At 47.1% G+C, this 57,305-nt stretch carries 58 protein-coding genes (1 of these 58 running past the window's edge); 35 read left to right on the top strand and 23 right to left on the bottom strand.

Features of this window, described 5'->3' with window-relative positions:
- A protein-coding gene (locus tag ACQ4M5_RS11935; protein ID WP_430675836.1) for a UbiD family decarboxylase crosses the window boundary here: on the top strand, positions 1–1,243 show its 3' portion. The gene continues 272 nt to the left of window position 1, outside the view; only the last 1,243 of its 1,515 coding nucleotides appear in the window; its start codon lies beyond the left edge, outside the window; its stop codon occupies positions 1,241–1,243.
- A gap of 68 nt (positions 1,244–1,311) precedes the next feature.
- On the opposite strand, the gene uvrB is transcribed toward ACQ4M5_RS11935, so the two are convergent.
- Entirely contained in the window at positions 1,312–3,315 is a 2,004-nt protein-coding gene (uvrB, locus tag ACQ4M5_RS11930) for an excinuclease ABC subunit UvrB (RefSeq protein WP_430675835.1), read from the bottom strand.
- Between the two features lie 217 nt (positions 3,316–3,532).
- Between uvrB and ACQ4M5_RS11925 the strand changes: the two genes are divergently transcribed.
- Positions 3,533–3,721 carry a CsbD family protein gene (locus ACQ4M5_RS11925; RefSeq protein WP_430675834.1) on the top strand — a complete coding sequence of 63 codons (189 nt, stop codon included), beginning with the start codon at positions 3,533–3,535 and terminating at the stop codon, positions 3,719–3,721.
- Between the two features lie 118 nt (positions 3,722–3,839).
- Here the strand turns inward: ACQ4M5_RS11925 and petA are convergent, their stop codons facing one another.
- Together petA and petC are read right to left on the bottom strand one after the other, a co-directional pair.
- Positions 3,840–4,790 (bottom strand): cytochrome f, encoded by a 951-nt coding sequence (petA, locus tag ACQ4M5_RS11920; RefSeq protein WP_430675833.1) that lies wholly within the window; start codon positions 4,788–4,790, stop codon positions 3,840–3,842.
- A gap of 38 nt (positions 4,791–4,828) precedes the next feature.
- On the bottom strand, positions 4,829–5,368 hold the full coding sequence (gene petC / locus ACQ4M5_RS11915) for a cytochrome b6-f complex iron-sulfur subunit (RefSeq protein ID WP_430675832.1): 540 nt from the start codon (positions 5,366–5,368) through the stop codon (positions 4,829–4,831).
- Between the two features lie 245 nt (positions 5,369–5,613).
- On the opposite strand from petC, the gene ACQ4M5_RS11910 reads away from it, so the two are divergent.
- From ACQ4M5_RS11910 to ACQ4M5_RS11835, 16 genes are all read left to right on the top strand, one after another.
- Entirely contained in the window at positions 5,614–5,931 is a 318-nt protein-coding gene (locus tag ACQ4M5_RS11910; protein WP_430675831.1) for a DUF3067 family protein, read from the top strand.
- A gap of 37 nt (positions 5,932–5,968) precedes the next feature.
- A complete protein-coding gene (locus ACQ4M5_RS11905; protein WP_430675830.1) occupies positions 5,969–6,415 on the top strand; it encodes a hypothetical protein in 447 nt (148 codons plus the stop codon).
- A 233-nt stretch (positions 6,416–6,648) separates the two neighbouring features.
- On the top strand, positions 6,649–6,945 hold the full coding sequence (locus ACQ4M5_RS11900; RefSeq protein ID WP_430675829.1) for a BrnT family toxin: 297 nt from the start codon (positions 6,649–6,651) through the stop codon (positions 6,943–6,945).
- Positions 6,935–7,219, top strand: coding sequence for a hypothetical protein (locus ACQ4M5_RS11895; RefSeq protein WP_430675828.1), 285 nt, complete (start codon positions 6,935–6,937; stop codon positions 7,217–7,219). Before ACQ4M5_RS11900 ends, ACQ4M5_RS11895 begins: the two co-directional genes overlap by 11 nt.
- A gap of 70 nt (positions 7,220–7,289) precedes the next feature.
- On the top strand, positions 7,290–7,880 hold the full coding sequence (locus ACQ4M5_RS11890; RefSeq protein WP_430675827.1) for a Uma2 family endonuclease: 591 nt from the start codon (positions 7,290–7,292) through the stop codon (positions 7,878–7,880).
- Positions 7,881–7,926: 46 nt separating this feature from the next.
- On the top strand, positions 7,927–8,199 hold the full coding sequence (locus ACQ4M5_RS11885; RefSeq protein ID WP_430675826.1) for an HNH endonuclease: 273 nt from the start codon (positions 7,927–7,929) through the stop codon (positions 8,197–8,199).
- On the top strand, positions 8,196–9,116 hold the full coding sequence (locus ACQ4M5_RS11880; protein WP_430675825.1) for an SIS domain-containing protein: 921 nt from the start codon (positions 8,196–8,198) through the stop codon (positions 9,114–9,116). The genes ACQ4M5_RS11885 and ACQ4M5_RS11880 overlap by 4 nt, the downstream gene beginning before the upstream one ends.
- Before the next feature lie 107 nt (positions 9,117–9,223).
- A complete protein-coding gene (locus ACQ4M5_RS11875; protein ID WP_430675824.1) occupies positions 9,224–10,219 on the top strand; it encodes an S-layer homology domain-containing protein in 996 nt (331 codons plus the stop codon).
- A gap of 197 nt (positions 10,220–10,416) precedes the next feature.
- On the top strand, positions 10,417–12,984 hold the full coding sequence (gene leuS / locus ACQ4M5_RS11870; protein ID WP_430675823.1) for a leucine--tRNA ligase: 2,568 nt from the start codon (positions 10,417–10,419) through the stop codon (positions 12,982–12,984).
- A gap of 2 nt (positions 12,985–12,986) precedes the next feature.
- Entirely contained in the window at positions 12,987–13,205 is a 219-nt protein-coding gene (locus ACQ4M5_RS11865; protein WP_430675822.1) for a type II toxin-antitoxin system HicA family toxin, read from the top strand.
- A 2-nt stretch (positions 13,206–13,207) separates the two neighbouring features.
- Positions 13,208–13,432, top strand: coding sequence for a type II toxin-antitoxin system HicB family antitoxin (locus ACQ4M5_RS11860; protein WP_430675821.1), 225 nt, complete (start codon positions 13,208–13,210; stop codon positions 13,430–13,432).
- 5 nt (positions 13,433–13,437) lie between these two features.
- Complete coding sequence (locus tag ACQ4M5_RS11855; RefSeq protein WP_430675820.1) at positions 13,438–14,466, top strand: agmatinase family protein; 1,029 nt, start codon at positions 13,438–13,440, stop codon at positions 14,464–14,466.
- An 83-nt stretch (positions 14,467–14,549) separates the two neighbouring features.
- Positions 14,550–16,157, top strand: coding sequence for an AAA-like domain-containing protein (locus ACQ4M5_RS11850; protein WP_430675819.1), 1,608 nt, complete (start codon positions 14,550–14,552; stop codon positions 16,155–16,157).
- Between the two features lie 2 nt (positions 16,158–16,159).
- Positions 16,160–18,652, top strand: a complete 2,493-nt coding sequence (locus tag ACQ4M5_RS11845; protein ID WP_430675818.1) for an AAA-like domain-containing protein — start codon at positions 16,160–16,162, stop codon at positions 18,650–18,652.
- A 90-nt stretch (positions 18,653–18,742) separates the two neighbouring features.
- A complete protein-coding gene (locus ACQ4M5_RS11840) occupies positions 18,743–19,228 on the top strand; it encodes a hypothetical protein (protein ID WP_430675817.1) in 486 nt (161 codons plus the stop codon).
- Between the two features lie 236 nt (positions 19,229–19,464).
- Entirely contained in the window at positions 19,465–19,707 is a 243-nt protein-coding gene (locus ACQ4M5_RS11835; RefSeq protein ID WP_430675816.1) for a DUF4926 domain-containing protein, read from the top strand.
- A 93-nt stretch (positions 19,708–19,800) separates the two neighbouring features.
- Here the strand turns inward: ACQ4M5_RS11835 and ACQ4M5_RS11830 are convergent, their stop codons facing one another.
- Positions 19,801–19,923, bottom strand: a complete 123-nt coding sequence (locus ACQ4M5_RS11830; RefSeq protein WP_430675815.1) for a hypothetical protein — start codon at positions 19,921–19,923, stop codon at positions 19,801–19,803.
- 132 nt (positions 19,924–20,055) lie between these two features.
- Entirely contained in the window at positions 20,056–20,190 is a 135-nt protein-coding gene (locus ACQ4M5_RS11825; RefSeq protein WP_430675814.1) for a hypothetical protein, read from the bottom strand.
- Positions 20,191–20,208: 18 nt separating this feature from the next.
- On the opposite strand from ACQ4M5_RS11825, the gene ACQ4M5_RS11820 reads away from it, so the two are divergent.
- Together ACQ4M5_RS11820 and ACQ4M5_RS11815 are read left to right on the top strand one after the other, a co-directional pair.
- Positions 20,209–20,550 (top strand): type II toxin-antitoxin system RelE/ParE family toxin, encoded by a 342-nt coding sequence (locus ACQ4M5_RS11820; protein ID WP_430675813.1) that lies wholly within the window; start codon positions 20,209–20,211, stop codon positions 20,548–20,550.
- Positions 20,551–20,552: 2 nt separating this feature from the next.
- Positions 20,553–20,867 (top strand): helix-turn-helix domain-containing protein, encoded by a 315-nt coding sequence (locus tag ACQ4M5_RS11815; protein ID WP_430675812.1) that lies wholly within the window; start codon positions 20,553–20,555, stop codon positions 20,865–20,867.
- Here ACQ4M5_RS11815 and ACQ4M5_RS11810 read toward each other — a convergent pair.
- The 3 genes from ACQ4M5_RS11810 to ACQ4M5_RS11800 all read right to left on the bottom strand — a co-directional run bounded on the left by ACQ4M5_RS11810 (position 20,854) and on the right by ACQ4M5_RS11800 (position 26,102).
- The gene (locus tag ACQ4M5_RS11810; RefSeq protein WP_430675811.1) at positions 20,854–21,381 is read right to left on the bottom strand and encodes a methylated-DNA--[protein]-cysteine S-methyltransferase; all 528 of its coding nucleotides are present in this window, start codon (positions 21,379–21,381) and stop codon (positions 20,854–20,856) included. The genes ACQ4M5_RS11815 and ACQ4M5_RS11810 overlap by 14 nt on opposite strands.
- A 67-nt stretch (positions 21,382–21,448) precedes the next feature.
- Complete coding sequence (locus ACQ4M5_RS11805; RefSeq protein ID WP_430675810.1) at positions 21,449–22,306, bottom strand: carbonic anhydrase; 858 nt, start codon at positions 22,304–22,306, stop codon at positions 21,449–21,451.
- 13 nt (positions 22,307–22,319) lie between these two features.
- The gene (locus tag ACQ4M5_RS11800; protein ID WP_430675809.1) at positions 22,320–26,102 is read right to left on the bottom strand and encodes a DUF4912 domain-containing protein; all 3,783 of its coding nucleotides are present in this window, start codon (positions 26,100–26,102) and stop codon (positions 22,320–22,322) included.
- 196 nt (positions 26,103–26,298) lie between these two features.
- On the opposite strand from ACQ4M5_RS11800, the gene ACQ4M5_RS11795 reads away from it, so the two are divergent.
- The gene (locus tag ACQ4M5_RS11795; protein WP_430675808.1) at positions 26,299–28,395 is read left to right on the top strand and encodes a PAS domain S-box protein; all 2,097 of its coding nucleotides are present in this window, start codon (positions 26,299–26,301) and stop codon (positions 28,393–28,395) included.
- A 125-nt stretch (positions 28,396–28,520) separates the two neighbouring features.
- Here the strand turns inward: ACQ4M5_RS11795 and ACQ4M5_RS11790 are convergent, their stop codons facing one another.
- From ACQ4M5_RS11790 to ACQ4M5_RS11780, 3 genes are all read right to left on the bottom strand, one after another.
- The gene (locus ACQ4M5_RS11790) at positions 28,521–29,294 is read right to left on the bottom strand and encodes a COP23 domain-containing protein (protein WP_430675807.1); all 774 of its coding nucleotides are present in this window, start codon (positions 29,292–29,294) and stop codon (positions 28,521–28,523) included.
- 189 nt (positions 29,295–29,483) lie between these two features.
- Entirely contained in the window at positions 29,484–30,116 is a 633-nt protein-coding gene (locus tag ACQ4M5_RS11785) for a hypothetical protein (protein WP_430675806.1), read from the bottom strand.
- Positions 30,117–30,463: 347 nt separating this feature from the next.
- Positions 30,464–30,670, bottom strand: a complete 207-nt coding sequence (locus ACQ4M5_RS11780) for a hypothetical protein (protein ID WP_430675805.1) — start codon at positions 30,668–30,670, stop codon at positions 30,464–30,466.
- Positions 30,671–30,984: 314 nt separating this feature from the next.
- Here ACQ4M5_RS11780 and ACQ4M5_RS11775 point away from each other — a divergent pair, with 314 nt between their 5' ends.
- From ACQ4M5_RS11775 to plsY, 3 genes are read left to right on the top strand one after another with little or no spacing between them, the layout of a single operon-like run.
- Positions 30,985–31,368 carry a DUF3119 family protein gene (locus tag ACQ4M5_RS11775; RefSeq protein ID WP_430675804.1) on the top strand — a complete coding sequence of 128 codons (384 nt, stop codon included), beginning with the start codon at positions 30,985–30,987 and terminating at the stop codon, positions 31,366–31,368.
- Positions 31,369–31,384: 16 nt separating this feature from the next.
- A complete protein-coding gene (locus tag ACQ4M5_RS11770) occupies positions 31,385–32,434 on the top strand; it encodes a DUF3086 domain-containing protein (RefSeq protein WP_430675803.1) in 1,050 nt (349 codons plus the stop codon).
- 1 nt (position 32,435) lies between these two features.
- On the top strand, positions 32,436–33,119 hold the full coding sequence (gene plsY / locus ACQ4M5_RS11765; RefSeq protein WP_430675802.1) for a glycerol-3-phosphate 1-O-acyltransferase PlsY: 684 nt from the start codon (positions 32,436–32,438) through the stop codon (positions 33,117–33,119).
- On the opposite strand, the gene pgsA is transcribed toward plsY, so the two are convergent.
- The 3 genes from pgsA to ACQ4M5_RS11750 all read right to left on the bottom strand — a co-directional run bounded on the left by pgsA (position 33,116) and on the right by ACQ4M5_RS11750 (position 35,676).
- Positions 33,116–33,634: a CDP-diacylglycerol--glycerol-3-phosphate 3-phosphatidyltransferase gene (gene pgsA / locus ACQ4M5_RS11760; protein ID WP_430675801.1), complete on the bottom strand. Its 519-nt coding sequence runs from the start codon at positions 33,632–33,634 to the stop codon at positions 33,116–33,118. The genes plsY and pgsA overlap by 4 nt on opposite strands.
- A gap of 114 nt (positions 33,635–33,748) precedes the next feature.
- Positions 33,749–34,513: a sugar transferase gene (locus tag ACQ4M5_RS11755; protein ID WP_430675800.1), complete on the bottom strand. Its 765-nt coding sequence runs from the start codon at positions 34,511–34,513 to the stop codon at positions 33,749–33,751.
- Positions 34,514–34,638: 125 nt separating this feature from the next.
- Positions 34,639–35,676, bottom strand: coding sequence for a hypothetical protein (locus ACQ4M5_RS11750; protein ID WP_430675799.1), 1,038 nt, complete (start codon positions 35,674–35,676; stop codon positions 34,639–34,641).
- A 371-nt stretch (positions 35,677–36,047) separates the two neighbouring features.
- Here ACQ4M5_RS11750 and ACQ4M5_RS11745 point away from each other — a divergent pair, with 371 nt between their 5' ends.
- A complete protein-coding gene (locus ACQ4M5_RS11745; RefSeq protein WP_430675798.1) occupies positions 36,048–36,749 on the top strand; it encodes a Crp/Fnr family transcriptional regulator in 702 nt (233 codons plus the stop codon).
- On the opposite strand, the gene ACQ4M5_RS11740 is transcribed toward ACQ4M5_RS11745, so the two are convergent.
- Complete coding sequence (locus ACQ4M5_RS11740; protein ID WP_430675797.1) at positions 36,746–38,017, bottom strand: hypothetical protein; 1,272 nt, start codon at positions 38,015–38,017, stop codon at positions 36,746–36,748. The two genes, ACQ4M5_RS11745 and ACQ4M5_RS11740, sit on opposite strands and share 4 nt — an antisense overlap.
- A 252-nt stretch (positions 38,018–38,269) precedes the next feature.
- On the opposite strand from ACQ4M5_RS11740, the gene ACQ4M5_RS11735 reads away from it, so the two are divergent.
- Together ACQ4M5_RS11735 and ACQ4M5_RS11730 are read left to right on the top strand one after the other, a co-directional pair.
- Positions 38,270–40,222, top strand: a complete 1,953-nt coding sequence (locus tag ACQ4M5_RS11735; protein WP_430675796.1) for an SDR family NAD(P)-dependent oxidoreductase — start codon at positions 38,270–38,272, stop codon at positions 40,220–40,222.
- Between the two features lie 105 nt (positions 40,223–40,327).
- Positions 40,328–40,978, top strand: coding sequence for a class I SAM-dependent methyltransferase (locus ACQ4M5_RS11730; RefSeq protein ID WP_430675795.1), 651 nt, complete (start codon positions 40,328–40,330; stop codon positions 40,976–40,978).
- Between the two features lie 58 nt (positions 40,979–41,036).
- Here the strand turns inward: ACQ4M5_RS11730 and nuoB are convergent, their stop codons facing one another.
- From nuoB to hflX, 3 genes are all read right to left on the bottom strand, one after another.
- Positions 41,037–41,768 (bottom strand): NADH-quinone oxidoreductase subunit NuoB, encoded by a 732-nt coding sequence (gene nuoB / locus ACQ4M5_RS11725; RefSeq protein WP_430675794.1) that lies wholly within the window; start codon positions 41,766–41,768, stop codon positions 41,037–41,039.
- Positions 41,769–41,794: 26 nt separating this feature from the next.
- Positions 41,795–42,979: a photosynthetic/respiratory NAD(P)H-quinone oxidoreductase subunit H gene (locus tag ACQ4M5_RS11720; protein WP_430675793.1), complete on the bottom strand. Its 1,185-nt coding sequence runs from the start codon at positions 42,977–42,979 to the stop codon at positions 41,795–41,797.
- 128 nt (positions 42,980–43,107) lie between these two features.
- Positions 43,108–44,769, bottom strand: coding sequence for a GTPase HflX (hflX, locus tag ACQ4M5_RS11715; protein WP_430675792.1), 1,662 nt, complete (start codon positions 44,767–44,769; stop codon positions 43,108–43,110).
- A 201-nt stretch (positions 44,770–44,970) separates the two neighbouring features.
- Between hflX and ACQ4M5_RS11710 the strand changes: the two genes are divergently transcribed.
- Positions 44,971–46,578, top strand: coding sequence for a B12-binding domain-containing radical SAM protein (locus tag ACQ4M5_RS11710; RefSeq protein ID WP_430675791.1), 1,608 nt, complete (start codon positions 44,971–44,973; stop codon positions 46,576–46,578).
- A 150-nt stretch (positions 46,579–46,728) separates the two neighbouring features.
- Here ACQ4M5_RS11710 and ACQ4M5_RS11705 read toward each other — a convergent pair whose 3' ends face one another.
- Positions 46,729–47,274 carry a hypothetical protein gene (locus ACQ4M5_RS11705; protein WP_430675790.1) on the bottom strand — a complete coding sequence of 182 codons (546 nt, stop codon included), beginning with the start codon at positions 47,272–47,274 and terminating at the stop codon, positions 46,729–46,731.
- A 328-nt stretch (positions 47,275–47,602) separates the two neighbouring features.
- Between ACQ4M5_RS11705 and ACQ4M5_RS11700 the strand changes: the two genes are divergently transcribed.
- A complete protein-coding gene (locus ACQ4M5_RS11700) occupies positions 47,603–47,821 on the top strand; it encodes a hypothetical protein (RefSeq protein WP_430675789.1) in 219 nt (72 codons plus the stop codon).
- Positions 47,811–48,554, top strand: coding sequence for a nucleotidyl transferase AbiEii/AbiGii toxin family protein (locus tag ACQ4M5_RS11695; protein WP_430675788.1), 744 nt, complete (start codon positions 47,811–47,813; stop codon positions 48,552–48,554). The genes ACQ4M5_RS11700 and ACQ4M5_RS11695 overlap by 11 nt, the downstream gene beginning before the upstream one ends.
- 249 nt (positions 48,555–48,803) lie before the next feature.
- Here the strand turns inward: ACQ4M5_RS11695 and ACQ4M5_RS11690 are convergent, their stop codons facing one another.
- The gene (locus tag ACQ4M5_RS11690; protein ID WP_430675787.1) at positions 48,804–49,358 is read right to left on the bottom strand and encodes a hypothetical protein; all 555 of its coding nucleotides are present in this window, start codon (positions 49,356–49,358) and stop codon (positions 48,804–48,806) included.
- Between ACQ4M5_RS11690 and ACQ4M5_RS11685 the strand changes: the two genes are divergently transcribed.
- Positions 49,347–49,922 (top strand): CHAT domain-containing protein, encoded by a 576-nt coding sequence (locus ACQ4M5_RS11685; protein ID WP_430675786.1) that lies wholly within the window; start codon positions 49,347–49,349, stop codon positions 49,920–49,922. The genes ACQ4M5_RS11690 and ACQ4M5_RS11685 overlap by 12 nt on opposite strands.
- A 309-nt stretch (positions 49,923–50,231) precedes the next feature.
- Here ACQ4M5_RS11685 and wrbA read toward each other — a convergent pair whose 3' ends face one another.
- Positions 50,232–50,861 carry an NAD(P)H:quinone oxidoreductase gene (wrbA, locus tag ACQ4M5_RS11680; protein ID WP_430675785.1) on the bottom strand — a complete coding sequence of 210 codons (630 nt, stop codon included), beginning with the start codon at positions 50,859–50,861 and terminating at the stop codon, positions 50,232–50,234.
- A 402-nt stretch (positions 50,862–51,263) separates the two neighbouring features.
- On the opposite strand from wrbA, the gene ACQ4M5_RS11675 reads away from it, so the two are divergent.
- Positions 51,264–51,653 (top strand): hypothetical protein, encoded by a 390-nt coding sequence (locus ACQ4M5_RS11675; RefSeq protein ID WP_430675784.1) that lies wholly within the window; start codon positions 51,264–51,266, stop codon positions 51,651–51,653.
- A gap of 672 nt (positions 51,654–52,325) precedes the next feature.
- Here the strand turns inward: ACQ4M5_RS11675 and ACQ4M5_RS11670 are convergent.
- Positions 52,326–53,276: an alpha/beta hydrolase gene (locus ACQ4M5_RS11670; RefSeq protein ID WP_430675783.1), complete on the bottom strand. Its 951-nt coding sequence runs from the start codon at positions 53,274–53,276 to the stop codon at positions 52,326–52,328.
- Positions 53,277–53,358: 82 nt separating this feature from the next.
- On the opposite strand from ACQ4M5_RS11670, the gene ACQ4M5_RS11665 reads away from it, so the two are divergent.
- Positions 53,359–54,009 (top strand): TetR/AcrR family transcriptional regulator, encoded by a 651-nt coding sequence (locus ACQ4M5_RS11665; RefSeq protein WP_430675782.1) that lies wholly within the window; start codon positions 53,359–53,361, stop codon positions 54,007–54,009.
- 91 nt (positions 54,010–54,100) lie between these two features.
- On the opposite strand, the gene ACQ4M5_RS11660 is transcribed toward ACQ4M5_RS11665, so the two are convergent.
- Entirely contained in the window at positions 54,101–54,910 is an 810-nt protein-coding gene (locus ACQ4M5_RS11660) for an MORN repeat-containing protein (protein WP_430675781.1), read from the bottom strand.
- Positions 54,911–55,051: 141 nt separating this feature from the next.
- Between ACQ4M5_RS11660 and ACQ4M5_RS11655 the strand changes: the two genes are divergently transcribed.
- Both ACQ4M5_RS11655 and ACQ4M5_RS11650 read left to right on the top strand, forming a co-directional pair.
- A complete protein-coding gene (locus ACQ4M5_RS11655; RefSeq protein WP_430675780.1) occupies positions 55,052–56,476 on the top strand; it encodes a DUF3370 domain-containing protein in 1,425 nt (474 codons plus the stop codon).
- A gap of 5 nt (positions 56,477–56,481) precedes the next feature.
- Complete coding sequence (locus ACQ4M5_RS11650) at positions 56,482–57,117, top strand: lysophospholipid acyltransferase family protein (RefSeq protein ID WP_430675779.1); 636 nt, start codon at positions 56,482–56,484, stop codon at positions 57,115–57,117.
- Positions 57,118–57,305: the final 188 nt, after the last annotated feature.

The raw sequence follows: 57,305 nt of genomic DNA, 5'->3' as shown, positions 1-57,305 counted from the left end.
GTATCAGCCGCGTCCACCGAAGAAGTTTTCGCAAGCGATCGAGCTAGGGAAAGTTCTTTACGATGTGGTGCAAGCCAAACCTGCTCGTGATTTTCTACCTGCCTGTCAACAGATTGTGTTGAAAGATGATGAGGTGGATCTGACTCAAATTCCGATGCTGCGAGTGTATCCGGGTGATGCGGGTAAGGTGCTGACGCTTGGATTAATGATCACAAAAGATCCAGAAACGAAGATTCCAAATGTCGGCGTGTATCGGTTGCAGTTGCAGTCAAAAAATACGATGACCGTTCAATGGCTTTCGGTGCGGGGGGCAACTCGGCATTTGAGAAAGGCTGCGGAGCGGGGAGAAAAATTAGAAGTTGCGATCGCGCTTGGTGTTGATCCGCTCATTATCATGGCGGCTGCAACTCCCTTACCTGTTGATTTATCTGAATGGCTATTTGCTGGATTGTATGGCGGTGCGGGTGTTCATCTTGCAAAGTGCAAAACTGTAGATTTAGAAGTGCCTGCGGATTCGGAATTTGTTCTAGAAGGCACGATCACGCCTGGAGACACAGAGATCGATGGTCCAGCGGGTGATCACATGGGCTACTACGGCGGCGTGAATGAAAAGGCTCCGATGCTGAAATTTAACTGCATGACGCATCGGAAAAATCCGATTTATCTCACAACGTTTAGCGGTCGTCCCCCAAAAGAAGATGCAATGATGGCGATCGCGCTGAATCGAATCTATACGCCGATTCTGAGACAGCAAGTACCTGAGATTATCGATTTCTTTTTACCGATGGAAGCTTTGAGCTATAAAGCGGCGGTATTGTCGATCGATAAAGCTTATCCCGGTCAAGCCAGACGAGCCGCATTAGCCTTCTGGAGCGCTCTTCCACAGTTTACGTACACCAAGTTTGTAATTGTGGTGGATAAAGACATTAACATTCGCGATCCGAGAGCAGTGGTTTGGGCGATTACTTCAAAGGTTGATCCGGCTCGTGACGTGTTCATCCTGCCTGAGAATCCGTTTGATTCGCTTGATTTTGCTACCGAGAAGCCTGGTTTGGGCAGCCGAATGGGGATTGATGCCACCACGAAGGTTTTCCCAGAGACAGACCGTCCTTGGGCAGATCCGTTGAAGTCTGATCCGGATGTGGCTGCAATGGTCGATCGACGTTGGGCGGAATATGGATTGGCGGATCTTAAGTTAGGGGAAGTTGATCCGAATTTGTTTGGGTATCAGATCGAGAGATAGGAGTGGGGAGTGGGGAGTGGGATGCGTTTTTATCTCCCTACCCCCTACTCCCTACCCCCTACTCCCTACTAATTATGATGACCCAGCATCTTATCGCGCAGATGTTTAATTCTGTCTCGATACTTCGCCGCTTCCTCGAATTCCATCTTTTTCGCAGCCTCTTTCATCTGTGCTTCAAGCTGTGTAATCAAATTAGGAATGTTCTCTAACGGAATCTCATCGGCTTTTTCGTAAACTTGCTCCAATTCCTGCGAATTCAACCGTCGCGAAACTTCGAGGAATGCCAAAATCGCATTGTTCGATTTCTTGATGATCGGTGTTGGTACGATTCCATGTTTCTCGTTGTATTCGATTTGAATCGCCCGTCTTCGCTCGGTTTCCTCGATCGCTGCTGCCATACTATCGGTCAGATTGTCTGCGTAGAGAATTGCTTTCCCTTCAACGTGTCGCGCTGCTCGTCCGATCGTCTGAATCAGCGATCGTTTTGCCCGCAAGAATCCCTCTTTATCCGCATCAAGGATCGCAACTAACGAAACTTCCGGTAAGTCCAATCCTTCTCTGAGCAAGTTCACCCCGATTAGAACATCGAATGTGCCTTCTCTGAGTTCTTGAAGGATTTCGATTCTTTCGATCGAGTTAATTTCCGAGTGCAAATATCTGACCCGAACGCCGCGCTCTTGGAAGTATTCGGTTAAATCTTCCGCCATCCGTTTCGTAAGGGTTGTCACGAGTGTTCTTTCTCGCTTCTCGACTCGCGTTTGGATTTCATGCAATAGATCATCGACTTGTCCTTGAGTCGGACGCACAAAGACTTCCGGATCAAGCACTCCAGTCGGGCGAATCACTTGCTCTACGACGCGATCTTCAGAGATTTCTAATTCCCAATCGCCCGGAGTTGCAGAAATGAACACACATTGATTTACTCTTTCCCAGAATTCCTCAGCTTTGAGGGGGCGATTATCTGCGGCACTCGGTAAACGGAAACCATGATCGATCAGCACTTTCTTACGAGCTTGGTCGCCGTTGTACATGCCTCGAATTTGGGGAATCGTCACGTGAGATTCATCGATCGCCAACAACCAATCATCAGGAAAATAGTTCAATAGACATTCCGGTTGCTCACCCGGTTGGCGACCTGCTAAATGTCTCGAATAGTTCTCCACACCGTTACAGAATCCAACTTCTCTCAAGACTTCCAAATCGTATCGAGTACGTTGCTCTAAACGTTGTGCTTCAAGTAATTTTCCTTCGCTTTCCAGTTCGATTAAGCGATGTTTTAGCTCTAATTCAATCTCGTCACAGGCAATCTGTAGTCGATCTTCTGGCGTGACAAAGTGACGGGCAGGATAGATACTAACAGCTTCCATACTTTGCAATGTCGCGCCTGTGACCGGATCAACATAGCGAATGGCATCAATTTCATCGCCAAAGAATTCGACTCGAATGATTCGATCTTCGTAAGCGGGACCAATTTCTAACACATCGCCTTTGACTCGGAACTTACCCCGACCGAGATCGAGATCATTTCGCGAATATTGCACTGATGCTAAATCGCGTAAAACTTGCCGCTGATTGACTTCTTCACCGACTCGCAGCGGAATCGACGCATTCAAATACTCAGCAGCAATTCCCAAACCATAGATACAGCTAATCGATGCCACCACAATCACATCTCTGCGCTCAAACAACGATCGAGTTGCCGAATGTCGCAGCATATCAATCTCATCGTTGATCGAAGCCGTCTTTTCGATATAAGTATCGCTCACCGGAATGTAAGCTTCAGGCTGATAATAGTCGTAATAACTGATGAAGTACTCGACTGCATTGTTTGGAAAGAATTCGCGCAACTCATTACAAAGCTGTGCCGCGAGTGTTTTGTTGTGTGCGAGGAGTAATGTTGGCTTTCCGACTTTATCGATTACTCGTGCGATCGTATGAGTCTTTCCAGTCCCGGTCGCACCTTGCAGAGTTTGATAACGATTTCCAGCATTGATACTTTTAACGAGTTGTGCGATCGCAGTTGGCTGATCGCCCTTCGGCTCAAACGGGGCTTGAATGTTAAATCCTGCCATCTTCAAATCAGAGAGAATTATCTCAATTTTAACGTTTCTAACTGAAGGCGGTTGTGTCGGAGACTGCGATCGATCGTTTCGGCAATCTCTATCTAGCGAGGGTGATGTTCTGAAGTGTAATCACCCTTCTGTTAGAGTCCCTTTCAGGGTGAAACCGTTACATTCAATACAGTTGGTTGCAAGACCAGCCCTTATCTAAAACTATTAGGAGAAAATCATGAGTTTAGAAGAAAGAGCTAAAGCTGCTGCTAAAAACGTGGAAGGTAAAGCGCAGGAAGCAATGGGAAATATCACCAATGATCCAGCGGATAAGATGGCAGGACAAGCAAAGCAAACTGAAGCTGAAGCTCGCAATGCTAAGGAAGATGTGAAAGATGCCGCGAAAGATGTCGTCGATCGTGCATAGTTAACTTCCCATCCCAATAACCTCATTCAGACGATCGTGTTTTTGCGATCGTCTTTTTTTGCATGAAAAAACCGGGACAAGCAACTCATCCCGGTCTAATTCATTCAATCCCAATTGCTTAGAAGTTCATTTCGGCAGCTTGAACGCGCTCGACCTGTTTCTTCTTCAGCACCAGGAAAATCTGGGTCAAAGTGACGATCGCAAAGAACGCCAACAGTCCCTTAATCCGATCGGGGCTTTGCAGCACGATTTCTTTGTCCACTTGACCAAATCCACCCACGTTCGGGTTGCCAGTCAGCGGATCGCCAGCTTTCACGGCATCACCTTGAGCCACTAACAGTTCAGGACCTGCGGGAATTTCATCGGTTGCAACGGTTCCATTTTCTTCAGTGATTTGGACGTTGTAGCCGCCTTCTTCAGTTTTAGCGATCGCCGAAATCGTTCCCGAAACCGTAGCGTTATAAACCGCGTTGTTGCTCTTTTGTCCGGTTGGATAGACTTGTCCGCGCCCACGGTTGCCGCCAACGTGAATTGGGTACTTACCAAAACGAACAGATTTATCGGTGTTCGGATCAGGAGACAGCACCGGGAATTCGATTTCCTGATACTGTTCACCCGGAATCGGACCAACGACTAGCCAGTTCGGATGAGCATCGCTGTACGGCTGGATATAAAGCTCTTCCGCTTTTGCTTTCTGCTCTTCGGTCATACGATCGTCTGGAGCCAGTTTGAAACCATCGGGCAGCATCAGAACCGCACCCACGTTCAAAGGTCCTTTGGTTCCATCGCCTTGAACCTGCTGAACGCCCGTGTCGTAAGGGATTTTCACCACCGCTTCAAACACGGTATCCGGCAGAATCGATTGGGGCACTTCCACTTCAGTCGGTTTTGCACCTAAGTGACAGTTCGCGCACACAATCCGACCCGTTGCTTCACGAGGATTTTCGTATTGTTGCTGAGCAAAAATCGGATAAGCCGAAGCTGCTTGAGGCAGGGCAAAACTTCCGGCAAGTAAGGTCGCGATCGCAGCGATCGTCACGATCGCTTTACGTAAAAAACTGGTTCTCATCTCTAGTTCACTCTGTTGTGCAAGGGTTCTAAACGGGATTAAGCCCACCAAGGATCGTCTCCGGTACGGAAGTCGGTTTCTGTCCAAGGAGTAAAGGAAATTTTGTCGTTTTCCACGTTCGCATGAACCAATGCCAGCGACAACGGAGCCGGACCGCGCACAACTTTTCCAGTGTTGTCGTACTGTGAACCGTGGCAGGGACACATAAATTTGTTTTCGTTGGCGTTCCAGGGCACAACACAGCCGAGGTGAGTACAAACGGCATTAATACCGTAATTCTCGATCGAGCCTTCATTCGTCACAACCACATAGGTTGGATCGCCTTTAAGACCTTGAGCAAGATTGCGATCGCCTGCTGGATGCGACGTGAGATATTCGCTGACAACGATATCGTTACCGAGCGCGTCTTTTGCCGTGACTCCACCGGATGCGCCACCTGCGGACGGTGGAATAAAGTATTTGACGACGGGATACAAAGCACCGAGCGCGACCAACGCTTCAGAGCCAAACATCAAGGCGTTCATAAATTGGCGACGACCCATGCTTGGGACATCAGAAGATTCAGATAATTGAGCCATGACTTCTTCTCTAGGGATTGCGGATGACAAAAGATTTCGCGCAGAACTGATTTGAAAGCCCTGTGTTTAAATCAATTTACATGGAGGTGCTACACTGTGACGCTCCAAGTTTGTCTAAACAGAATGTCCAGAGATCCCTTAGAGTCCGCCATTCGTAGCGTTTCTTAGGTGTATTATACATTTCGTGACATTCACATTTAGATTGGGTTAATTAACGAAATGTTACAAATTACGATTGCGCCATCATGACGGGACAAGAACTGAGGCAACTTCTTTTGAATAAATGGGGGCGATCGTATGACATTCAGGTGCGTCGCACTCAGGGAAAGTTTTTTGTTCAGGTGATGTGGAAGTATCTGGAGCAGTTATCCTTTCCGCTGTCTGAGACGGAATATTTGGAGCATCTAGATCAGGTGGCGGAATATTTGGCGGGCTGGGGCGCGATCGAGCAAGTTCAGTCTTATATTCAAAAAACTCGCGAACGTCCGAGACAGGGGAAAGCGGTGAGTATCCCGATCGATTTAGGCGATCGGGCTTCGGAGTGGTTGTTAGAAGATTTCTAGGCGGGAATTCTACGCTTGAAGTCTTTTGATTGAAGGTATGAAGCGATCGATTTTGTTGGGGTTTGTAGCTCCAGTTTTGTTTGCGAGTGTTGCAGAAGCGAGAGAACCGGGTCACGCTTGTTTTGTACGAATTAACGGAAAAACAACGGATTTATCGACTTCGGTATGTCAAAATGCACCGATGCCAGAGGCGGAAATTGCCAAGAACTTCCTTGCAGAATTGCGGTGGAAATCGGCGTATAGTCCGCGTGGAGAAGCGTTATCAGAAGCGGTCGAGAAGAATTCTCAGAAGCTTGTAGAGTCAGCGAAAGCTTACTGTGAGGCGCGGAAGAGTGGAGCTTCGGATGCTCAGATTGTACAGGTGCAACGTCAAGCAGTGCCGCAAATGGCGAGGCTGAATCGATCGGGTCAAAACTTTGTGATGTCTTTTGTGCGGCTAAACAATCAGTTGGCAGTGAAACATTTCTGCCCTGAGTTGCTGTAGATTCTAAACTCGCAAACTCCGAGTGGTGATCCATTCGGAGTTGATACTGAGCAACATTACTCTATATTTTCTTACGCTTGTAAGAAGTTTGGAAGATCTTCGAGGGTTTTCTCGATCGCGCAACAGAACGCTTTCACCTGCGCTACGGTCATTGTCGGTTCTGATCATTCCTGCCCGATCGGCTGTAGAAATCGTATTGACAATGTAAGTACACTCTCTCTACACTACACAGCATGGATATGTTTTTCGTGCTGAACGGCATTACTTTTGTTTGGAACGATGAGAAAGCACGGAGCAATGCCAGCAAGCATGACGGTATTACATTCCAGCAAGCGGCTCAGGCATTTTTTGACCCTTTCCTAATCGTGGTCGAAGCGAGTCGCAACAACGAAGAAAGAGATGCCATCATTGGATTTGATAAACGATGGAACTTGTTATACGTCGTTCACATCGAGCGTGAGGATAGTGTGATTCGGATCATTTCAGCCCGTAAAGCCACTCGACAGGAGCGCGAAGATTATGAAAATTGAAGCATTGAAGAAGCGATTAGATAAAAATCGTCCGATGACCAGCGTTACAATTCGCATTCCTGAAGATGTTATCGAGGACTTGAAGCGAATTGCACCCTTGCTGGGATTCTCCGGCTACCAACCCTTAATTCGAGCTTACATTGGTCAGGGATTGAGAGCAGATCTAGAGCGATTCGAGAGTGATACTGTATCAGCATTGGTTGAGAGTTTGAAGCGGCAGGGTGTCAGTCAGGAAGTGATTGAGCAGGCTCTAAATGAGACTGTTCATGGGTAATTAGCAGTGATGTTTTAACTGAGTCGATAGAATCGCGTGATAATAAGGCTGTCGGGTAGAAGCAATTGCCATGACCCAAACTAAGACACGATTTACGAGCATTGAGGAATTTCTAGCGTATGACGACGGCACTAATACCCGTTACGAATTGGTCAATGGGGTATTAGTCGATATGGGGGCTGAAAGTACGACCAATACGATCGTCGCTGGATTCCTGTTTGCTACTTTTCTTCAATTGGGAATTCCTGCTTATCGCATTGGGTTCAAACAGTGGATTGCGGTTAGCAGTAAAGCAGTAACGGCGCGTGATCCTGACCTGATTGTGCATTCTGAAGGATCGTTTGCCTCGATCGACGGATTGCCCCAAGCGTTGATCGCAGCAGACGCTTCTGCACCATTGATCGTGATTGAGATTGTTTCTCCTGGTAATCCGGGCAGTGAGAATTACAATCGTGATTATGTAGAGAAACCAAACGAATATGCAGCAAGAGGAATTCCAGAGTTTTGGCGAATCGATCCAGAGCGATCGATAGTCACTGTGCTGAAGCTCGAAAATGGAACCTATCAGGCAAAAGATTTTCGTGGTAGTGAATTGATTGTTTCTCCGACGTTTCCAACTTTACAACTTACAGCCGAGCAGATTTTAAGAGCTGGACGATGATTTTAATCAGACACGTTACTCTGGAAGAAATCGAACTGTTCCAGATATGCTTTGTCAGCTTTGCGATCGCGATGTTCCTTCCCTCACCGAACATCATTTAGTCCCCAGACAACAAACCAAACGCAAAAAACTCGATCCGGGTGAAACAATCGACATTTGCCCCGCTTGTCATCGCCAAATTCATGTTCTGTTTGATAATCGTCGTCTTGCACAAGAATTAAATACAGTCGATCAATTGCAATCGAATCCTGAAATGGCGAAGTTTCTCGCTTGGGTACGGAAGCAAAATCCCGATCGCAAAGTAAGAGTAAAACGATGACTCATTTCATGCTGAAAGAGATCCACGAGCAACCGGAGGTGATTCGTCGCTTGCTCGATCGTTCTCTCTCTGTTGGGAAGTTCGATCGTATTAATATTCTCGCGTGTGGAACCAGTTTGAATGCAGGTTTAATTGGACAATTCTTATTTGAGCAAGTGGCGAAAGTTCCAACACAAGTGAGATCGTCTTCGGAATCAATTTTTGCGCCAATGATTGAAACACCGAATACATTGACGATCGCAATTACTCAATCAGGAGAAACAGCAGATACGATCGCAGCATTAAAAACTGTTCAATCTAAACGAATCGCGATCACAAATGGAATTAATAGCACGATTACAAAGCTCGTTGATCAGACAATTTATACCAATGCTGGTGAAGAAAAGAGTGTTGCGGCAACAAAGACTTTTACAGCACAGTTAGTGATTCTGTATCAACTCGCGTTTCAACTTGCGAATCAAGAAGCTCAATGGCTTCAAGAAATTCCACAACAGATTGAAGCAATTCTCAAAGAGAACACGATCGCACAAATCGCAAAGTCTCTAGAAAATACTCGTGATTTGATTCTGATTGGGAGGGGGATCAATACTGCGATCGCACTTGAAGGCGCATTGAAACTGAAAGAAGCAACGTACACTCATGCCGAAGGATATGCAGCAGGCGAATTTCTGCATGGACCGATCGCGCTTTTAGATCCGCAGATTCCAACGATTGCGATCGGGAACGTGAAAAAAACTATCGATCGTATCCGAGCGAATGGAAATCCAGTGATCGAAATTCCGACTCCAGCGATCCCCGAACTATTTACTCCATTCTTAACTATCATTCCACTGCAACTTTTAGCGTATGAACTCGCAATCCTACGTAAGATAGATGTCGATCGACCAAGAAACATCACAAAATCGCTCACAACCTGAACTCTAACAGCGGTTGTTACTTTTTTGCTTTTCCCTCTATCGCGACCAAGAGAATTGCTCTAGGATTTGGGTAAATAAAAATTGTTAAAAGTATACGCTCTACCGAAATGACTCCTTCACCCGATCCGCGTCGTCGCTTAACCTCTGATGAACTGATCGCGATGTTCGTCGCCTTTCTCAGCATTGGAGGCATCTTTTTCTGGGCAACTCGACAACCTGATTCTGGATTTGATTTTGGGTCGCTCTTTTCGAGTACTCCACAGGTTGCGCCGTCACCTGGAGGAATACTGCCTTCACCAGAGCCGCCCCGTGGAACCGTAATCGCGCCTTCCCCTGCAAACCCTCAAACGCTGCTTCCGATCCCCCAAATCGAAGCCACTAGCGCTCCCCAGCCGACCACCCAGGCAACCGTTCCACCGAGTCCGACTGCGAACGCGGAGCGCGGTGCAAGCAACGTACCGGTTCCCGTTCCCAGCCCGAACAATCTCCCCAATCTCGTTCCGTCTCCCACGACTCCGCCTTCTCCTGGAGTTGCGAAAGGCTTCACCGATGTTCCGGGCGATTTTTGGGCAGCCCCTTACATCTCAGAACTGACTCGTCGGGGCATCTTAGGCGGGTTCCAGGACGGAAGCTTTAAGCCAGATGAGCCGATCACCCGCGCTCAGTTTGCTTCGCTATTAGGGAAAGCATTTGGGAAACCAAAAGAGCGGCAGGCTCAGACGTTTGAAGATGTCCCAGAAAATTACTGGGCGCGATCGTCGATCGATGATGCGGTACAAACTGGATTTATGAGCGGATATGCGGAAGGACTGTTTCGACCGGATCAACAGATTCCGCTGTATCAGTTGCAGGTCGCGCTTGCTTCGGGCTTGAACATTCAACCTCCTGCCGCTCCTGATCAAACGTTGGCAAAATTCCAGGATGTGGGCGACTTACCAAAATGGGCACAGGGGAAAGTGGCAGCAGCAGTTGGTTCGGGAATTGTTACCGGATTTCCGAGTGCTCAACAGTTGACTCCGAATCGGGTGGCGACTCGTGCAGATGCAGCAGCGTTGCTCTATCAAGCACTGGTGAAAGAAGGACGGATCACGCCGACGAAGTAGGGAGTGGGGAGTAGGGAGTAGGGGGTGAAAATCTAGGGAGATAGGTATAGCGTTGATGCTAGTTTTGCTGCACTTCATTCCCCACTCCCCACTCCCCACTCCGTCCAATTCGCATTTCAACAAACCACTCTCCATCTCCTCATCTAGAATGGGAAAGCATAACTTTTTGCCCCATATTCGCATTGAGGAGTTGACTCGTGGAGTCCCGTTATACCCCCGCCGAGATTGAAACAAAATGGCAACAGGCTTGGATAGCAGCAGATTTGTATCAAACGCCTGAAACCAGCGATCGCCCGAAATTTTATGCGCTATCGATGTTTCCTTATCCCTCTGGAAATCTCCACATGGGTCATGTGCGGGTGTATACGATCGTCGATGTGATTGCTCGATTGAAAAGAATGCAAGGCTATCGGGTGCTGAATCCGATGGGGTGGGATGCGTTCGGATTGCCTGCGGAAAATGCAGCGATCGAGCGTGGGGTTCATCCTACGAAATGGACGTATCAGAATATTGATCAGATGCGCGACCAGTTAAAGCTGTTGGGCATCTCGTTCGATTGGTCAAAAGAATTGGCAACGTGTTCTCCGGATTACTATCGCTGGACGCAATGGATCTTTTTGGAGTTCTTTAAGGCAGGTTTGGCGTACCAGAAAGAAGCGACGGTGAATTGGGACCCGATCGATCAAACTGTATTAGCAAATGAGCAGGTTGATGCAGAGGGAAAATCTTGGCGATCGGGTGCGAAAGTTGAACGGAAATTGCTGCGTCAGTGGTTTTTGAAGATTACGGACTATGCAGAGCAACTGTTAGTTGATTTGGACAAACTGACCGGATGGCCCGATCGCGTTAAATTAATGCAGGCAAACTGGATCGGCAAATCAACAGGCGCACAAGTTACTTTCAAAACTGAAGCAGGTGACGATATTGTTGTGTTTACCACTCGCCCGGATACGCTGTGGGGAGCATCGTTTATGGTGCTATCTCCAGAGCATCCGTTAGTAGAGAAGTTGACCACATCGGAACAATCAGCAGCGATCGCACAATATCAATCAGCAGCAGCAGCGAAAAGTGATCTCGATCGAACTGCGGAAGGTCAAGAAAAGACTGGCGTTTGGACTGGAAGCTATGCAATCAATCCAGTGAACGATCAGCGCATTCCAATCTGGATCGCGGACTATGTGCTGATGGACTATGGAACGGGTGCAATTATGGCAGTTCCAGCCCATGATCAGCGCGATTTCGAGTTTGCTAAGAAATTCGATTTGCCGATCAAAGTTGTTGTTCAACCATCGGATCAAACCTTAGATGCAGCAACCATGACCGAAGCTTATGCAGGTGAAGGCGTGATGGTGAACTCTGGAGAATTAGATGGAGTTCCGGCAGGCAAAGGGAAAGGTCAGAGTGTGGAAAGTGCGATCGCATTTCTCGAATCTAAGCAAAAAGGAAAAGGCACATCAAACTATCGCTTAAGAGATTGGTTGATTTCTCGCCAAAGATACTGGGGCGCACCGATTCCGATTATTCACTGTCCGAACTGTGGAGCCGTTCCTGTCCCCGATTCTGATTTACCTGTCGCGCTGCCTGAGAATGTTGAGTTCTCTGGTAAAGGTGGCTCTCCTCTCACTCAGTTAGAATCCTGGCTGAATGTTCCTTGTCCAAGCTGTGGAACGCCTGCAAAACGCGAAACAGATACGATGGACACCTTTATCGATTCGTCGTGGTACTTCTTGCGCTATCCCGATGCTAAGAACGACCAAGCAGTATTTGATAAAGCTGTTACTAATGATTGGATGCCTGTTGATCAGTATGTGGGCGGAATTGAACACGCAATTTTGCACTTACTGTACTCGCGATTTTTTACGAAAGTATTGCGCGATCGAGGTTTACTCAACTTCGATGAGCCGTTCGAGCGCTTGTTAACTCAAGGAATGGTTCAAGGTAGAACTTACAAGAACCCTAGTACTGGTAAGTATGTGCTTCCTACTGATGTCAAAGATGCGAACAATCCGATCGATCCAAACACTGGGGACAAGCTAGAAGTCGTTTTCGAGAAGATGTCTAAATCGAAGCATAACGGCGTTGCTCCGGGTGACGTAGTGGATAAGTATGGAGCAGATACGGCTCGAATGTTCATCCTGTTCAAAGCACCCCCAGAGAAGGACTTAGAGTGGGAGGATGCGGATGTCGAAGGACAATTTCGATTCCTCAATCGAGTGTGGCGATTGGTTTCAGAATTCACGCTGAACAATCGAACTGCAACCGAACTGACCAAAGCCGAGAAAGATTTACGTCGATCGATTCACATTGCGATCAAAGAAATCACTGAAGACTTACAAGGTGACTATCAATTCAATACAGCCGTTTCTGAATTGATGAAATTGAGCAATGCTCTGAGCGACTTTGCTCAAAAAGATTCGCCAGTCTATGCTGAAGGAATTGATACTTTGCTGCGATTGTTAGCTCCTTTTGCTCCTCACATTGCCGAAGAGTTATGGCATTTGATTGGACACTCTGACTCGATTCACACGCAATCTTTCCCGATCGTTGATCCAACTGCTTTAATTGCGGATGAGAAAACGATCGTGATTCAAATCTTAGGTAAAACCAGAGGCACGATCGAGACGGCAACTGCGATCGCAGATGACAAAGCGGCATTAGAACAATTTGCGCGAGAGTCAGAGATTGCAAAACGCTACATTGAAGGCAAAGAGATCAAAAAAGTGATTGTTGTGCCTGGAAAGCTCGTTAACTTCGTTGTGGTTTAGCAATGCCTAAGAAGATTCGAGAGCTGAAAAGTTTGCTGTTAAAAGCAGGCTTCAAATGTAAACCCGGAAAAGGAAGCCATACAAAATGGTCACACCCCTTATTTAGTGGAAGGTTAACCTTGCCAGGAAAAGACGGTTCTGATGCAAAAGCCTACCAGGAGCAAGACGTATACGAAGCGATTCAGCAGGTAGAAAACCAACAAAACCAGGAGAAATCATAGTGATGAATCATCGATATAGTATCTTAATTCAATGGTCGGACGAGGATCAGTGCTACATTGTCAGCTTGCCTGAATGGGGTAAGTACTGTCATACGCACGGAGAGACTTACGAAGAAGCCTTGCAAAATGCACAAGAAGTCTTAGAACTATTAGTTGAATCCGCGATCGCAGAAGGCGAACCTCTACCCGAACCCCAAATCTTTGGACAAACCCTTCAAACTGCTTAGGAAAAATGACAGACTTACAGAACTATGATCCGAGTGGGATTGGTGTTGTCGGGCGGTTGTTCGGATTGCCATTTGACCAAGACTCAGCAAATTTAATTGTCTTAGGTGTGCCTTGGGAAGTGACTGTTTCTTACAGTGCAGGAACAGCCCGTGGCGTTGAAGCAATGCTGAACGCTTCTTCACAGCTTGATTTGTACGATTTTGACAATCCGGACGGGTGGAAGCAAGGAATTTTTATGCCTGAGATTTCTCAGGAAATTCTCGATCGTAGTGACAGTCTCAGAGCCGATGCTGCCAAAATTATTGATTGTTTGTCGATCGGACAACCGCTTGACGCTGAACTATCACAACTACTAGAGAGCGTAAATCAAGGCTGTGAAGCACTCAATCAATGGTTGTTTGAACACTGCGATCGATTATTGCAACAAGGAAAACGAGTTGCGGTGATTGGTGGGGATCATAGTGTGCCGCTGGGATATTTAAGAGCGATCGCACAGCATTACGAAAATTTTGGCATCTTACACATTGATGCTCATGCGGACTTACGAGAAGCTTATGAAGGCTTTGAGTATTCGCACGCTTCGATCATGTATAACGTGCTGAAACTGCCGCAAATGACCAAACTCGTTCAAATTGGCATTCGCGATGTTTGCTTAGATGAAGTCAATTTAATTCGCAATTCTAACGGGCGGATTTCGACTTACTTTGATTCGATGCTGAAACAGAAACAGTATGCGGGTGTTGCTTGGCTCGAAACCTGTCAGCAAATTGTGTCTGAACTACCGCAGGAAGTTTACATCAGTGTTGATGTGGATGGCTTTGATCCGAAGCTTTGTCCGACGACGGGAACGCCTGTGCCGGGTGGATTGGAGTTGGAGCAAGCGTTTTGTTTGTTCCGCGAAGTGGTGAACAGTGGACGCAGAGTGATTGGCTTTGATGTGGTTGAAATTGGGAATGCGGAATGGGATGGGAACGTTGCAGCCAGAACGATCTACAAACTGTGTAATTTGATGGATTTGACTTGGCAGAATTAGAACCTTGACGAATTCTTTAGATGGGGGAAAACGCGGAGAGACAGTGGTAAAAGATAAATAGCCCACTGTTCTTTGTTCTGCCTGTGCCTCCCAGAAAGTCAACAAAATCAACTCAGCGTAAAGTGGATTATGCTGATTTGGTGTCACGTCGCATTTTTATCAGCTACCGTAGCCAAGATCCAGATCGGTCGTTGGCAGCGGAGTTTCAGCGATCGCTAATCGAATCCGGTCACACTGCATTTATGGCAGGTGAAAGCATTCGCTTAGGTGAAAATTGGTCAGACCGCATTGATACAGAATTACAGCAATGTGACTATTTATTGTTACTGCTATCCCCTCAGTCGGCGGTTAGCGAAATGGTCACAGAAGAAGTCCGACGAGCCAGAGAGTTAAGAGATACACGAGACGAAAAGCGTCCAATCCTCTTACCGATTCGCGTTAATTTTCCGTTTGATTCCCCATTGAACTACGACTTACGTGGATATTTACAACGTATTCAACAGCGGGAATGGAAATCGGAACTCGATACAACCAAGATTTTGCAGGAAGTCTTGGAATTAGTTGGAACGAATGCAGAGTGGATTGCTGAACAACGAGAAGAGCCAGCGGTTTTACGCCAAGACCGTCCAGACGATCCACCGTTACCGATCGCGGAACCAGAACTTGATCCCGAACTGTATCGCGAACCCGGAGGAGCCGTTGCGCTGGAGTCAGACTTGTATGTTGAGCGAGGAGCGATCGAAGCAGACTGTTACCGAGAAATTTTGCAGCCTGGAGCCTTGATTCGGATCAAAGCACCGAGACAGATGGGTAAAACTTCGCTGATGGCAAGAACGCTGGATCATGCGAGACAGCAGGGATGTCAGACGATTTCATTTAGTTTTCAACGAGCGGATCGAGCGTGTTTTTCGGATTTGGATTTGCTATTGCGTTGGTTTTGTCAGCAAGTTGGACGCAGGCTGAAACGGTTATCTCAGTTAGAGGACTCGTGGAAGATCGGAGGAAGTAAAGACAAATGTTCTGATTACTTTCTGGATTGTTTGGAAGAGTTAGAGCAGCCATTGGTTATCGCAATGGATGAGGTCGATCTTGTATTTCCGTATCGAGAAGTAGCAGATGATTTTTTTGCGCTGTTGCGATCGTGGTTTGATGCTGCTCGAATTGGCGATAGTGATAGCGAACTCTGGCGGAAGTTGCGGTTAATGATTGTTCATTCGACCGAGGCGTATGTGCCGTTGGATATGAATCAATCACCGTTTAATGTGGGCAAGAATGTTGACCTAGAAGAGTTTACGCGATCGCAGGTTCAAGAGTTGGCGCAGCGATATCGATTGCAGGATGAGGTTGTCGATGAGATTGCAACATTGGTCGGGGGACATCCGTATCTGGTTCGCAAGGCGTTTTATCATTTGCGACGACAGGATGCGACGCTGGAGCAATTGAAACAAACCGCAGCAACAGAGGCGGGAATTTATAGCGATCATTTGCGACGGCATTTGCTGAATTTACGCACGTATCCGCAGTTGGTGGAAGCCTTGCGGCAAGTGGTGGTCAAAAGTAAACCTGTGGAATTAGAGGCGGAACCTGCTTTTAAGTTGGAAAGTATGGGGCTGATTGCGCTGCAAGGAAATGAGGCAAGACCGCGCTGCGAGTTGTATCGATCGTATTTTCAAGACCATCTGAAAACCTAACCATGAACACGACATCAAAGTACCACTATCAGGTTGGCGGCAGTTTGGAGCGGAATGCACCGAGTTATGGGGTGCGGCAGGCGGATGCGGATTTTTATCGGGCGCTCAAAGCAGGGGAGTTTTGCTATGTGCTGAATTCTCGGCAGATGGGCAAGTCGAGTCTGCGGGTCAGGGTGATGGATCGATTGCAGGCAGAAGGAATCGCTTGCTGTGTGATTGATATTACGTCGATCGGGAGTCGGGGGATCACCGCGTCGGAATGGTATTGGGGCGTAGTGCGGCGCTTGTCTCGATCGTTTAAAACGTCGATCGATTTGAAATCCTGGTGGCAGGAACGAGCAGAAGCGTCTCCGGTCGATCGCTTAAGTCAGTTTATCGAAGAGGTGTTGCTGGTTGAGGTGCAGTCGTCGATCGTTATTTTTATCGACGAAATTGACAGCATTCTCAATCTGGATTTTAAGGATGATTTTTTTGCGCTGATTCGGACTTGCTATAACCAACGGGCGGAAAATCCAGAATATCGACGGCTGACGTTTGCGCTGTTGGGGGTGGCGACTCCTTCGGATTTGATTCAGGACAAGAGCCGAACGCCGTTTAATATTGGTCGATCGATTGAGTTACGCGGCTTGCAACTGCATGAAGCGGAACCGTTGGCAGAGGGATTGAAAGGGAAAGCGGAAGATGCGATCGGGGTTTTAAGCGCGATTCTCGATTGGACAGGAGGACAGCCGTTTTTGACTCAAAAGGTTTGTCAGTTTGTGCAAGCTGAGACAGAACCGATTCCAGCGGGGCAAGAAGTGGAACGGGTTAGCGCGATCGTACAGTCTCGCTTGATTGAAAATTGGGAAGGGCAGGATGAACCGGAGCATTTGCGGACGATTCAGAATCGGGTGATGCGAAATGAACATCTCAAAGGGAAACTATTAGAACTATATCAGCAGATTTTGCGACAAGGAAAGATTCCTGCCACTGCTAGTGAAGATCAAATTCAATTAAGATTGTCTGGACTGGTGATTGAGGATAAGGGAGAATTGCGATCTCACAATCGAATCTATGCGACGGTATTTAATCAAGCTTGGGTTGAACAGATCTTGGCAGAATTGCGTCCGTACGCTGAAGCGATTTCAGCCTGGTTAGTATCAAATTGCGAGGATAAGTCTCGTTTATTGCGAGGACAGGCATTACATGATGCGTTGGATTGGGCAGAAGAAAAACTTCTAACTCAAGATGATAATCAGTTTCTAACACAAAGCCAACGATTACAGTCTCAGGAGCTTGAGCTTCAATTAGGACAGGAGATCAAAGAGAAAGAGGCAATTCTTAGATCTAGAGCATTCAGATTTGGGACAAAGGAAGCAGATTCAATTGCTTCCTTGATTGAGCTATGTGACCAGTATATAGATGAAGCAGAGAAATATCTGTTCGATGGTTCATTCCAAACTTGGTTACTTGGGAATTTAGGAGAGGCAGTTCTAGCTCAATCTGCAAAGACGATTAGTAATACGTATCGAGAAAGTGATACTCGGAAAGGGCTAGAACTCTTTGTCAGAGAACTTTGTAAGAGGGTTGGAATTCTACCATATCCTCAGATATCAGTACAACCAAGTACCATACAGTTTCAAAATTTGGCTGTTGGCGAACAGAAAAATAGTATTTTGAAATTTGATAATCAAGGGCGTGGCTTTGTATGGGGAACGGTTGAAATTTTAGGCAATATTCCTAGTGTAAGATTAGCATCTCAACAATTTAATTCACTTGATTCCCTAACAATCTTGTTAGATACGGTAGATGCTGAACCAGGGACATATCAGGGACAAATTGTCTGTATTTCTGACGAACGTACTTTGTCATATAGCATTCCCGTACATTATACCGTTCAAGAATTTGAAATTTGCCTAACCTACACAGTTCAGAAATCTGAGGATCACCATATTACTGATAAGATATATCTTGGAAGCTTCTTACAAGGGCAATACATTGAACCTATAGATGTTGAGTTGGAATTGGTGTCTGCTCAAAAACTTAAAGTAGAAGTCATAACAACTCGGTTTTTAGTAACACAGTTCTTAGGTGGTACAAATAGCCAGCAATTTGGTCACAAATCAAGTAGAACTTATAATCAAAATAAGTTGAGAGTTCATATTGTTCCAAACACAAAACAGGCAAAGCTTGTAGGGTTTTATCAAGAAGCAGTATTTATAAAAGCTGGTAATAAAGAACGCAGTATTCTAGTCAAGTTCCGAGTAATTTATGATTGGGATAAAATTATTAGGAAATTTCTCTTTCTAGGAAATCTTACAGCCATAATTATGGGAATAGTTCGATGGATTTTAGGAGAAGGTCTTCAAATTCAAGGTTGGCAATTCTACCTTCCACTAGTACAATCCTATACAACATTGGCAGATCAGCCTACTATATTAAGCGTAGCTCTTTATTCCACTGTAATTCAGGCATTAGCTTACATGGTCTTCCTTATCCTTAGAGAGATTGTATAAGCTCTCGCAATTATAGTGTTTGTTGTGGCACTCTCTTGAATTTAAGTAAAAGTAGATGCACGTGAGAAATCAGCTTATAAAGAAAGTCAAATGATTGAAATCCTAAAGCAGCTAATTAGCGCGATATGCGTGTCTATAGCGAACTTTATAATAGGCAGGAACAGTTCAAGTGATTCTAATAATGATCCTGAATCAAGCTATGAAATGAACATATTTTACGACGATGATGACTTTGATGATTATCCTGAATCAAGTCGCACAATGCAAGTATTGTGCGTTGTTGCTAGAGCTACATGTGTAATTGTAGTTATCTTATTCGCACTTCTCTACATTATTGTGCCAATAATTTTTCATGTATCATCTTCAACAGTCCAGTTTCTAAAAGATCTTTTGACTTTACTCTTCTCATTGCCAATCATTACTTTAGATCGTATCGCATCAATTTTTTCCAAATTGTTTGGCGTTAAAGATCCTGCAACAGCCTGGTATTTCCTAGGATTTGTTCTATCAGCAGCGTTGTGCTTACTAAGATTTGTTGTAACAGAAATAATTAGTATTGCCCGAAAAACTCTTTGAGTTTGAGCATCTTATAGACAATGCTTGCTATGTATTTCTATGAAATTTGATTGAGGAAACCACCTAAGCTAGAGATCGAGCTAGACCCCACTCTCAAATGGGCGATCGAACTTCGCGACAAAATTCAGAAACAACTCAAATAATGAGGAGCGATCGACTTTGATCAAAAAATGCAAGAGCGATCGTTCTATTGACTCGATTCACCCTCAAACCTCGAAAGGAGTCCTGACATTGCGATGGAGTTATATCAAGAGGTTGCATTAACTCGCAACTTACCAGAGTGTGGATTAAAAGCAGGAGGCGTTGCAACGCTAATCGCTTTTGTATCGCACCCTAGCAAGGGTGAAGAGGGCTGTGTGTTAGAAGTTTTCAATGCGATCGGTGAATCTCTTGCTGTGATCGCTGTTCCAATCTCTGCGGTAGAAGGACTACGATCGGACGAAATCTTAACAGTCCGCCCCTTAGCAAAAGCAAGTTGATGAACGATTCACCTTGAAGCTGAATCAATTGCGGCTGGAGTCAGAAGGTATCTTGTCCTCGGATGAGAAGTTTGAAAGCGATCTCTTAGTTGCTTAATCTAAATCCTCAGCTAGTGCGATCGAGCTAGATCCCAATTTCAAATCAGCGATCGTACAGTTCAAGACATTCAACACAGGATCGCCTAGTATGAACACAGCGTTTTGTGAAGTAAACACATCAATCGCTTCACAAAACGTAGAGTTCTATAAGGTGAATTCATCGATCGCTTTAAGGAACACAGCTTTCTCTGAATCAAACACAGCATTTCGTGAAGTAAACGCAGCGATCGCTTTAAAGAACACAGCGTTTCATGAAGTAGACACAGCGATCGCTTCACAAAACAGACGATCGCGGACTCGAACATAGATGATCGCGATCGATAAAAGCATGGATGCAGCGGAATGCGATCGCTCAACCTTAGTAGCTGCATCAAGATAGATCAAATATGATATAAAGCAGGGATGGATGAGAACGATAAACCTTTAGTTTGGCTGCGTGGTGAAATCAAAACTCCACCTTTTAGCCAAGAAGCCCGCCTTGAAGCAGGTTTCTTGCTCAGGCGCTTGCAGCAAGGCGAGAACCTTGAACTTCCTCACTCGCGACCGATGCCTAGTATTGACGCACATTGCCACGAATTAAGAATCCGGGATATTGATAAAAACTGGAGGATTATCTATCGCATTGATGACGATGCAATCCTGATAGTAGAGGTATTCAATAAAACGACACGCACAACACCAGATCAGATTATTGAGAACTGCCAGAAGCGATTAAGCAAATACGACACTGATATACAAGGATAAATATGGATCAAGAGAAACAGAAACGCTTAGAAGCAAAAGGTTGGAAAGTCGGTACGGTTTCGGAATTTCTGGAACTGACTTCAGAGGAAAATACCTTAATCGAAATCAAGCTTGCTCTAAGTCAGAGTTTAAAGGCGCGACGACAGCAAAACATGACGCAAGCTGATCTGGCAGAGAAAATTCACTCAAGTCAGCCCCGAATCGCAAAGGCAGAAAACGGAGATGCTTCAGTATCGATCGAACTATTAATTCGCGCTATGTTAGCGACAGGTGCAACGCCTCAAGAAATTGGTAGCGTAATTGCTAAAGTTCAGTAGCTTGCTCAATGAGTGGATGTTGCATAGGGTGAGAATTAATGCTTGCTTGTTCGTGTTTCAGAAGCCATTGTTTACGATCGACACCGCCTGCATAACCCGTCATCTTTCCATTCGTTGCGATCACTCGATGACAGGGAACCACGATCGAGATTGGATTGCGTCCATTTGCGGCTCCAACAGCGCGATATGCAGTTGGTATTCCAATTCGGTTGGCTAAAGTTCCGTAAGTGATAGTTTCACCAAACGGAATTTTGCTTAACTCTTTCCAGACTTGTTTCTGAAAGGGAGTACCAACCGGATCGAGGGGTAGATCGAACTGTTGTCGCTGATGAGCAAAATACTCTTTAAGCTGGTTTTCGGCTTTGATGAATAGAGCGAGTTCGGTGGATTCTTTCCAGTCAGGAGTTTGATTTGGAAAATGCTTCTGTCCTTGCAGATAAAGTCCAGTTAACGATCGACCATCCGAAGTGAGTAACAATGAGCAGATCGGAGTGTCTAGCCATCTATAGTTCATCTTGTTCACCCATAAAAATGGATGCTCAACGACGATCGTTAAACATCCAAATTGCTATCAAATCCAATTATCGTTGCGCGACTGAACCCCGATAAATTCGTTCAGCCTGTTCGGGAGTTAGCCAAGGCATCGAATCTACAGCGGTTGAAGTTTCTGCATGTACGGTTTGCGACATCGGCTCAAGCGATCGCTGTGCTCCGGATTCTGCGATCGGACTTCGATTCACCAATTCACACGCGACAGGAGGCGCACCCGTTTTCTCATATTCACCTGGAATCAGTTCGCCCATTTCTCGAATCGAAAGCTGGCTCTGAGGGGGGACATACGAATGGGTTTCAGGATCAAACGCGAGAACTTCTGCGGTTTCGAGATGATAGATCCAAGCAAAGATTTCGAGTTTGCGCTGATACAGGCGGGAGTGAACGATCGGATACGTTTTCAGGTTCTCGATTTGGGTGAGCACGTTTTCAGCGATCGTAATCTCTAATAATTCCTCGCCGCTGTATTGGGTGTAGTTCTCTTTCACCAATCGTCGAGTTGCTTCGGAATGCTTGAGCCAGTCATACACCAGCGGCATTTCTTCTTCGAGCTTTCCAAGTTGGAGCAATCCTTTCATCGCACCGCAGTGAGAATGACCACAGACGATGATTTGCTGAATATCGAGCGCATTCAAGGCGTACTCAACTGCGGCTCCTTCTCCACCATTCGCAGCCCCGTAGGGCGGAATAATGTTGCCTGCGTTCCGAATAATGAACAAGTCCCCGATATCTGCTTGCGTGATCAGATTTGGATCAATGCGGGAATCGGAACAGGTGATGAACAAGACACGTGGCTTTTGACCGTGTGAAAGTTCTTCTAGCTGATCAATGTGTCTCGGAACGTAGCTTTCTCGGAACCGTTGGTGTCCTTGAATTAACTTTTTCATGACTCCCTTCCTTTTAGGATTGCCACTCGTCGATGGCATCGTCTTTAGTGTTGGTGTTTCGGCTTGGAGTCTCGCGGGTGAACTTCAGATGAATCGATCGCGTTTGTTCGCCATCTTTTGCCACTGCCAAGATCGGATAATCGATTAAACCATCTTGGAACGACATTTGGAATCGGAACGTGCCGTCGGGACTGAGCGGGATTGTTTCGCCTGCGATCGACACCGTGGCATCGGGTTCGGTCGCGCCGTGAATAATCAGTTCCGCATCTGCGACGAGCCAGAATTTGCGGGGACGAATCGGGACGGCTCCTCCTGAGAAAAGACCGACTCCAGACATTCCAACCCCGGACATTCCAGAAACGGTCGGGAGTGCCCACATTCCAACTCCGGATGGGAACACATACGAGCTAATCGACTGGATTGGAACTTGCTGCATCGAGCCGAAGATCGAGCCTGCAATCCGTTGAAGTTCTACGCCTTGAGATAGACCGAGAATTTGATCATACAGTTCATTCGGGGCGGCGGCTAGATCTGAATCAGTGGGCGCTCCGAGATTCAGGAAGGTTTGACCCTGTAGTTCTCTATCCCAGTCGATCGTGACAAATTGATCGTTTTCCCAAGCGGATGGGTAGACGGGTGGAATTCTGACGGGGAGCGATCGCGCTAACATCAACCAGCGTCCGTCTCCGGTGAGGTAGCCGATTTCGACTAAATATTCGCGATCGCTCACCGGAATCGGCACATACCAATCGCGTGCCATTTCGTCACATTCAAACTGCTGCAAACTGTGGGGGCTTTGACGGTTTAAATCGACATCCGTGACATCGTACAGGCGGAGAACGAGTGTTTGCCCACCTTGATTTCTCACTTCAGATTTGTGCTCATTCGGAATGTCCCAGTACGCATACGCCCACTGTGGATCTCTCGGCATGAGAACGATTCGACTCTCGCCATATCCATCCGGTAAATCAGGTAAGCCTTCATCGACCGAGGCTAAGGTTTCACTTGATAGATCAGTTTGTCCGACATCAAAACGAGCCGCTTCGACTTCGGTTTGCGCCGTGTTTTCTCGATCGCCGATTAATCCTGCTGCGGCAAGTCCCAGTCCTCCGACGGCGGCAACTCCGGGAAGTGCGGCTTCGATCGAGGGTTCTGAATCTGGAATTTCGAGAATGGTGGGGGGTTCTTCAGCAATTGTGTCCGGTTCTTCGGCGGTAATTTCTGCAAATTCAGCGGTTTCTAAATCAGTCCCCGCGTCGATTTCAGAAAGTTGTGGTTCACCGATCGTTGGTTCCGAATTTTCGGTCGTGGAATTGTCTGATGATCTGATCGATCGAGCAAGTCTGACTGCCAATATTCCTGCAATTCCGAGTGCTGCTGCTCCCCCTAATGCGGCAAGTCCTGAAATCTTGCCTCGTTTAGGGTTTGAGTCTTGAGCGGCTTCAACTTCAGTCGATTCAGAACTGGGTTCAATTGACTCAACCGCTGTCGGTTCCGATTCAATCACAGTCGGTTCAGATGCCACAACGACGGGTTCTGATTCAATCACAGTTGGTTCGGATGCCACAACGATGGGTTCAGAACTGGATTCAACGATCGCTGAACTTTCTAAGGCAGGCGAACTTTCTTCAGTTTGCGGCTCTGAATCATCGAGTCCGGTGATTGCCGCTGCCCCAAGTACCGTACCGCCAACCGCCGCAATTCCTGGAATTACACCTTGAGCGAAGTCTGGATCACCCGTTGGATTAACGATCGTGCTTTCCCCGGTTTCAATCATGCTTTCCCCGGTTTCAATCATGCTTTCCCCGGTTTCAATCATGCTTTCCCCGGTTTCAATCATGCTTTCCCCGGTTTCGATCGCGGGAGTCTGCAATTCATTGTCTAAATCGAGTTGCACATAGTTTGAATCGGTCACTTGCTCGATCGGGGCAAGCTCATCGACCACGGTGGGCGCATCATCGACATTTAGTTCGATCGGGGGCTGATCAAGTGGAGCATCTTCGACCTCATCTAATGGCTCGATCGCATCTAGAGACGATAGCGGTTCTGTTTCTGGCACGTCCATTTGAGGGGGCACTCCCGATCGAGTCCGACTCATCCACGCAGCCGCTCCAGCCATTCCTAATCCAGCCGCTCCTAGAATCGCGCCATTGGGCAAATCAGTTTCAGGTGGCGCTTCGGGTGGCTCGATTTGGGAGGATGGAACCTCGATCGGTGGCGTTTCCCGAATCTCAACCAATGGTCGATCGGGAACTGGGATTGATTCTTCAGTGATCGACGGTTCAACGGGCGAAATCTCAGCTTCGACAGGCGGGATTTCGGCTTCAACAGGTGGAAGTTCTGCCTCTGGTTCCGTCTGTTCAGATCCAATTAGCGAAGCGGCTCCCGCTCCTGCCAATGCAGCCCCACCCACAACGGCAGCGGGTGGAATCGTCGGGGGTTGCACTTCCGCGATCGATTGTCGATCGGAATTAATCACCGAACCTGCACGAGAAGCCAGACTGCCATCCGTTTCGGTTGGAGTCATCAAAGGCGGGGGCGGGGGTGGAGTGACCGTTGTAGAGGATGGCGGCGGTGGAGTCGGAGGAGCGGCGGGCGTTTCTGCGGGGGGAGTTGGGCGACGACGGAGCCACCAAGCGAGCAGCAGTGCTCCAATTCCTAATGGCAAGAGCCACCAGAGCCATCCAGGAACCCCACTGGCGTTTTGTCCTTCGGTCGTATTAGGCGCGACAGCTTGTGATCCTTCTGAAGCGGTTGTTGTGCTACCGGGAACTGTAGCGTTTGGAGAAGCGTTTGGAGAAGCGATCGCGTTTGGAGAGGCGTTAGGAGAAGGAGACGATCCTGCTCCTGCTCCTGCATTCAACGATCCAGCCGTTGCACTTCCCGCCGCGAGTAGAACGGCTGGATTTAGTCCTAATGCCGCTGGATCAGTTTCGGTCGCTTGAGCCGTCTTTTGTCCTGGGTCTGAACTAGCATAGCCCAAAAATGCGGCTGCACCTGGAGACGGATTGGCTCGATGCACATAGTAGAACGGTTGCGAAAATGGATAGCGCGGATCGGTGGGCAATGTATTGTGCATCGGCACGACCCGGAGGTTTGGCGAATTTAAGACCTGGTTGGCAGGTGCAAAACTTAATCCATCTTTTCCGAGTTGTTGAGCGACGGCTTGAGTACTATCTTCTCCGATTCTCGTGGCGGTGCTTCCGAGTTGATAGGGCGTTTGAATAAAGACTGAATAGTTCTGAAACGCGGCGCGAGTATCGCTGAGATCTGGTCGATCGACAAATCGAATTTTTCCAGGCGACCCTCCCAATTCTGACCAGTCGGTGATTTCTCCGCGCACAATTCTCACAAACTGCGGTACGGTAATGCTGCCTTTGAACGGATTGTCAGGACTGACGATCAGCGCAATCTTGCCGCGTCCCATTGAGACAGGAACGAGTCCTTGATCGCGTTCGGCTTGAGTTAAAGGTCGCCCGATCGCGGCGAGATCGCTCTTGCCTTCTTGTAGCGCTTGGAGTCCTGTGGGCGTTCCTGAGTAGTTGAGATTAATATTGCTGCCCGAAAACTGGTTTTCAAACTGCTGCTTGAGGGCTTGATTAATCGCTGCCATGCTGCTCGAACCGTCAATTTGCACGGTCGTGCCAGACGGAACCGAGGTGGGAAGCGGAAACGTCGTCGGCGCGACTTGAGCCGAAACCGGAGCAATAAAAATTGATTCGAGGGGGGTTGCGGTTGCAACAGTGGTGAGCAACATCGCAACGCCAAGCGCGGACGACTTTTGATTAGGCAACATTAATTCAAACGCCTCTTACACCAGTTCAATTTAGAATTTGGATGTATTATATAGCGATCGCCTAAAATCCGCTTCTACCAATACGTTGGGGATCAGACTGAACTCGTTTTCATGTTATTTGCGACACCCGTGAGATTGATTAGAAGCCGTCTGAGATCGGGCACTCTATCTGAGATTCCTGTTTGAAGATTCGGTGATGAGTATTGACAGTTCGGATACTGCCTCACAGCAGAGCGATCGCAATTATCAGATTTTGCTCGAAGCCATTCCTGATTTGATGTTGCGGTTGAGCCGCGAAGGAATTTGTCTAGATTTTCGCCTGCCGCGATCGTTTCGGGTGGTCAGTTCAGAGTTTGACTGGCAGGGCAAATATCTCTGGGAAATCATTCCGCCTGAAGTCGCAGCGCAGCGGATGAAATATATTGAACTGGCGATCGCCACGAATGAAATTCAAATCTACGAACAGCAAATCGAATTCGCGGGACGGATTCAGTATGAAGAAGTGCGAGTGATTCGCTGTAATGATCAAGAAGCGTTAGTGATTATTCGCGATGTCAGCGATCGGAAATATGCAGAACAAGCTTTGAAGCAGAGTGAAGCACAATTTCAGCGCCTAGCCGCGAATGTGCCTGGAATGCTGTATCAATTTCGTTTAGCCCCAGATGGACGACCCTCTTTTCCGTATGTAAGTGCATTTTCTGAGGAATTGTGGGAACTTGAACCAGACGTGATTTATCACGATGCCAGCTTGCTCATTAACCAGATTCATCCGGACGATCGCGCTGAGTTTGAGCGCACGATCCAGGAGTCTGCTGTACAACTGCAACCTTGGTCTTGGACAGGACGGATTGTTCCGCCTTCTGGAAAGCCCAAATGGATACAAGCGCATTCTCGACCGGAACTCCAGACAGATGGTTCGATTCTGTGGGATGGCATGCTAATCGATGTCAGCGATCGCATTCGGATCGAAGAGGAACGCAAACGAGCAGAACGGGCGATCGCAGAAAGTGAAGCGCGGTTTCGGAGCTTTGTCGAGAATGCGAATGATCTAATCTTTGCGTTTTCACCTGCGGGAGTGTTTACCTATCTTTCTCCCAAAGTTACTGAGATTACGGGATTTCTAGCGAGTGAACTGATTGGACATGCTTTTGCTGACTATATTCATCCCGATGATCTCCCAATTGCTTATGCTTCGGTTGAACAATTGTTAAAAACTGGAGAGCGACAAACGGAGATTGAGTTTCGAGCAAGACGAAAAGATGGCTCTTGGTATTGGGCACTGTCTAATACTGCTGCGATCAAAGGCTCGAATGGAACAGTGATTAGTATTTTAGGAATTGTGCGGGATATTAGCGATCGTAAAGCGAACGAAGAGGCACTACGTCGATCGGAGGCGCAATTGAGACAACAAGCGATCGATTTAGAAAAGGCGCTTCAAGATCTTCAGCGAACTCAATCCCAGTTAATTCACAGTGAAAAGATGTCTTCGCTCGGTCAATTAGTGGCGGGAATTGCTCATGAGATCAACAATCCGATTAGCTTTATCTATGGCAATATCAGTCATGCAACGACTTACTTTGAAAATATTGCTGAATTGCTTGAGTTGTATCAGAAACACTATCCCGATCCTCATTCTGAGATTAAACAGTCGATCGAGGACATGGATTTAGAGTTTGTGTTCGAGGATTTAATGAATTTGTTTAGCTCGATGCGAACTGGAGCAGAACGGATTCGGGAAATTGTTTTATCGCTCAGAACTTTCTCGCGCCTAGATGAAGCGGAATTAAAGTCTGTGAACATTCACGACGGGATTGAGAGCACTTTAACGATCTTACAAAATCGATTGAATCAAAAGCACAAAATTAAAGTAATCAAACACTATGCTGAACTTCCAAAAGTCGAATGTTTTGCTGGATCGCTGAATCAGGTTTTCTTGCAAATCATTACAAATGCGATCGATGCACTAGAGTTCGCTATCAAAGATGCAAAGTGGTTAGAAAAGCAACAGCAACCTACGATCGAGCTTTACACTGAGCAAATTAGCTCGGCACAAATTCGGATTCGCATCATTGATAATGGATTGGGAATTTCTAAAGTGGTGCAAGCCCGAATGTTTGATCCGTTCTTTACGACGAAGCCGATTGGGAAAGGAACAGGAATGGGACTTGCAACCAGCTATCAGATTGTGACAGAACAACATCAAGGGAGATTAACCTGTTGTTCTACCGAATTGAAAGGGGCAGAATTTGCGATCGACCTTCCAATCCGGCAGGCTAAATCATTGATGCCATAAGTAGATGGACAAAATTAAATACACGTTGGGTTTGGGTTTCGGCTGCGCTCAACCCGCAGAGATTTTAGTGCTTGAGCGTTGAGCGCAGTCGAAACGCGGCAATCAATTCTGTTCATCTGCTTAAGTTACCGCCGGAAAATTCGAGGAGTCGTTCTCGTTGCCGGACGATTCGATCGTGTTTGCACTCCACCGACCAATCGTTCGCCTGTTCCACCATCTCGCGGCGATAAGAACGGCTTCAGATTGATGTTGCTATTCGTCGATCGACGATTCCGAATCCCGATCGCTCTTCCCAGTTGATCCAAGACATCCGATCGACCGCCACCGAACGTGACAACGCCTTGAGTTTGCTGACCGCTATCTGCGACCGAAAGATTTTGGAAAACGCGATCGCGGGTTACGGTCGGATCTTGTCCTGGCGGAACCGTCAACACAATTCGGCAAGTTGGAACGCGATCGGTGGTCACACAAATCGTGTTGTAGCCATTCTCGAATCCAGTCCGCATCTCCACCAAACCATCTGGACGATACGACTCCAGACGACGAGCAATTTCATTACAACGACGATCGGAACTCCAGCCCCCACCCAACGTACTCGGAACTGCCCACGGATAAGCCTGATTCGGCTGACTTTCCGGGAAATACATCACCGTATTTTGACCATTATTAATCCGACACGCGAACCGAGTTCCCGCAGCAGTCGGAGAAGGAATCGTCGTATCACCTGGTCTGGTCGGAATTGGAGTTGTATTCCCCCGATCGGGTTCCGTTGGAATCACCACATCTCCAGGAGCAGTTTGAGCCATTGCCGCACTACCCGCCACCATCAGCGCTCCCAACGATAACGCTGTTCCTCGAACCACAAAATTCCGAATTCCTGTCAAGCCATCTAGCGACATGGTAATCAACCTCGATCGTGTGAATGATTAAGAACTTGCAAAAGCTGTATCGAACCCTTCCGGAGTGGCGTTCTGTTGTCGTGACCGAGTTTTTTCCACTGAAGTTCCCGAATTTCTATCTTGCGACAGATCAAAAAGCCTGGAACGCGATCGCATTCCAGGCAAATGACAATTCAATAGACTTTTTTGCTACTGGGTTAAACGGAATCGTCCGACCATGCGCTTAAAGTCCCACCGCACAGCGTTACCGGGATACTCATATAACGCGCTCAGAACAAAAATACTGCGACCATCCCGACTGGGGACAACTACACTATCGCCGCAGTTACTATTTCCGCACCAAGAATAGGAAACAGCAGGTTGACCCGCGAAACTGTAACTTCTGTAATCGCTTTGTCGCCCATCAAAAAGTGATTGAGTTGGATTTTGTTCTGCCCACTGACGTGCATTGAGTCGATTTGGATTGTCGAATCTTGTAATTGTAATCCGATCGCCCGGAGAAGATTGAGATTGCACATTACTATCGACGGGTGCAGGCTCATCACTTCCAACGGCTGCGTTTTCTAAAGAAGGATTACGAACGACGATCGTTCCTTGTCTTTCTTGAGAGGTATCGATCGTATAGGGAGCTTTCACATCGAAACGAAAACCGAGTTGACTTTGATAAGTTCTCAGTGTGCCGCCTGTTTCTTGTCCAACTGCGTACACGGTTGGCTTGGGAGCGGTTTGAGTCGGTGTGGCTTGGGCAATTCCAGCGATCGTGACACTCAGGAATCCTGAGTAGAAAAATGCTTGAAGGGAGGCTAACTTTGATACTTTCATACAAGAACTCCGACCATCGTTGAATGAAAACGCATATTAGAAAGGCTAAAAAACTAGGCGACAACTCTGCTCTAAATGACAGATTTTGCACCCTCTTAAACTGAATTCTACCATGAAGAATTTAGACTGTTGCTAAGTTTATCTCTACCAATTTGTAGACTTTTGTTCTACGGTTTTGACATTGATGAGATCCTAAGAAACTATTGCAAATAATTCTTACTCTTAGCATTCATCGAGTTCAGGATTTCTTCTACTTCTTAAGGCTTAACTTGCAAAAGTAAAGGAGTAGCTCCAGATAGAACTACTCCTCTATTCTTAAGTGGCGAGATTTAACCGGATGGCTAATATCAGTCGATCGAGATAGATTTGGGTCCGTTGCCGTTTCCATTGTGCGGATTTGTTACATAGACCGTCGTGGTTTGCTGATTGAGCCAGGTTTTGACGGGTTCTTCGTTTAGACTGAGACGCAGCAAGCCCGAAAATAGACCACCGAGAAAGGCGACAGGCTGCTGGGCGAGTTCTTGAACGAGCGGCGAAAGTTCTGTAATAAACATTGAAACTGTTCCCTAAGAGTGAGTGCCATCTATGAGAATGTTTTAAGCAGTCTCGCTGCGTTGCTGTCCACCCGTGATTGGAAATCACGGTCTATCGAAACAAAGTCCACTAAAGGGGACTAAAAGACAGTTGCAGCAATCTCTCCAGTCTGTTTCAACAGACTTTGTTCCGATAGCCCCGAATTCTATTCGAGGGGCGGTTGAGGCAATGAACGATCGCCTTTAAAACACCTTCAAGAGCGATCGTACCGCGAGTCCTAGAGATTCGTCCCAGTCTAAAATATGAATTGTCCCTGACGTGCGAGGAATCTCCCGTGACTGATGCTAATTTCGCTGGAAGTGAAACGATCGAACTCGCTCCAAGCTATACGATCCCGATCGTGCTGATTGCGGCTGCGATCCCGCTGTTATTTGTGCAAGTCTGGGTGGCGGGCGTGATCGGCTTATTTGGTGCGTTTTTGCTGATTCAGACTGTGATGTTACGGTTGCGATTTACGCCGACAGATTTAGAGGTGTATCGGGGTGAAACGCTGATTCGTCGCTTTCCGTATGCGGAATGGCAGAACTGGGAAATCTTCTGGTCGCCAGTGCCGATTCTGTTCTATTTTCGAGAAGTCAAAAGTATTCACTTTCTCCCGATCATTTTTGATCCTAAAATGTTACGAATGTGCCTTGAACACCGTTTTCCCAAGGCTTAGGGATTGAGTATTGCGTATGAGTTCTGATGAGTTGCCAATTTCCGATGAAACTACGCCTTCTGAACCGGGGGCAGCGTTGCCAGAATTGAAGTTACCGGAGACTCAATCTGATTTAGTGCAGCAGCAACAAGATCTTCAGCGCGAAATTGAGAGGCTGATAGCGACTCGTGATGATTTGCAGGGGCAGATTGCTCAAACGCGAGATGCTTTGGGACGGGTCGTGCAGCAGAATTTGGCGGAGTTAGAACAGCGGAGACAGACTTTACAACTGTCGATCGAGCAATTGGAACGCCGCCAAGAACGGATTCGCAATGAGATGAAGTCCAGTTTTGCGGGCGCGTCTCAGGAAATTGCGGTTCGGGTTCAGAGCTTCAAAGATTATTTGGTCGGGAGTTTGCAGGATTTAGCGATCGCGGCTGAACAATTAGAGTTACCGACTTTTCAAGCCGAAGTGTCTCAGCCTGTTCCAGTTCAGGAAGACCCGAAACCGCAAGGGTTGGCTCCTAGTCCGAATTTTGCTGAATCGACTTTTGAGGAGAAATCTCAGAAGATTCGCAGCATTATCGATCAGTTTCGCAATCAGCCTGATTATTACGGTCCGGTTTGGAAATTGCGCCGCACGTTTGAGCCAGTTCACGCTGAACGAGTCTCGACTTGGTTTTTCAAACAAGGGGGACGCGGTGCAATTCGGACGATGGGATCGCGTTTGCAGAATATTTTGATTGCCTCGGCATCGATTTCGATTCTGTACAATCTGTATCGCGATCGCTTACGAGTTCTGATTTTGGCAAATTCTCCAGAGCGTTTGGGAGAATGGCGGCGAGGATTGCAAGATTGTTTGGGTGTGACTCGGAGTGATTTTGGCAGCGATCGCGGAATTGCTCTCTTTGAAGTGCCAGAACCGTTAGCGCTGAAAGCCGAACGATTAGATAAAGACGGATTCTTGCCGCTGATTATTGTGGATGAAACCGAAGAAAATATTAATCTCGCACTGCTTCAGTTTCCTTTACTGCTTGCGTTTGCGCCGAGTCCCCAACAAATGATCCAGCAACAATCCTATTACTAATATGCTTCCTTCTTGGTTTATCAATAACGCGCTGCTTCTTATCGTTGCTTATTTACTCGGTTCGATTCCGACTGGCTATCTGGCGGGTCGATTGCTCAAAGGAGTTGATATTCGAGAAGCGGGATCGGGATCGACTGGAGCTACGAACGTGTTACGGACGATCGGGAAAATTCCGGCTCTGATCGTTCTCTTCATTGACATTGGGAAGGGTGCTTTAGCGATCGCGGCTGTTCACTACGCTTTTACTTATCTCCCTGGTTGGCTCTATTACTCTAAAATTGTTGGCTTGGATTTTGGCATTTGGGAGCCTGTGATGGTCACTCTAGCAGGACTTTCAGCGTTAATTGGGCACAGCAAATCGATTTGGCTCGGATTCTCAGGCGGAAAATCGGTTGCCACCAGTTTAGGAATTTTGCTGGCGATGAATTGGATGGTGGCACTCTCGACCGTGGGCGTATTTGCGCTGAGTTTGGCGATTACGCGGATTGTGTCGATTAGCTCGATCGCGGGAGCCGTTTCGGTCATCGCTTTTATGATCTTATTTGGGCAACCCGTCCCGTATTTGCTGTTTGCGATCGCAGGCGGTGGTTATGTGATTTGGCGGCATCGATCGAATATTCAACGGATTATCGAAGGCACAGAACCGAAAATCGGTCAGAAACTCGAAGAACCGGAAGCCAGTTAATCTGATTTCTGAGGCAGGAGATAAATCAAGCCTGAGATCCACGTGAGGGCGACTGAAATCCAGAACAGGATTAGGGTTGCCAGTTTCCAATCTGGAGAGAGCGGCGCGATTAAAAGTGCGATCGCGGCAATTTGACTCACGGTTTTGAGCTTGCCCCAGAAATTTGCGCCTTGAACGGATTTTTGGAGATTCGGATCAACGCGCCAACCTGCGATCGTTAATTCTCGTGCCAAAATCGCAAATACGCCCCACGCTGGAATTTGCTGAAGTTCCACAAGCGACATCAATGGAGCCAAAACCAGCAATTTATCGACCAGCGGATCAAGAAATTTGCCTAAATCGGTAACTTGATTGAGTTTTCTAGCCAAATAGCCATCGAGCCAATCAGTTCCCGCCGCGACGAGGAAGACCGCAACCATAATCCAGCGCGTCTCATTGCTCGGTGACTGCAATCCGTAGAGCAAAATTGGAACCCCAAGCAATCGAGAAACCGTAATCCAGGTTGGCAAATTCATCACATCGCACCAGTTTAGAACTCATTCAAGCATAAAAAAATTGGGACAATCCGTAAAAGAACTTTCCCAATTCAACAGCTTAAGGAGTTACCGAACACTTTTTAGGTGGCGGATTTAGCAAGCTCCATGCTTATTCAGCACTACTACGATCGTCTTAAAAATCAATTGCAAGTCGTACATCACTGACCATTTGCGTTGATAGTCCAAATCCATCGCCACAACCTCTTCAAAATCGGTCACGTTCGATCGACCATTTGCTTGCCATTCTCCAGTAATTCCAGGCTTCACATTCAGTCGATTCCAGTGATGCGGTTCGTATTTCTTCACTTCATCAACGGTTGGCGGGCGAGTTCCGACAAGGCTCATTTCTCCCCGTAACACATTCCAGAACTGAGGCAATTCATCTAGACTGGTACGACGGAGAAAGCAACCGACGCGAGTAATTCTCGGATCGTCTTTGCTCTTGAAAATATTTCCAGTCGCTTCATTTTTCACTAAATGCTTCAGCTTGTCCGCATTCGTCACCATCGATCGAAACTTCCAGATGCGGAACGGGCGACCATTTACTCCACAGCGAATCTGGCTGTAGAAGATTTTGCCAGGATTATCGATTTGAATCGCGATCGCAAGCGGAAGCAAGACTAAGCCAGTAATCAGCAAACCAACGGACGCGCCCAGAATGTCGATCGTGCGTTTGAGCTTGCTATTGACGGAAACGTGAGGAATTCGAGCTTCGCGGATTAACCGCAGCGGATAGCGCCTTGAGGCAGAATCTTGAGAACTGGAATCAGAAACAGAGCAGGTAGGTGAATCGGTAAAAGTCATCACGAGAGCAGCCCAGAATAAAGGATCGATGAACTCATCTGTCACTATATTCACGGCTACTGATCCCGACCCTGACATCCCTGAATCGTTCGTACAATCTTTGAACTGATACGGAATTGTATGAAGTTTAAGTATGGTTGAGGAAAAATCTGTCGCCCTGCTGATGTGTCCTGGGTACGTCACTCTTTAGCCTGATTTTCATCCTCTTCAAACAAATTCTCAACGCCTTCTAAGGTGAAGATGGCAGGAGGTTCAGCCGACGAAAACCCGATCGGAGTCGATCGCTTTAACTGATCAAATGTCGTTTCCTCTGCCAGAGCGCTATAGCCATTTGGCTCGATCGAGGGTTCGACTTTGGGTGAATCTCCCTGAAATAACGATTTTAATTCTGCTGGAGCTTCCCGCCCACTGATCGATCCTCTGCGCGGTGGCACGACTGGAATCGTGACTGGGAATTCCTCGACTTCGATCGCTAATTGATCGATTAGTTCGGTAAGAACTGTGATCGAATCGATCGAGGGATCGCGCTGAGATTTAGCTGGAGGCAACTCACTTCCGGCATAGGGCATCGCAAGCGGAGCCGGATTCGACGTGCCTTGTAAGAACGCTGAAGCATTTTGTCCCATCTGAGTCGCCATGCGTCCGACAATACCCGAAAACATGACTTCGCTCTGCTGACCTAGACTATGTAATTTGTCGATTCCTTGAGAGAGCGAATCTTGATATGCCTGAATGTCTTTTTGCAGCGATTCAAAGACGACGTGCAGCGTAGTGTCCAGCGTAGAAAGAACCTGATCGGCTCGATCGTGAACGACTTGTAATTTTTCAGTCGGCAACGTTTCCACAGGCTGTGGACTTGGTTGCGCTAATAATTCACGGTGTGCTTCAAGCTGACGAATCTCCCGCAGAAGAGCGTTTCGCTGCTGCATGAGATTTGAGACTTCGGAATGGAGCGGGTGCAAGAGTGTCGATCGTAACGCATTCATCTCTTCGATCACGGCTTGCATCACGTCTTGAGCCTGATGGTCTTTTTGGTCAGGCTTTTCTTGGCTCAGTTGATACAAGGCATTCTCTAAATAAAGACGGATTTGTTCTAACACTTGGCGTTGACGGGCGAGTTGTGCCGCCGACCCCCAAGGCAAACGGGGATTTCCTTGCGCGAGAACGTCTTGAACCTCGGTAAGAAGACGCTGAATCTGATCCTGGTTGGCAGTCACAATCACAATCCTTGACTAAAATTCGGCAATACCGGACATCGTATTGATCTCAACTTCTTTTTAGGTTGCCCGAACCGAGTCGTCTTTCGCCAGTTTCACAGGGAATTGGAAAATCGATCTACTTCACGAAACAAAGCTTCATGAGAACGATCAGGACAATTTCAAAAGAAGTCGATGTTTTTACTTTCAAACGGGCGATTAGACTGAAAGATGCGCTCTCGTCGAGTAAACCCTCTAAAATAATCCCAGACTGTCCGAAGTGCATGGCTGTGCAATCTCTGGGACAGATGGGCATTTTAAGCTCATCCCTCATTTGATTTTAGGGGTCATCTTGCGTTCACGTTCCTGCCGCACTCTGGTTAGTACCCTCAATGGAAGACCGTTACACCCTCCGCGATACTACGATTAATACGTCGATCCGCTCTGCTCCGTTCTTTGAAGGGTTGCCCGATAGCACGATCGAGAAGGCGATTTCCCATGTTGTGATGCGGAATCATCCCGCGAATCAGGTGATTTTGCTCGAAAACGATTGGGGTAGCTCAGTTTATTTTATTCTCAGCGGTTGGGTGAAGATTCGGACGTATAACCTCGACGGAAAAGAGGTGACGCTGAATATTTTGGGTAAAGGCGAACTGTTTGGCGAAATGGCTCCGCTGGATGAAGTTCCCCGATCGACGGATGTGATCACGCTGGCTCCAACGGTAATTGGGAATATGCCTGCTCAAGACTTTGTGCAGTTACTCAATTCTGAACCAGAGGCGGGAATTCGACTCGCGCAATTGATGGCACGACGGCTGAGACAGGTGAATCGTCGCTTAAGATTACGCGAGTCGGATAGTACATCGCGAGTGGCGGATATTCTGCTATTTCTGGCGGATGGACAAGGGAAGCGGGGACAGAACGGAACTGAAATTCCAAACTTGCCGCATCGGGAATTAAGTAGTCTCAGTGGATTGGCGCGGGAAACAGTAACTCGTGTCTTGAGCAAGTTGGAGAAAAAAGGCTTGATTGTGCGCGATCGGGATATTCTTTGTATTCCTGATGCTCACGCCCTGGAACGATTGATGATTTAGGGCTGCCAAGCTGGATAAAAGATGGAAATGTTGCGATCTCTCGTGAGTTGTCGTAAACCTTTTCCATCTCGATTAATCATGTAGAGATTATTAGCGCTGATTGTGCCTGCTGTGAAAGTGAGTTGGCGGCTATCTGGCGACCAAGCAATTCCTTCTAATGATTCTGTTTTTAGCTTTGGTGTTAGATCCTTTGAAGCTGAGGTTTGAAGCTCGATCGTGTAAAGTGCGGTTCTGGACGAATCGACTTTAAGCGTGAACGCGAGTTGACGACGATCCGGCGACCAGGTGAGATTGTTGTATTCTCCGGGCTTGGAAGTTAGCGATTTCTGTGTTTTTGTCTTCAGGTCAAACAGTTCGATCGACTGGAGACTGTTCGGTTCAAGACGGTAATAAGCAACCTGCTGGCTGTTTGGCGACCAGATTAGATTGTTCGCGCTCCAGTTAATACCGGGATTTGTCCATTGGGCGAGTTGTTTCCCGTCAGCTTGAACGATCGAGATTCGCTGCTTTTCGCCTTCAAGATAGTCAATGCGGGCAATTTTCGTACTATCAGGCGACCAAACTACGGAGCTAAATTGGTAGCCTGTCTCGGAATCGGCAGGGGTAATCGGTTGAGTCACGCCTGGACTATCAAGCGTGATTCGGTAAAGCGACCTGTTTTGAACATAGCTGATGACTTGACCCTGTGGAGAAAATGCCACATTCGAGCGAATTCCTTGATCGGTACTGAGCGACCAAAGGCGAGAAGTTGTTCGTTGATTGTTAGTGAGAAAGACGCTGACTGTACCTGGAGCATCAGAGGTGAAGCCATCGCACGATCGAGAAAAGACAACTCGCTGATTGTCAGAAAGCCAGTGTAATGCGATCGAAGGTGCTTTACATCCTCCATCTCCCGCAAAGCGCTTTTTCAGATTCGAGCCATTCCCATTCACGACATATACATCTTGTTCTCCCACGGTGAATGCAATTCGTTGACCGTTCGGAGACCACACAGGTGCGCCAATTCCGCCTGCCAAAGCTGGAACGATCTGACGGCGATCGCGTCCTGTGGGTTGAATCGAGAAGAGTCCCATTTGACTGGGATTGTTGGCTGAACTAGAGTACGCGATCGCTGTTTGGGGAGCAGCTTGGACTGAGATACTTGTGAGCGCGATCGCAAACGTGAGCAGGGCGATGAATAGAAATTTTGCCGTTCGAGGGGAGAACGCGGTTTTCTGAAATAAGTGCGATCCGGGGTTTTGCACAACGCTAGTCGTAAATTTTGACACTTCATTTTATCGATCGATTCGCACAATCAAGACCGTAGAAACTGGCAAATTCTTAGATTCTTGAAGAATTTATTGCGCGATCGAACTTCATACAGTGACTACCTAAAACCGTCCGAATGTTCCGGAGAGAGTGTGCTTCTGAGTTTTTGCAACCTAAACTTTTCAAGCTCAGATGATCAATCCAATGCAAGAGAAACTAACAGTCAATGTTGTCTAAAGTGATCTAACCCAAATCTAGATTGGTTTAAATCTATGCTGATTAATCCTGACGGTATTCCCTCTCTGATTGCAGGGATTGGTGGAACAGCGCTGACTTCATTGTTGCTCGATCGATGGTGGCGATCGTGGACTTATGACCTGAATGGCAAGATTACTCTGATTACTGGAGGATCGCGCGGATTAGGGTTGGTGATGGCGCGTCAATTGATTGCACTAGGAGCAAAAGTGGCGATTTGTGCGAGAGATGCAGAAGAGCTACAACGTGCACGAACTGAGTTAGAACAACGCGGCGGAGAAGTCCTTGCACTGACTTGTGATGTAACTGATCAAGCACAAGTGAATCAGATGATTCGGCAAGTGCGAGAACACTGGGGTGCAATCGATATTCTGATTAACAATGCTGGAACAGATATTATTGGTCCTGTCGAATCTTTGACAGTGCAAGACTACGATGATTTGATGAAACTGCATTTTTGGGCATCGCTTTACACTATGAATGCGGTTGTGCCAGAGATGCAGGCACGAAAAGCAGGACGGATTGTGAATGTTTCCTCAGTCGGTGGAAAGATCGCATCACCGCACATGGTCGCTTACTGTGCGAGTAAGTTTGCCTTGGTCGGATTGTCTGAGGGAATGCGGGCAGAGTTGGCAAAGGATGGGATTTCGGTAACTACCGTTTGTCCTGGGTTTATTCGGACAGGTGTGCTGGATCATGGAATTATCAAAGGTCAGCATAAGAAGGAGTTTGCTTGGTTTAGTATTGGGGATTCGTTGCCGATCGTGGCGGCGAGTGCGGAAAAAGTCGCTCGAACGACGATCGCGGCGTTTCGTCGGGGTCAGGCTGAGGTAATTGTGCCGTTTCCGACTTGGTTGACGGTAAAGCTGTATGGATTGTCTCCGGCTTTGATGACGAACTTGCTGGGTGTGGTGAATCGACTGTTGCCGAAACCGGGCGGGATTGGGACAGAGAGAGCATTTGGCAAGGATAGTCATTCTGCTTGGTCGGATTCTGTTTTGACTGAATTAAGCGATCGTGCGGCTCGTCAAAATAATGAATTGACTTCATCTGAGCCGAAAGAGAATACAACCGTTGAATTAATTGAGTCAGAGCCAAAACTGGAGAAACAGATTGAAGCCGATCAGGATCAATCATTTACTGCTTCAGATACTCAGATTTCCTCGGAAGTTCAAGCTTGTTTAAGTGAAGTTCAAGATACCTTGGGAATTCCTTGGACACCTGCAAACTGGGAGGCTTACTCGAAGTATCCTGCGGTGATGCAATTGTTTTGGAAGCGGTTAAAACCTGTGATGCAAACGGAACCATTTTTGGAATCTGCGATCGCGCTTACAGAACAAGTTTATCGGAACATTGCGGATTGGTATCAGCCGAACTATCAAACCGAACTTGATGAGAGACAGCGGAGACAAATTCAGCGGGAGTTGAATGCGTTTAGCTTTGGTAATCCACAATTGCTGATTCAACAAATTGCTTTGAGTCGGGCTTTGTCCGGTGAAGTCGTGGGTGAAGATGGGAAAGCGGATGTGCGGCGAGGTCCGAATGCTTATCGACATCCAGAAATTAAATTTGCTGAATCCTCAGAAGAGTTGCAGCGGGTGTATCAAGACATTCAGCAAGCTTTGGGAATGTCGATCGTACCGTCTGATCATCAAGCTTTGGCTCGTTGGTCTGGCTTCTTTAGTGCTGGTTGGGAAGATATTAAACTATGGCGCGATCGACCGGAGTATCAATTGTTGAAGCAATCGATCGTGGAACGGGCAGAAAACGCGGCAAGTCGGTTACGTCCTGCGGTGTTTGTGGGAGAGGATGAAATTCGCGATCGATTGGACAATCCTGATGAGGTTGAGCAAATTCGACAAATGGTGCAGATGTTTACTGAGATTTTGCCGGATTTGATGATTCAGGATGCGCTGTTTCATGCTGGATTAGCGGGACTGCAACCAGTTGTCTTGTCCCGCGAAGAATGAGTTGCACCTTGAAGACTGCTAGAAGAAAAAGTAGCTCGATCGAGGCTGCTTTTTCTTTTGGAATGCGATTGAATTGATGAGTATGTTTCTCGAAGCAATTAACCGATGATTCAAGTCCTACAGAACTGGCAAGAAGTTGAAACCGCGACACAAGCCTTACAACAATCTAATTTACCAACTCACATCACGATTCAGAAGAATTGGGATCAGTGGTTGCTTGCTCAACTACTAGAGGCTCACTCTATCGATCGACAATCTAATATCTTAGATCTCGGTTGCGGTGATTGTTGCACACTGGAATTTTTGTCTGCTCTTGGCTATACCAATCTACATGGAATTGATTTGCAGGTAAAAACTGAATCTTCTACCTATCAGCTTTATCAAGGAGATATCACAGCAACATCCTTCTTGGATAGCTCGATCGATGTTGCTGTGAGTATTTCTGTGATCGAGCATGGAGTCGATTTAGATGCTTTTTTTCGGGAAGCTTACCGGATTCTGAAACCGGGTGGATTGTTGTTTGTAACCACTGATTATTGGCAGAATAAACTCTCGATCGACAATTCAATTCAGCCGTTTGGATTGTCTTGGACAGTCTTTTCGAGTGCGGAAATTGAAAGCGCGATCGAGCTTGCTAAGGCTCATGGCTTTGTTCTACGTACAAATCAGAACATTCCAGCTTGTACGGATACACCTGTCACTTGGTATCAGAAGAACTACACGTTTCTAGCGCTGACCTTTCAGAAGCCACAGTAACCAAAAATGGTCGTGCCTGTAGATAAAGGCACGACCAAGATTGACTGCTAGGATTTGATTACGCTCCAGAACCTTCGCTAGTGGGTTGAGGTTCCATCTCCTTGAGCAATTCAGGTAAGGGAATTCCCCTTTCTTCTGCTAACGCTTCAGGTGGTTTTTGATAGAACTGCGATCGAACATATTCCCCAGTGTTTGCTATGGGTAAAGACTTCATCTGGTGGGGAATGGTGTAGTAACGATGCGTTTGTCTTTGGATGTGACGCTCTTGGATTGACTCGTTTGAAATCTTTTTGCGGAGCTTGATGATGGCATCCATGATTGCTTCTGGACGGGGAGGACAACCAGGAATGTAAACGTCGATCGGGAGAATCTTATCGGCTCCACGAATTGCAGTCGGAGAGTCGGCGCTGAACATTCCACCGCTGATCATACAAGCACCCATCGCGATCACGTATTTGGGATCGGGCATTTGTTCATACAGTCGGAGCGTGGGTGCTGACATTTTCATGTTTAATGTGCCAGCGAGAATCAGTAAGTCGGCTTGGCGCGGAGAGGCTCGTGGGATTAAACCGAATCGATCGAAGTCAAATCGCGATCCAATCAGTGCAGCAAATTCGATGAAGCAGCAAGCCGTTCCGTATAGAAGGGGCCACAAGCTTGAGAGTCTCGCCCAATTGTAGAGGTCGTCAACTGTGGTGAGAATGACGTTTTCGGAGAGTTGAGTGGTGACTGGAGGATAGCTCACTGGATTTGCCAGAGAGTGCCCGTTTTCGGCAGGGGGTTGAGGCATAGTAGTAGTTTGGATAGATAGGGAAATTAGCGATCGACTGATCCCATGATGATGTCGATGCTACCGAGGACAACCATAATGTCAGCGACTTTTGCACCTTTGAGAATGTGCGGGAAGATCTGGAGATTGCAGAAATCAGCAGCGCGAATCTTCCAACGCCAGGGGAATACACTGTCATCACCGACGATGAAAATTCCAAGTTCACCTTTGCCAGTTTCGACGCGGACATAGTGTTCGCCTTTTGGGATTTTGAAGGTGGGAGCAATCTTCTTGGCGATGAATTGATAGTCGAACTGATTCCATTCGGATTTTGGTCCTTCTGCTAGACGTTTTGCTTCCAGGTTCTCGAATGGTCCTCCGGGTAAGCCTTTTAGTGCTTGCCGAATGATTTTTACAGACTCGCGCATTTCTCTAATGCGGACAAAGTAACGGGCGAGAACATCGCCTTCTTTTTCGGTGATGATATCCCAGTCAAAATCGTCGTAGCATTCATAGTGATCGACTTTGCGTAGGTCCCATTGCACACCAGAACCCCGCAACATTGGACCGGAAAGGCTCCAACAAATGGCATCTTCGCGGCTGATTGTGCCGAGTCCTTCTAAGCGTCGTCTGAAAATAGGATTGTTGGAAATCAATCGCTCATATTCATCGACTTTAGGCAGGAAGTAGTCGCAAAAATCAGCGCATTTATCGATCCAACCGTGTGGTAGATCGACTGCAAGACCACCGATTCTGAAATAGTTGTGATTGATCATGCGGTAGCCAGAGGCAGCTTCCCACAAGTCATAGATTAGCTCTCGTTCCCGGAAAATGTAGAAGAACGGAGTTTGTGCGCCTAAATCGGCGGCAAAGGGTCCGAGCCATAATAAATGGTTTGCAATTCGATTTAGCTCCAGCATGATGACTCGAATGTAGCTGGCGCGTTTGGGAACTGTGATCCCGGCTAACTTTTCAACTGCATTGACGGTGACGGCTTCATTGAACATTCCTTCTGCGTAGTCCCATCGACTGACGTAAGGAACGTACATGATGGTTGTGCGGTTCTCAGCAATTTTTTCCATGCCGCGATGGAGATAGCCGATGACAGGCTCGCAGTCGAGGACATTTTCGCCATCAAGCGTGACCACTAATCGACAAACACCATGTGTGGAAGGATGGTGTGGACCCATGTTGAGAACCATTGGGTCGGTTTTGGTTTCAATGATTGGCATTCGGAATTCCTTTTTTATTCAGAAGCAGTTTGCTTAAATCTCGCACCAATCTCATACCTAAGTCTCTGCTAAATTAGCGAGGGCAATTTGCTTCAACTTCTATCTAATGGCAGGTGTTCAACGAATCCCTACTGCACGAGTGGAATGGCGGTTGTGAGGGTGTCTGGAAGCTTTAACAATCGCTGTTCTAGAGGGTCTAAACCGATTCGCTCGGTAGCAGAGATAAAGAGCGCGTCGGGATAGGATTGTTGCACTTGTGATAGGGTTTCTCGATCGACTTGATCAATTTTGTTAAACACCAGAATTGCATCGGGTGGAGTAGCGGGAAGCTCGGATAGAACTGTATTAACAGATTCTAAGTGCTGCTCCCAAGCTGGATGAGAGAGGTCGAGAACGTGTAACAGTGCGTCTGCTTCGGTGACTTCTTCGAGGGTTGCTCGAAACGCATCCATCAGTGCAGGCGGCAAATGGTGGATGAATCCTACAGTGTCAGTGAGGAGTAAATTTCGTCGATCGTGGGTGTTCGGATCGGTTACGGTTAAGCGTCGAGTGGTGGGGTCGAGCGTTGCGAATAGCTGATCTGCGGTGTAAACTTCGGCACGAGTTAAGACATTGAGTAAGGTAGATTTGCCTGCATTGGTGTAACCGACTAGGGCGATCGTGGGAGTGTCTTGTCGATCGCGTTGTTGTCTTAATCGGGCGCGATGGGCTTGAAGCTGATTGACTTCTTGTTGGAGTTGGGTAATTCGACGTTGAATCGTGCGGCGTTCGGTTTCTAGTTTGGTTTCACCTGGTCCACGAGTTCCGATTCCTGCACCTAAGCGAGACATATCTTGCCCGCGTCCACGTAATCTTGGCAGTGTGTATTCTAATTGTGCAAGTTCGACTTGGAGTTTTCCAGCTTGCGATCGCGCTCTTTGAGCAAAGATATCTAAGATGACTTCGGTACGATCGACTACTCTCACACCAGTCTGTTCTTCTAAGTTTCGGGCTTGAGTTGCGGAGATATCTTGATTGAAAACAATTAGGTTTGCTCCTAATCGTTGAGCTTCTAAGGTGATTTCTTCGACTTTTCCTTGACCGATCACGGTTTGGGGATGAGGATTCGATCGCTTTTGTTGAATCACTCCGAAAACTTCACCTTTGGCACTTTCGACTAAGCGAATCAATTCGTCGATGCTATCTTGAAAACGTCGATCGGACATTTCATTCGTTTGCAATCCAATGAGTAAAGCTCGATCGTGATCGAATTCAACCGTTTGTGAGAAATCGAATCCGGCATCTTGAATGTCTTTTTCCCAATCATCGATCAGTTGATCAGCATCTTGTTTGATCAATGTGTTGAGTGGAATTGATTCGACTTGCCACGGTTGATCAATGTCGGGAACGAGATGCAATAGATACGAGTGTTGGGTTTTGTCTTGGAGTGTGAGAACGACGATCGCATCGAGTCGCTGACGTAACATTGCAATAAAAGCACTCGTGTCGGGTGGTTGGAATTGAGCCACGATACAGCGAATTCCACTGAGTCGATCGCGACTGCGACGCGGTAGTTCTGATTCGGGCAGTCGGGTTTGCATCGGGGTTCCAACACCGACTCGAAGAATTTGTCCGCGACGATTGATATAGCAACAAATCGGTTGATGAATGGTTTGGCTGAGTGATGCCAATTTTTCAGCGAATTCTAGTGTGATAAAGCTATCACCGGGGAGACGAGTTTCGTAGAGTTTTTCAATTTGTTTGATGTGAGTCGAGCGGATGCCTTGAAGATGACCGTAAACAGTTGCCATTAGAAATCCCTGCTGACCTGCGATATTTCTAAGTTAGGGATTTGAGAAACGATGATCCTCTGACTTAGGTAGGAGCGGGAATTGACATTCATTAGGGCGTGTGCGAAATTTTGTACAACCCAAATGGGTTTAGGCGATGTGTGGGTCGAACAATTCGATACTTCTCAGTTTCTTTGTCGATCGCGATCGGAGAACTGTTGAATGACTACGCTTTTAGAGTCTTCTAGCTCAGTTGAACAAAAGAGTCGATACATTCCTCAAAATCATCGTAAGATTCTTTGTGTTTTTCCTACTTACAGCCGCTCGTTTGGGACGTTTCATCATGCGTTTGGACTGAAAGGGGTGAAGGCGTTTATGCCGCCTCAAGGATTGTTGATTGTGGCAGCTTATTTGCCTCAAGAGTGGGATGTGCGATTTATTGATGAGAATGTTCGTCCTGCGACTGCTGCGGATTATCGCTGGGCGGATGTGGTGATTGTTAGTGGAATGCACATTCAGCGATCGCAGATTCAACAAATCAATGAGCGGGCACATCGGGCTGGAAAGATTACGGTGCTAGGAGGTCCTTCGGTTTCGGGATGTCCTGAATACTATCCGGATTTTGATATTTTGCATTTGGGAGAATTGGGAGATGCGAGCGATCGCATGATCGAATATTTGGATCAGCATGATGCGCGACCGACTGAGCAGATTCGGTTTGAAACTGTCGATCGCTTGCCTCTGACTGAGTTTCCAACTCCGGCTTATCATCAGTTGAATTTGAATCAGTACTTTTTAGCTAACATTCAGTTTTCTAGTGGTTGTCCGTATCAATGTGAGTTCTGTGATATTCCAGCGTTGTATGGACGGAATCCTCGATTGAAGTCGCCTGAACAGGTTTTGCGTGAGTTGGATGCGATGTTAGAGGCGGGAAATCCGGGAGCCGTTTATTTTGTCGATGATAACTTTGTCGGGAATCGGAAAGCGGTGATGGAACTGTTGCCGCATCTGATTGAATGGCAGAAAACGAATGGGTATCCGGTGCAATTTGCTTGTGAAGCGACGTTGAATTTGGCGCAGAGTCCGAAGCTGTTGGAGATGATGCGGGAGGCTTATTTTTGTACAGTGTTTTGTGGGATTGAGACACCGGAACCGGAAGCATTACGATCGATTTCTAAGACTCAGAATTTGAGTATGCCGATTTTGGACGCGGTGAAAACGTTGAATCGGTATGGAATGGAAGTGGTGTCGGGAATTATTTTGGGGTTTGATACGGATACAGAGGAAACTATCGATCGTATTTTGGAGTTTATTCGGCAGTCTCAGATTCCGATGTTGACGATCAATTTATTGTATGCGCTACCAAAAACGCCGCTATGGGAGCGGTTGAATGTGGAGGGGCGAATTGTTGCTGATGAGGGGCGAGAGTCGAATATTGACTTTTTGATGCCTTATGAACAAGTGGTTGAGATGTGGCAGCGCTGTATTGCAACTGCATACCAACCAGAGTTTTTGTATGAGCGGTTTGCTTATCAATGTGAGCATACCTATCCAAATCGAATTAAGGTTCCGAATAGTCCAGCGAGAACGGCTCCGGATAAAGTGCGGCGTGGGTTGCTGATGTTGGCGAAAATTTTGCTGAGAGTGGGTGTGTTTAGTCGGTATCGCGAGACGTTTTGGCAAATGGCTTCACCTGCATTGAAGAAAACGAAGATTGAGCAGGTGATTCATATCGGATTGGTGGGACACCATTTGATTGAGTTTACGCAGGAATCGACGAAAGGGCTGGAGTCGGCTTCGTTTTACTCGCAGAAGTTTCGCGGGCATTGATAAAGCGTTGTCTCACGATTCTTAAATATGATTTTTATTGGACTCAAATAGAGTCTCAGATGATTTTGCGGATGTTGAGGAAGCGCGATCGCTATCTCACAATTCTCAAATCAATTTTATCCCTAGACTTAGTTCGAGTCTCAAATGATTTCATCGATTTAGTTTTACAGAGGTTGCGTGTCCAGAATAAGTGTCTGTGAAAGCGCCCTCAAGGATTCGTCCGTCTGGGGCGAGGTTTAGATTGGCGATTCCTTCGGTGTTGTACACGGTTTGATAGTTGATAATGATCGATTGTCCTTGGATTTCGCCAGTGCCGATCGCGGCAATTCCATAGACAGGATTGCTTTCTTGGATTGCGACAACATTACCGTTTTGCACAATTTGATAGGAAAGAGTTCCAGAACCATACCAAATTCCAGTGAGATCAAAATCAACGCGCTGAAAGGGCAGTGTGGTTTGAGGTTGTTGGACTTTCTGGACGAATTCTGTGAAGCGCTTTTTTAAGTCCGCTTGGCGTTTTTCGAGTTCTTCTGTGGATAAGTCTTCGATCTTTCTTTCAGGGAGGCTTTCATCGTCGCCAAATCCTAAGCGAAGTCCTCCGGGTAGTGTGAGTTCTCGAACAACGAGACCGAAGTATAAGCTAATAGAAATAATAATGAGAAGGAAGACGACCCAGAGCGGTTTGATTTTTTTCATGAAGGTTTCTGGGGTAAGAACTTCACCCGAATCATAATCTTGTCGGGAGACGTATTTCTACCGCTTCAGAGAATCTTTAAAGGGCAGTGAAAATACACCGACTGAGTAAAGTGATATCATCTTTGTCTCTGTTTCTCATCCTCGTTTCGTCATTAGACTTAACCTCAGTCTCAAATAAGATACATTTTCTAAAATAGACTTCTAAATACTTCTAAGATAGTTTCAACGCTATTCGATTTTTTTAACTTGTAGTATCTCAGTTGAGACCAATATCGAGTCTTGCTGAGTGTCTCGTTTAAGATGGATGATAAACCTGCTTAGGATTGGTATGAAGTCACTCGAACTTGATGAACTGCCGTTTCTACGATCGATTTGTTGGCAAGGAGAAACGCCTTCGATCGACCCGTTGAATGATGCAGAAATTATTCAACTTTATGAACGAAACTGGCGCTATCGCGGCGTGATTGCGGACTTGAGTGAAACTGAGAAGGAGATTGTTTATCAATTAGCGATCGAACATCATTCCTGGTTAGTCAATGAGCTTTGAGCATCCGATTCACAACGCTGTTTTGCGAGTTCTGCAATGTCTCGATCGTGTATTTTTTGAGTCTTGCCGCATTTACTTTGGAGGCGGCACGATGTTGGCATTGAACTATGGAGAATACCGACTTAGCAAAGATATCGATTTTCTTTGTCCTTACGGGGCTGAATTTTCTCAGTTGCGACGGGCAATTTACGATCGAGGATATGATGCTTTGTTTGTTCCGAGTTGGCGAGATTATTTGCAATTGCCTGGAATGATCAAAACTGATCGGGATGGGGTTCGATTTAGCATTCAAGTTGAGAATGTAATTCTGAAGTTTGAAATTGTGGCTGAAGGTCGCATTTCTCTAGAATCGCCCTCAAAGCCGGACTGGTCGCCAGTTTCTTGTTTGAGCGTGATTGATCAAGTGGCGGAAAAACTGTTGGCAAATGGGGATCGTTGGGCAGATTCCTCAACTGACTCACGGGATCTAATTGATTTAGCGATTTTGAAACAGCATAGCGACTTTCCACAAGCTGCGATCGATAAAGCAGAAGCAGCTTATCGGAGTATTGATCCACTTAAGCGATCAATTCTGGGTTTTCAAGCGAATCCTGATTATCGATCGCGGTGTTATCAACGCTTGCAGGTTCGATCTGCGATCGAGATTGCTGATGGTTTGGATCAGCTTGCACAGCAGTTTGGGCTTGAGCCGATGATCCGTCAAGCAATGGAAACTGAGCAAGCAGAAGATTGATCGAACTCATGTGCTAAGTAGATAGGCGCAATTAAACCTAAGTCTGCAAGTTCTCTCGCTTCGTGGCTGACTCGCCCTGAACTGGAAGTTCGGGCTAACCGTGCGAAGTGGGTTGAAACCCACTGAAGAGCAGGTCTTGATTCGCTCTTAGTCCCTGAAAGGGACTTCGCACGGTTAGCCCCGATTTCAATCCGGGGCGAGAGAGAACGGAGCGAGTGATCTTCAAATTAATTCAGCCCACTTACTTGTTTAAGGTTGAACCACTTCAAGATCTCCGTTTTGGTAAACTCTAATGCTTTGCACAGGTCTACCTGGGCTAATTCCTAAAGCACTGGTCATTGCAGCCGAGATTGCAGGACGTAATCTATCGCTGTTGAGGAAGCCTTCTACGTTGTCTTCTACATTGCGCTGAATATCGCTGCCTGCATTTGGAGCAAACCAGTCACAGAGGAATGCGAATAGATCGTTGCTGCAACCTGCGATCGAAATATCTGCTCTCAGACTCGCTTCGACATTCTGACGGTAGGTAATGCCGCTTGCTTGAGCGATTGGTTCTAGTTGAATTTGAAACCTGGCATTGTTCATCTGCACATCTCGATTGCAGATCGCAAAACAACCCGCATTGTTTACACAATTTGTCCAGAACTCCCTGCCGTCACTTTCAAACGCTAAGTTGATCCTCAGCTTGCCAGAATCGTAGCCAAACTGTGCGCCAACGCGGAAGTAGGCGCGTTCATTACTGCGATCGGATTCGTGTCGATTTGGTGTGAAGTTATTCAACCGTACAGAAGTTTGATTAAACACGTCTTGCAATCTGGGAAGCCAAGCTGTACGAGGAATGATGTCGAACGCGATCGCATATTACTGAGCGAATTACCCAACGCCTCGACAACATTTCTGGTTGAACCCCCGCTTCAGTCGCTTACGGATCAACTCTGGTTAAACGGTTGGGAATTTTTTGCGGGGCATAGTTCCAGTCGGATTGATAACGATACAGGGCAACTGGTTTTGAATTCTAGCGATCGCTTAACGATTTCACAACTGAAACATGCGATGAAGAAAGCGATCGCTGGAGGGTTAAAATTAGCAATTTTTAATTCCTGTGATGGTCTGGGACTAGCGCGTGAACTCTCTGATTTGCAAATTCCCTATCTTATTGTGATGCGAGAACCTGTGCCCGATCTGGTTGCTCAAGCTTTCTTGAAGAATTTCTTGATTAGTTTTTCCAGTGGAAAGCCACTATACGAATCAATTCGAGAGTCTAGAGAAAAGCTGCAAGGATTGAAAGATAGCTTTCCTTGTGCAACTTGGCTGCCCGTGATTTACCAGAATCTCGCTGAACCTTCTCTGACCTGGGATGATCTCTAAAAGCGCAGCATTATTCACTCTATACGGGCTAAGAAAAAATGGCTGTTAAGAGATTTATCGAAAACAAATTACCCGCTGTCTTCGGCTTCGCTCAGTTAGCTAGAGATCGCGCCCTGAGCGAAGCCGAAGGGCAGTCTTTCAAGCGGTAAGCTCTTTCGTAGAAATCTCCTTAGTGCGCGGCGGCGTACTTTGTTTGTATAGTTCCAAATTCCATTCGGCGGGCATTTTCGATTTGTGCAGGGTATCTACTAATTTGAGATTATATGAGACTCGTGGTGAGTCCCATAGACTGTCTTATATGAGATTGTTTTACTGCTTTGTTGCAGTTTCACCGACAGATTTTAAGGCTCGTGCGATTTGAGTGACTCGTTTGCCTTGAAATTTTGCAACTTCAACGTCATCGGCTGAGGGTGGATTATTCTCTTGACCTGAAACAGTTGATGCGCCGTAAGGGGTTCCTGCTTTAAACAGTGCCGGATCAGCATAACCTAATGGAACAATGATCAAACCTAAGTGTGCCATTGGGTTATACATCGAAATAATGGTGCTTTCGTTGCCGCCATGAACACTCGATGTAGAAGTAAATGCACTGCCAACTTTACCGACCAATTTGCCTTGAAACCAAAGACCACCGAGTGAATCGATGTAGGCTTTGAGTTCTGAAGACATGCTGCCAAAGCGTGTGGGACAGCCGAGAATAATGGCATCGGCGGATTCGGCATCTTCAGGAGTTGGAGCTTCGTAAGCGGCATTCATACGATCGGCGTTTTCAATCCAACCTTCTGCTTTTTGCATGACTTCTGGCGGCACGACTTCTCTGGCGCGACGGAGAATCACTTCTGCACCTTCAGATTTTGCGCCTTCTGCGATCGCGTTAGCAAGCGCTTCGGTTGAACCATTGCGAGAGTAGAAGACGATTAGCACTTTGACGGAATCCATAGCTCTTGTTCAAATTTACGATGTGCGATCGCAATGCTAGAAATTCAAAGTCGGATTTGCGTAAGTCGGAGTGCAGAGATATTTCGCGATCGCGCGAGATTGCTACGGTGAAATGCGTATTGAATTTGGTGAATTTGAATGATGACGGTTGAAAAATTGCTAATGATATAAGTGTTTCTAATCAATTTATGTCGTTGCGCTAATGTGATAGTTGTTTTTGAGCAAAATTTTGTGCAAAAACAGATTCAACTGATGAAAAATGATTTGTGTGATTGTTTTTTGAGAAATTCTTAAGCAAATTCACTTGTTTTTATCCCACGTTGCCTTGTAATTTCCTGATCTCTACGAATCTGAATTCAAATTTCGAGCGATTACGGTTGAGAAAACCTTTGGGAGTAGGAAATGACCCAACAAAAGAAATCTGCAACCGTTACACGAGCACAATTAGATCTGGCGAATTTACAAGCGATCGATCCGACATTGGATTTGGGAGATGGATTGTCTGTCAAAGAATTAAATCGATTGGTTCAAGAAACGCAGGACGCGATCGCTCAATTTAATATTGCAGCAGCAACGATCGCAAATAATCGGCGGCTGATTCGAGAGAAAGAGAATGCGATCGCGGATTTGAGCCAGAGATTACGTTTGGGAGTGGGAGCGCGGTACGGAAAAAATAGTAGCGAGTACCAATTGGCGAATCGGGCTTCTAAACGGGGACGCAATGGCAAACTGATTGAGAAACCTGTGGAAGAAAACAGCGCTCCAGCCACTTCGGTGTCTGCAATGAACTAACTCAGGCTAAATTTGTAACCGACAAGGACGTGCGCCATCTCGCGATTCGTTTTTGTCGGTTATATTTTGTTTGATGATCTTAAATGAGAGTTACATTGAGACTTTGCTTGAGTCTTAGATGCTAAATGTGAGACAGGATTTGCAAAATTGAAATTGAACTGCGATCGGACCAAAAGCAAGACGCGAAAATTAGTCCATTTTTAGTCCACTCCATTATTTTTCTTAAATTTGGAGTCTAAAACCCATTTACAGCAAGTACTCTGTAGAAGATAGCAAGTTTGATGTACTGCGTAACCCGCAAGACTTCAACCCTGAACTAGCCCCAGAATTCTCACCAGTAATCTCAGCCCAGAATCGCAGGCAAATCTAAATCTAAGCGGTGTCTCAGACAAGACTTTTCGCAAGACTTATATAAAGTCTCATCTGAGACTCTGTTTTATTGAATGGCACGATCGCAAATCAGGCACAATAACAGCTATTTCCTGGTCAGTCCGCAACGGCGGACTTTGTTTGTCTAGCCGCAAATTCCATTCGCTAGGGCATTTTAATTCTCTATATAAGTGGACATAAGTAGATGGACAAAATCAAATACACATTAGATTTGGGTTTCGGCTGCGCTCAACCCGCAAAGATCTTGATGCTTGAGCGTTGAGCGCAGCCGAAACGCGGTAATCAATTCTGTTCAACTACATAAGACCGAAACCACTCATCGCAAGCCGTCACCAACAAACTCCAGAACTCAGGCTGACTCGACCAATGCCCAAACGGAAGTTCCAAATAGCGTTTCGCCCCACCTAACCGCTCATAATTCCGACGAGTCACCACCGGATCAACCATCTTGTCAAACTGTTGATTCAGCACTAAAGTCGGAATCGAATTCGCTTCCAAAGAAACAGCAGGCGGAAACCCCGACATACTCCGAAGTCCACGCAGCGAGATCGTTCGCGGTGGCACAGGATCAGCATCCCATTGCGCCTGAAACAAACTGTCGCGCTCATCCATCAATTTCTCAAACACCCCAATCCACCCATAAGGAATATGAACCTGCTCAAATGGTTCAAGCAACATCATTGAAGACTGAAGCACCTGAGACACAAACGGAATTCTCGTGAGTGGAGCCATTCGCGAAAACAAAAGCGCATCATCCGTCCCCAGATCCAGCAAATTCAAACAAGCGATCGCACAAACAGGCGCACCCGCAGCCGCAGCATAATACGTCAAACCACCCCCCAAACTACCCCCCGCCAAAAACAAAGCCGTCCCAAACTTGTCTTTTGCCCAATTCGCCGCATCCACAATATTTTGAATACACTCCGCAAACGTATAATCTCCCCGATCGCCACCCGATAACCCCTGTCCTCGCTGATCCGGCAGCACCACCGTATACCCCAAATCAAAAAACTGAAGCGCCAAATGCGTAAACATCCGACTATATCCAGCCGCACCATGATTAAACAAAATCACCGGAGCCGTACTTTCACCGCGATCGTAAACATCCAAATGCAACTCCACACCCGTCGATAAAATCGTGAACTCCTGCCGTAACTGATTGCTCCGTTGCACAATCTCACGATCGAAATAAATCTGCCAATAATCCCTTGCCCCGATCGTCAACGTATTCATCAGAATTGTGACCTCAGTGAATAAAGTTCAGTTCACAACTTGATAATATGAACAATCATTCGCATTGCCAATTCGCATTCTTATGCCGCGAAATCGTCAAACCAATAAAAGCTCTAAGCCTTACAAAAAGCCAACTCAAGACCGCTCTCAATTCACCGTAGACGCGATCGTAGAAGCAGCGATTCAGGTTTTTGAGGAATACGGCTATGCCGCAGGCACAACCACACGCATCGCAGAACGCGCAGGCGTATCGATCGGCTCACTCTATCAGTACTTCCCCAACAAAGACTCGATTTTAGTCGCGATCGCAGAACACCACCTTGAAGAATGCCAAATCGCCGCAATGCAACTGTTGACCAAAGCGCAAAACCAGCCGCAAACACTAGAAACAGCGATACGCCTATTCGTAGAAGGAGCCGTTACCCTTCACACTCAAAATCCAAAACTACACCAGCTACTTTCCGAAGAAATTCCCCTACCAGAAAGCATTTGGCAAGAATTTGAAGCGCTAGAGCAAGAGCTAGTCAATCAAATCACCCAGCTACTCAGCCTGCACCCTCAAGTCACAACCCGAAACATCGAGCTATCCGCCTATGTAGTCGTTCAAATCGTAGAAGCAATGGCGCACAAATTAGTGCTCCACCCCTCGAATCAGCATCATTTAACCAACTGCATTGACGAAATTGTGTTGATCTTGCTGCGCTACCTATCCAACGAACAAACATCCATCTAGAACTCTCTCCACCCCTAATTTCGATCGCAAACAAAATCTCATATAAGACTTTCAACTAGACTTACTTCAAGTCTCACATGAGAAGCCAGATCTATCGACTTCGACGACGTGGATTCGATCGAGGACGTGGGCGCGGATTCGGTCGAGCCTGTGGCGGTCGTACCTGCGGCAAATTCCCATTTCTCCAAATCCCCTGCGATCGCCGCCCATTCGCAAAAATGTAAACCCCTCTCCCATTCCGCTGATTATTCTGAAACGCCCCTTCATATCGATCGCCATTTGGATACACACAAACCCCAATCCCATTCATTGCATTCTGCCGAAACTCCCCTTCACACCGCGTCCCATTCGCATAAACAAACACGCCCCGACCCTGCCGCACATTATTTTGAAACGACCCCTCAAACCGATTCCCACTCGGAAACGTACATCGTCCAAATCCATTCATCGCGTTCTGTCGAAAATTCCCCTCACACCGCGTCCCATCCCGATAAATAAACACCCCTTGCCCTTCTCGTACATTCCGCCGAAACTCCCCCTCATACCGATTCCCACTCGCAAACCGACAAACCCCGCGCCCATTCAATAAATTGTCCTGAAAATTCCCCTCACACCGCGACCCATCCGGGAAAATAAACACCCCTTGCCCTTCCCGCTCAGACTTCCGCAAATTCCCCTGAAACCGACTCCCGCTCGGAAACAAACAAGAATAAACCCCTGTCAGCCATCCATCCTGCAATCGCCCCTCACAATAATCGCTATTTTTCGGAGCCGCACTCACCGCCTCAGAAAATCCGACCGAAATACCAACACTGGTAATCGATAAGACAAAGCCGAACAAGCCTGTCATCGATCGTGACCAAATCGTGAAATCCTTCATACCTAAACAACCTTGCACCATACCAGAACTCTTGTTTTGTGAGTTTGCGACAAATTCTATGCTTAATTAAGGCAAAGAATGTCAAAAATGGCGCTATAAGGGGATAGCATTTTCGACATTTGCTGTAGTTCACATCGTTCCAAGTCGGTTGGTAGTGTATCCATGTTTCCGATCTTGCCCATTTCCCCGTTTGCCCAGATTCTCACACGAGTTCCGAGCCTTCCTCCTGCGATCGTCGCTCCCCAGCCCACGAACCAGGAGACACTCCCACCTCAAGAGAGTATCCCTCCCCAAGAATTCATCGAAACCCAAGAGATTCGCCCGCTCCCCGGCAAACTCGACGACATCCCCGTATTCAATAGCAACAGCCCCGAAGTCGTTCTAACCGAAGGAATCCTACTCTCAACCTTTCCCCCAACCGGAATGCGTATTCCTTCAGCCCACCTAAATTACGCCTTCAACGGGCGCTTCGACATCTTCGCCCATCACATCTCCAGAGCCAGCAACCCCAGCCAAACGCGATCGCTCTTCCAAGGCGTTGTCGTCTACAACCCAAACGATCAACCCGTTCAAGTTGAGATCTCCCAAGCCGCAACCTATCTCACCCGCCCCGATGCTCTCTTTATTGAACTTCCCTCCTACGTCGAAGATCCAGTCGGAACCGTCTTCGCAGGACCCGGAAGCCGCGTCGTCAGCGACATCTTACGCGGACGAAGGCAAGGAAATCTCCCAACTGTAATGGTCATCCCGCCAAAACAAGCCCAAATGCTGATGAATCTCCCCATTCCAGCCGGAACCGTCACCCCAACTTCAAACGGTCGCTCTACATTAATGCGTCTCTTCAGCAACGCCCCCGTTTACGTCGCCACCCTCGCCATGTTCGCCCCCCTCAACCCCAATCGAACCGAGCGAGTCCCCACGATCGAGGAATGGCTCAATCTCTTAGTCAATGCTGGAGTCGCCGGACCCAGAGACATTCCCCCCACGCCACCCAACTCCAAAAGCACCAACATCACCTATGGTCGAGTGGCTGGAGTCTCCAGAGGTTCCGAATGGCGCACAACCATCACCGACAATCGCAAAGACTACCTCAGCATCCCAAACTCCGGTCGCGCCTTCTCCTACGGTCTAAGTACACTTGAACAAGGAACCTTTGCCACCGGACAAATTCAGAGTGCTCCCATGCTTGTGCGCTACCCCGATACTGCCTACCTCGCTAACGGGAATTACGCAACGCACTACATTCTGACGCTGCCGCTCCGAAATACCACCCGCCAAACTCAGGCGATTTCATTGTCGATCGAAACCCCAATCAAACAAGACCGCAGCCGCAACGAACTCGTCTTCCTCAACCCCCCCGATCCTCGAATCTTCTTCCGAGGCACAGTCCGCCTCCGCTATCTCGACGATCGCTCAATCCCCCAAACCCGCTTCATCCATCTCGTCCAACGTCGCGGACAAAAAGGCGAACCCCTACTCAATCTAACCCTGCCACCCGGAGCTACACGATCGGTTGAGGTTGATTTCCTCTATCCACCCGATGCCACTCCTCCCCAACTTCTCACCATCCGCACTTTAAGCCGCTAATCATCGTGTCCAATCTTGCCACCGTCGAACCCTGGCTTTACTGGTCGCTCTTCCCAATTCATCGAGCATTTTTGAAACTTTATTTCGGCTCGATCGACATCCAAGGACGAGAACATCTCCCCGAAAAGGGTCCCCTAATTCTGGCTTCCAAACATTTCAGCCGTTGGGACCCACTCGTTCTCTCACTTCTCAGCAAAGAACCGCTCAGATTTATGACCAACGCCAACCAATTCGAGGGCATTCAGGGTTGGATGATCGAGCGCCTTGGCGCATTCCCAGTAAATCTCTCTCGTCCAAGCGTCTCCAGCTTGCGAAGTGCGATCGAACTTCTTCATGCTGGACAAAAGCTTGTAATTTTTCCAGAAGGGGGAATCGTCCGCGATCGACCCCTACGAGAATTCAAAACTGGGCTTGCGAGATTAGTGCTTCAGGCGGAGGCGAGTGGGAAAGTGCAAGTGCCGATTTTACCGATCGCGCTTTCCTACTCTCCCAATGCCACACTCCGCGCAAATATCTCTATCCAAATCAGCGCCCCTCTATATACAAGCGCCTACCGCCAGGAAACCGACAAGCAAACCGCCGAACTTCTCACCAAAGCTCTTTATTCCGAAATCCTAGGAGCTTTACCCAGTGGGACTTAACCCCCTCTACCCCACGAATTCCGAAACTTTTTTGAAAAATCCTATTGACACCCTTCTATCTCCCACGTTATATTGATTAAGCGGTGAGGGAAGCCAAGCGAAAGCGACGGTTCCGAGCCAAACACTGAACCTATACAACAGAATAGTTTAGAAGCCAGAGAAAGGAAAGCCTTCGTCAAAAAAATGTT

The organism is Leptolyngbya sp. AN10 (assembly GCF_050565645.1).
GTDB lineage: Bacteria > Cyanobacteriota > Cyanobacteriia > Leptolyngbyales > Leptolyngbyaceae > Leptolyngbya.
This window is presented reverse-complemented; position numbering and strand designations above follow the sequence as displayed.

Coding starts and splice junctions, on each gene's coding strand:
- uvrB (WP_430675835.1), bottom strand. CDS start 3,315: ATGGCAGGATTTAACATTCAAGCCCCGTTTGAGCCGAAGGGCGATCAG.
- ACQ4M5_RS11925 (WP_430675834.1), top strand. CDS start 3,533: ATGAGTTTAGAAGAAAGAGCTAAAGCTGCTGCTAAAAACGTGGAAGGT.
- petA (WP_430675833.1), bottom strand. CDS start 4,790: ATGAGAACCAGTTTTTTACGTAAAGCGATCGTGACGATCGCTGCGATC.
- petC (WP_430675832.1), bottom strand. CDS start 5,368: ATGGCTCAATTATCTGAATCTTCTGATGTCCCAAGCATGGGTCGTCGC.
- ACQ4M5_RS11910 (WP_430675831.1), top strand. CDS start 5,614: ATGACGGGACAAGAACTGAGGCAACTTCTTTTGAATAAATGGGGGCGA.
- ACQ4M5_RS11905 (WP_430675830.1), top strand. CDS start 5,969: ATGAAGCGATCGATTTTGTTGGGGTTTGTAGCTCCAGTTTTGTTTGCG.
- ACQ4M5_RS11900 (WP_430675829.1), top strand. CDS start 6,649: ATGGATATGTTTTTCGTGCTGAACGGCATTACTTTTGTTTGGAACGAT.
- ACQ4M5_RS11895 (WP_430675828.1), top strand. CDS start 6,935: ATGAAAATTGAAGCATTGAAGAAGCGATTAGATAAAAATCGTCCGATG.
- ACQ4M5_RS11890 (WP_430675827.1), top strand. CDS start 7,290: ATGACCCAAACTAAGACACGATTTACGAGCATTGAGGAATTTCTAGCG.
- ACQ4M5_RS11885 (WP_430675826.1), top strand. CDS start 7,927: ATGCTTTGTCAGCTTTGCGATCGCGATGTTCCTTCCCTCACCGAACAT.
- ACQ4M5_RS11880 (WP_430675825.1), top strand. CDS start 8,196: ATGACTCATTTCATGCTGAAAGAGATCCACGAGCAACCGGAGGTGATT.
- ACQ4M5_RS11875 (WP_430675824.1), top strand. CDS start 9,224: ATGACTCCTTCACCCGATCCGCGTCGTCGCTTAACCTCTGATGAACTG.
- ACQ4M5_RS11865 (WP_430675822.1), top strand. CDS start 12,987: ATGCCTAAGAAGATTCGAGAGCTGAAAAGTTTGCTGTTAAAAGCAGGC.
- ACQ4M5_RS11860 (WP_430675821.1), top strand. CDS start 13,208: ATGAATCATCGATATAGTATCTTAATTCAATGGTCGGACGAGGATCAG.
- ACQ4M5_RS11855 (WP_430675820.1), top strand. CDS start 13,438: ATGACAGACTTACAGAACTATGATCCGAGTGGGATTGGTGTTGTCGGG.
- ACQ4M5_RS11845 (WP_430675818.1), top strand. CDS start 16,160: ATGAACACGACATCAAAGTACCACTATCAGGTTGGCGGCAGTTTGGAG.
- ACQ4M5_RS11840 (WP_430675817.1), top strand. CDS start 18,743: ATGATTGAAATCCTAAAGCAGCTAATTAGCGCGATATGCGTGTCTATA.
- ACQ4M5_RS11835 (WP_430675816.1), top strand. CDS start 19,465: ATGGAGTTATATCAAGAGGTTGCATTAACTCGCAACTTACCAGAGTGT.
- ACQ4M5_RS11820 (WP_430675813.1), top strand. CDS start 20,209: ATGGATGAGAACGATAAACCTTTAGTTTGGCTGCGTGGTGAAATCAAA.
- ACQ4M5_RS11815 (WP_430675812.1), top strand. CDS start 20,553: ATGGATCAAGAGAAACAGAAACGCTTAGAAGCAAAAGGTTGGAAAGTC.
- ACQ4M5_RS11810 (WP_430675811.1), bottom strand. CDS start 21,381: ATGAACTATAGATGGCTAGACACTCCGATCTGCTCATTGTTACTCACT.
- ACQ4M5_RS11805 (WP_430675810.1), bottom strand. CDS start 22,306: ATGAAAAAGTTAATTCAAGGACACCAACGGTTCCGAGAAAGCTACGTT.
- ACQ4M5_RS11800 (WP_430675809.1), bottom strand. CDS start 26,102: ATGTTGCCTAATCAAAAGTCGTCCGCGCTTGGCGTTGCGATGTTGCTC.
- ACQ4M5_RS11795 (WP_430675808.1), top strand. CDS start 26,299: ATGAGTATTGACAGTTCGGATACTGCCTCACAGCAGAGCGATCGCAAT.
- ACQ4M5_RS11790 (WP_430675807.1), bottom strand. CDS start 29,294: ATGTCGCTAGATGGCTTGACAGGAATTCGGAATTTTGTGGTTCGAGGA.
- ACQ4M5_RS11785 (WP_430675806.1), bottom strand. CDS start 30,116: ATGAAAGTATCAAAGTTAGCCTCCCTTCAAGCATTTTTCTACTCAGGA.
- ACQ4M5_RS11780 (WP_430675805.1), bottom strand. CDS start 30,670: ATGTTTATTACAGAACTTTCGCCGCTCGTTCAAGAACTCGCCCAGCAG.
- ACQ4M5_RS11770 (WP_430675803.1), top strand. CDS start 31,385: ATGAGTTCTGATGAGTTGCCAATTTCCGATGAAACTACGCCTTCTGAA.
- plsY (WP_430675802.1), top strand. CDS start 32,436: ATGCTTCCTTCTTGGTTTATCAATAACGCGCTGCTTCTTATCGTTGCT.
- pgsA (WP_430675801.1), bottom strand. CDS start 33,634: ATGAATTTGCCAACCTGGATTACGGTTTCTCGATTGCTTGGGGTTCCA.
- ACQ4M5_RS11745 (WP_430675798.1), top strand. CDS start 36,048: ATGGAAGACCGTTACACCCTCCGCGATACTACGATTAATACGTCGATC.
- ACQ4M5_RS11735 (WP_430675796.1), top strand. CDS start 38,270: ATGCTGATTAATCCTGACGGTATTCCCTCTCTGATTGCAGGGATTGGT.
- ACQ4M5_RS11730 (WP_430675795.1), top strand. CDS start 40,328: ATGATTCAAGTCCTACAGAACTGGCAAGAAGTTGAAACCGCGACACAA.
- nuoB (WP_430675794.1), bottom strand. CDS start 41,768: ATGCCTCAACCCCCTGCCGAAAACGGGCACTCTCTGGCAAATCCAGTG.
- ACQ4M5_RS11720 (WP_430675793.1), bottom strand. CDS start 42,979: ATGCCAATCATTGAAACCAAAACCGACCCAATGGTTCTCAACATGGGT.
- hflX (WP_430675792.1), bottom strand. CDS start 44,769: ATGGCAACTGTTTACGGTCATCTTCAAGGCATCCGCTCGACTCACATC.
- ACQ4M5_RS11710 (WP_430675791.1), top strand. CDS start 44,971: ATGACTACGCTTTTAGAGTCTTCTAGCTCAGTTGAACAAAAGAGTCGA.
- ACQ4M5_RS11705 (WP_430675790.1), bottom strand. CDS start 47,274: ATGAAAAAAATCAAACCGCTCTGGGTCGTCTTCCTTCTCATTATTATT.
- ACQ4M5_RS11700 (WP_430675789.1), top strand. CDS start 47,603: ATGAAGTCACTCGAACTTGATGAACTGCCGTTTCTACGATCGATTTGT.
- ACQ4M5_RS11695 (WP_430675788.1), top strand. CDS start 47,811: ATGAGCTTTGAGCATCCGATTCACAACGCTGTTTTGCGAGTTCTGCAA.
- wrbA (WP_430675785.1), bottom strand. CDS start 50,861: ATGGATTCCGTCAAAGTGCTAATCGTCTTCTACTCTCGCAATGGTTCA.
- ACQ4M5_RS11675 (WP_430675784.1), top strand. CDS start 51,264: ATGACCCAACAAAAGAAATCTGCAACCGTTACACGAGCACAATTAGAT.
- ACQ4M5_RS11670 (WP_430675783.1), bottom strand. CDS start 53,276: ATGAATACGTTGACGATCGGGGCAAGGGATTATTGGCAGATTTATTTC.
- ACQ4M5_RS11665 (WP_430675782.1), top strand. CDS start 53,359: ATGCCGCGAAATCGTCAAACCAATAAAAGCTCTAAGCCTTACAAAAAG.
- ACQ4M5_RS11660 (WP_430675781.1), bottom strand. CDS start 54,910: ATGGTGCAAGGTTGTTTAGGTATGAAGGATTTCACGATTTGGTCACGA.
- ACQ4M5_RS11655 (WP_430675780.1), top strand. CDS start 55,052: ATGTTTCCGATCTTGCCCATTTCCCCGTTTGCCCAGATTCTCACACGA.